Source organism: Amycolatopsis sp. GA6-003, from assembly GCF_046267895.1.
Lineage (GTDB): Bacteria > Actinomycetota > Actinomycetes > Mycobacteriales > Pseudonocardiaceae > Amycolatopsis.
In genome coordinates this window covers 8,190,497-8,245,419 of sequence record NZ_CP176499.1, presented here as the reverse complement: position 1 = coordinate 8,245,419, position 54,923 = coordinate 8,190,497, and the positions used below count along the sequence as shown (strand labels likewise).

Annotated in this window: 62 protein-coding genes (2 of these 62 running past the window's edge); 25 read left to right on the top strand and 37 right to left on the bottom strand. The window is 70.7% G+C overall.

The annotated features are described in order from the left end of the window. The 4 genes from F9C12_RS37235 to F9C12_RS37220 all read right to left on the bottom strand — a co-directional run. Positions 1-237: the start of a glycine--tRNA ligase gene (locus F9C12_RS37235; protein WP_409186418.1), read on the bottom strand. Its footprint begins 1,152 nt before the window's first position; 237 of the gene's 1,389 nt are visible here — the first part of the coding sequence; the start codon lies at positions 235-237; the stop codon falls past the left edge of the window. 85 nt (positions 238-322) lie between these two features. Next, positions 323-991 carry a class F sortase gene (locus F9C12_RS37230; protein WP_409463580.1) on the bottom strand — a complete coding sequence of 223 codons (669 nt, stop codon included), beginning with the start codon at positions 989-991 and terminating at the stop codon, positions 323-325. Positions 992-1,369: 378 nt separating this feature from the next. After that, positions 1,370-2,008: a class F sortase gene (locus F9C12_RS37225; RefSeq protein ID WP_409463579.1), complete on the bottom strand. Its 639-nt coding sequence runs from the start codon at positions 2,006-2,008 to the stop codon at positions 1,370-1,372. Between the two features lie 3 nt (positions 2,009-2,011). Further along, the gene (locus F9C12_RS37220; RefSeq protein WP_409463578.1) at positions 2,012-3,121 is read right to left on the bottom strand and encodes a hypothetical protein; all 1,110 of its coding nucleotides are present in this window, start codon (positions 3,119-3,121) and stop codon (positions 2,012-2,014) included. A gap of 781 nt (positions 3,122-3,902) precedes the next feature. Between F9C12_RS37220 and F9C12_RS37215 the strand changes: the two genes are divergently transcribed. Both F9C12_RS37215 and F9C12_RS37210 read left to right on the top strand, forming a co-directional pair. After that, positions 3,903-4,190 (top strand): ArsR/SmtB family transcription factor, encoded by a 288-nt coding sequence (locus F9C12_RS37215; RefSeq protein WP_409186943.1) that lies wholly within the window; start codon positions 3,903-3,905, stop codon positions 4,188-4,190. A gap of 2 nt (positions 4,191-4,192) precedes the next feature. Next, a complete protein-coding gene (locus F9C12_RS37210) occupies positions 4,193-4,606 on the top strand; it encodes a Fur family transcriptional regulator (RefSeq protein ID WP_086024912.1) in 414 nt (137 codons plus the stop codon). Positions 4,607-5,516: 910 nt separating this feature from the next. Here the strand turns inward: F9C12_RS37210 and F9C12_RS37205 are convergent. Further along, positions 5,517-6,260, bottom strand: coding sequence for a TIGR03943 family putative permease subunit (locus F9C12_RS37205; protein ID WP_409463577.1), 744 nt, complete (start codon positions 6,258-6,260; stop codon positions 5,517-5,519). After that, positions 6,257-7,276, bottom strand: a complete 1,020-nt coding sequence (locus tag F9C12_RS37200; RefSeq protein ID WP_409463576.1) for a permease — start codon at positions 7,274-7,276, stop codon at positions 6,257-6,259. The genes F9C12_RS37205 and F9C12_RS37200 overlap by 4 nt, the downstream gene beginning before the upstream one ends. Positions 7,277-7,865: 589 nt before the next feature. On the opposite strand from F9C12_RS37200, the gene F9C12_RS37195 reads away from it, so the two are divergent. Then, entirely contained in the window at positions 7,866-8,177 is a 312-nt protein-coding gene (locus tag F9C12_RS37195) for a hypothetical protein (protein ID WP_409463575.1), read from the top strand. 128 nt (positions 8,178-8,305) lie between these two features. On the opposite strand, the gene F9C12_RS37190 is transcribed toward F9C12_RS37195, so the two are convergent. The 16 genes from F9C12_RS37190 to hrcA all read right to left on the bottom strand — a co-directional run bounded on the left by F9C12_RS37190 (position 8,306) and on the right by hrcA (position 21,011). Next, a complete protein-coding gene (locus tag F9C12_RS37190; protein ID WP_409186412.1) occupies positions 8,306-8,725 on the bottom strand; it encodes a YbjN domain-containing protein in 420 nt (139 codons plus the stop codon). Then, entirely contained in the window at positions 8,722-9,540 is an 819-nt protein-coding gene (locus tag F9C12_RS37185; RefSeq protein WP_409186411.1) for an isoprenyl transferase, read from the bottom strand. Before F9C12_RS37185 ends, F9C12_RS37190 begins: the two co-directional genes overlap by 4 nt. Positions 9,541-9,566: 26 nt before the next feature. Further along, positions 9,567-10,343, bottom strand: a complete 777-nt coding sequence (gene recO, locus F9C12_RS37180) for a DNA repair protein RecO (protein ID WP_409186410.1) — start codon at positions 10,341-10,343, stop codon at positions 9,567-9,569. A gap of 49 nt (positions 10,344-10,392) precedes the next feature. Then, a complete protein-coding gene (locus F9C12_RS37175) occupies positions 10,393-10,851 on the bottom strand; it encodes a CD225/dispanin family protein (RefSeq protein ID WP_009080946.1) in 459 nt (152 codons plus the stop codon). Between the two features lie 45 nt (positions 10,852-10,896). After that, positions 10,897-11,925, bottom strand: coding sequence for an RDD family protein (locus F9C12_RS37170; RefSeq protein WP_409463574.1), 1,029 nt, complete (start codon positions 11,923-11,925; stop codon positions 10,897-10,899). Positions 11,926-12,099: 174 nt separating this feature from the next. Continuing rightward, positions 12,100-12,555 (bottom strand): DUF2752 domain-containing protein, encoded by a 456-nt coding sequence (locus F9C12_RS37165; protein WP_409186408.1) that lies wholly within the window; start codon positions 12,553-12,555, stop codon positions 12,100-12,102. After that, a complete protein-coding gene (locus F9C12_RS37160) occupies positions 12,546-12,875 on the bottom strand; it encodes a CD225/dispanin family protein (protein ID WP_409186407.1) in 330 nt (109 codons plus the stop codon). The genes F9C12_RS37165 and F9C12_RS37160 overlap by 10 nt, the downstream gene beginning before the upstream one ends. 76 nt (positions 12,876-12,951) lie before the next feature. Beyond that, positions 12,952-13,851 (bottom strand): GTPase Era, encoded by a 900-nt coding sequence (gene era / locus F9C12_RS37155; RefSeq protein WP_409463573.1) that lies wholly within the window; start codon positions 13,849-13,851, stop codon positions 12,952-12,954. Next, positions 13,848-14,186 carry a cytidine deaminase gene (locus tag F9C12_RS37150; protein ID WP_409463572.1) on the bottom strand — a complete coding sequence of 113 codons (339 nt, stop codon included), beginning with the start codon at positions 14,184-14,186 and terminating at the stop codon, positions 13,848-13,850. Before F9C12_RS37150 ends, era begins: the two co-directional genes overlap by 4 nt. Further along, on the bottom strand, positions 14,179-15,504 hold the full coding sequence (locus tag F9C12_RS37145; protein WP_037813598.1) for a hemolysin family protein: 1,326 nt from the start codon (positions 15,502-15,504) through the stop codon (positions 14,179-14,181). The genes F9C12_RS37150 and F9C12_RS37145 overlap by 8 nt, the downstream gene beginning before the upstream one ends. Positions 15,505-15,513: 9 nt before the next feature. Continuing rightward, entirely contained in the window at positions 15,514-16,065 is a 552-nt protein-coding gene (gene ybeY, locus F9C12_RS37140; RefSeq protein ID WP_409463571.1) for an rRNA maturation RNase YbeY, read from the bottom strand. Further along, the gene (locus F9C12_RS37135) at positions 16,062-17,108 is read right to left on the bottom strand and encodes a PhoH family protein (protein WP_409186403.1); all 1,047 of its coding nucleotides are present in this window, start codon (positions 17,106-17,108) and stop codon (positions 16,062-16,064) included. The genes ybeY and F9C12_RS37135 overlap by 4 nt, the downstream gene beginning before the upstream one ends. A 93-nt stretch (positions 17,109-17,201) precedes the next feature. Further along, positions 17,202-17,579 (bottom strand): histidine triad nucleotide-binding protein, encoded by a 378-nt coding sequence (locus tag F9C12_RS37130; protein ID WP_409463570.1) that lies wholly within the window; start codon positions 17,577-17,579, stop codon positions 17,202-17,204. Between the two features lie 447 nt (positions 17,580-18,026). Continuing rightward, positions 18,027-18,779, bottom strand: a complete 753-nt coding sequence (locus F9C12_RS37125) for a 16S rRNA (uracil(1498)-N(3))-methyltransferase (RefSeq protein WP_409463569.1) — start codon at positions 18,777-18,779, stop codon at positions 18,027-18,029. Positions 18,780-18,781: 2 nt separating this feature from the next. Continuing rightward, the gene (gene dnaJ, locus F9C12_RS37120; RefSeq protein WP_037362451.1) at positions 18,782-19,945 is read right to left on the bottom strand and encodes a molecular chaperone DnaJ; all 1,164 of its coding nucleotides are present in this window, start codon (positions 19,943-19,945) and stop codon (positions 18,782-18,784) included. Between the two features lie 40 nt (positions 19,946-19,985). After that, the gene (gene hrcA, locus F9C12_RS37115; RefSeq protein ID WP_409186400.1) at positions 19,986-21,011 is read right to left on the bottom strand and encodes a heat-inducible transcriptional repressor HrcA; all 1,026 of its coding nucleotides are present in this window, start codon (positions 21,009-21,011) and stop codon (positions 19,986-19,988) included. 221 nt (positions 21,012-21,232) lie between these two features. On the opposite strand from hrcA, the gene F9C12_RS37110 reads away from it, so the two are divergent. The 5 genes from F9C12_RS37110 to F9C12_RS37090 are packed head-to-tail and all read left to right on the top strand — an operon-like array spanning position 21,233 to position 24,339. Next, on the top strand, positions 21,233-21,724 hold the full coding sequence (locus tag F9C12_RS37110) for a YbaB/EbfC family nucleoid-associated protein (protein WP_409463568.1): 492 nt from the start codon (positions 21,233-21,235) through the stop codon (positions 21,722-21,724). Beyond that, positions 21,724-22,047: a type VII secretion target gene (locus F9C12_RS37105; protein ID WP_409463567.1), complete on the top strand. Its 324-nt coding sequence runs from the start codon at positions 21,724-21,726 to the stop codon at positions 22,045-22,047. The genes F9C12_RS37110 and F9C12_RS37105 overlap by 1 nt, the downstream gene beginning before the upstream one ends. Beyond that, positions 22,044-23,267 carry a hypothetical protein gene (locus F9C12_RS37100; RefSeq protein WP_409463566.1) on the top strand — a complete coding sequence of 408 codons (1,224 nt, stop codon included), beginning with the start codon at positions 22,044-22,046 and terminating at the stop codon, positions 23,265-23,267. The genes F9C12_RS37105 and F9C12_RS37100 overlap by 4 nt, the downstream gene beginning before the upstream one ends. Continuing rightward, on the top strand, positions 23,264-23,842 hold the full coding sequence (locus tag F9C12_RS37095) for a hypothetical protein (protein WP_409463565.1): 579 nt from the start codon (positions 23,264-23,266) through the stop codon (positions 23,840-23,842). The genes F9C12_RS37100 and F9C12_RS37095 overlap by 4 nt, the downstream gene beginning before the upstream one ends. Then, positions 23,839-24,339, top strand: coding sequence for a hypothetical protein (locus tag F9C12_RS37090; protein ID WP_409186395.1), 501 nt, complete (start codon positions 23,839-23,841; stop codon positions 24,337-24,339). The genes F9C12_RS37095 and F9C12_RS37090 overlap by 4 nt, the downstream gene beginning before the upstream one ends. Before the next feature lie 7 nt (positions 24,340-24,346). Here F9C12_RS37090 and F9C12_RS37085 read toward each other — a convergent pair whose 3' ends face one another. Next, positions 24,347-25,840: a CoA-acylating methylmalonate-semialdehyde dehydrogenase gene (locus tag F9C12_RS37085; protein ID WP_409463564.1), complete on the bottom strand. Its 1,494-nt coding sequence runs from the start codon at positions 25,838-25,840 to the stop codon at positions 24,347-24,349. A gap of 131 nt (positions 25,841-25,971) precedes the next feature. On the opposite strand from F9C12_RS37085, the gene F9C12_RS37080 reads away from it, so the two are divergent. After that, on the top strand, positions 25,972-27,618 hold the full coding sequence (locus F9C12_RS37080; protein WP_409463563.1) for a PucR family transcriptional regulator: 1,647 nt from the start codon (positions 25,972-25,974) through the stop codon (positions 27,616-27,618). 28 nt (positions 27,619-27,646) lie between these two features. Continuing rightward, a complete protein-coding gene (locus F9C12_RS37075) occupies positions 27,647-28,018 on the top strand; it encodes an SSI family serine proteinase inhibitor (RefSeq protein ID WP_409463562.1) in 372 nt (123 codons plus the stop codon). A gap of 31 nt (positions 28,019-28,049) precedes the next feature. Here the strand turns inward: F9C12_RS37075 and F9C12_RS37070 are convergent, their stop codons facing one another. From F9C12_RS37070 to F9C12_RS37060, 3 genes are all read right to left on the bottom strand, one after another. Continuing rightward, the gene (locus F9C12_RS37070) at positions 28,050-29,558 is read right to left on the bottom strand and encodes a DUF4153 domain-containing protein (RefSeq protein WP_409463561.1); all 1,509 of its coding nucleotides are present in this window, start codon (positions 29,556-29,558) and stop codon (positions 28,050-28,052) included. Positions 29,559-30,214: 656 nt separating this feature from the next. Beyond that, entirely contained in the window at positions 30,215-31,303 is a 1,089-nt protein-coding gene (locus F9C12_RS37065; RefSeq protein ID WP_409463560.1) for an ATP-binding protein, read from the bottom strand. Further along, positions 31,300-31,971 carry a response regulator gene (locus tag F9C12_RS37060; protein ID WP_409467134.1) on the bottom strand — a complete coding sequence of 224 codons (672 nt, stop codon included), beginning with the start codon at positions 31,969-31,971 and terminating at the stop codon, positions 31,300-31,302. The genes F9C12_RS37065 and F9C12_RS37060 overlap by 4 nt, the downstream gene beginning before the upstream one ends. A 241-nt stretch (positions 31,972-32,212) precedes the next feature. Between F9C12_RS37060 and F9C12_RS37055 the strand changes: the two genes are divergently transcribed. From F9C12_RS37055 to F9C12_RS37040, 4 genes are read left to right on the top strand one after another with little or no spacing between them, the layout of a single operon-like run. After that, positions 32,213-33,718 carry an NCS1 family nucleobase:cation symporter-1 gene (locus F9C12_RS37055; protein ID WP_409463559.1) on the top strand — a complete coding sequence of 502 codons (1,506 nt, stop codon included), beginning with the start codon at positions 32,213-32,215 and terminating at the stop codon, positions 33,716-33,718. Continuing rightward, a complete protein-coding gene (locus F9C12_RS37050; RefSeq protein ID WP_037813646.1) occupies positions 33,711-34,553 on the top strand; it encodes a nitrilase-related carbon-nitrogen hydrolase in 843 nt (280 codons plus the stop codon). The genes F9C12_RS37055 and F9C12_RS37050 overlap by 8 nt, the downstream gene beginning before the upstream one ends. Beyond that, a complete protein-coding gene (gene hydA, locus F9C12_RS37045) occupies positions 34,553-35,935 on the top strand; it encodes a dihydropyrimidinase (protein ID WP_409463558.1) in 1,383 nt (460 codons plus the stop codon). Before F9C12_RS37050 ends, hydA begins: the two co-directional genes overlap by 1 nt. Before the next feature lie 7 nt (positions 35,936-35,942). Beyond that, positions 35,943-36,941 (top strand): TIGR03842 family LLM class F420-dependent oxidoreductase, encoded by a 999-nt coding sequence (locus F9C12_RS37040; protein ID WP_409463557.1) that lies wholly within the window; start codon positions 35,943-35,945, stop codon positions 36,939-36,941. Between the two features lie 120 nt (positions 36,942-37,061). Here the strand turns inward: F9C12_RS37040 and F9C12_RS37035 are convergent, their stop codons facing one another. Genes F9C12_RS37035 through F9C12_RS37020 form a run of 4 tightly spaced genes read right to left on the bottom strand, consistent with a single transcriptional unit; the run spans position 37,062 to position 39,761 of the window. Beyond that, positions 37,062-38,294 (bottom strand): serine hydrolase domain-containing protein, encoded by a 1,233-nt coding sequence (locus F9C12_RS37035; protein ID WP_409463556.1) that lies wholly within the window; start codon positions 38,292-38,294, stop codon positions 37,062-37,064. A 10-nt stretch (positions 38,295-38,304) separates the two neighbouring features. Continuing rightward, positions 38,305-39,123: a siderophore-interacting protein gene (locus F9C12_RS37030; protein WP_409463555.1), complete on the bottom strand. Its 819-nt coding sequence runs from the start codon at positions 39,121-39,123 to the stop codon at positions 38,305-38,307. A 57-nt stretch (positions 39,124-39,180) separates the two neighbouring features. Continuing rightward, positions 39,181-39,357 (bottom strand): hypothetical protein, encoded by a 177-nt coding sequence (locus F9C12_RS37025; RefSeq protein WP_409463554.1) that lies wholly within the window; start codon positions 39,355-39,357, stop codon positions 39,181-39,183. Then, positions 39,354-39,761: an SgcJ/EcaC family oxidoreductase gene (locus tag F9C12_RS37020; RefSeq protein ID WP_409463553.1), complete on the bottom strand. Its 408-nt coding sequence runs from the start codon at positions 39,759-39,761 to the stop codon at positions 39,354-39,356. Before F9C12_RS37020 ends, F9C12_RS37025 begins: the two co-directional genes overlap by 4 nt. A 94-nt stretch (positions 39,762-39,855) precedes the next feature. On the opposite strand from F9C12_RS37020, the gene F9C12_RS37015 reads away from it, so the two are divergent. Continuing rightward, positions 39,856-40,563 (top strand): TetR/AcrR family transcriptional regulator, encoded by a 708-nt coding sequence (locus F9C12_RS37015; protein ID WP_409186382.1) that lies wholly within the window; start codon positions 39,856-39,858, stop codon positions 40,561-40,563. On the opposite strand, the gene F9C12_RS37010 is transcribed toward F9C12_RS37015, so the two are convergent. Then, positions 40,553-41,473 (bottom strand): NADP-dependent oxidoreductase, encoded by a 921-nt coding sequence (locus tag F9C12_RS37010; RefSeq protein WP_409463552.1) that lies wholly within the window; start codon positions 41,471-41,473, stop codon positions 40,553-40,555. The genes F9C12_RS37015 and F9C12_RS37010 overlap by 11 nt on opposite strands. Before the next feature lie 70 nt (positions 41,474-41,543). Beyond that, complete coding sequence (gene hemW, locus F9C12_RS37005; protein WP_409463551.1) at positions 41,544-42,761, bottom strand: radical SAM family heme chaperone HemW; 1,218 nt, start codon at positions 42,759-42,761, stop codon at positions 41,544-41,546. Here hemW and F9C12_RS37000 point away from each other — a divergent pair. From F9C12_RS37000 to F9C12_RS36970, 7 genes are all read left to right on the top strand, one after another. Then, entirely contained in the window at positions 42,685-43,107 is a 423-nt protein-coding gene (locus F9C12_RS37000) for a putative leader peptide (RefSeq protein WP_409463550.1), read from the top strand. The genes hemW and F9C12_RS37000 overlap by 77 nt on opposite strands. A gap of 101 nt (positions 43,108-43,208) precedes the next feature. Continuing rightward, the gene (locus tag F9C12_RS36995) at positions 43,209-44,909 is read left to right on the top strand and encodes a nitrite/sulfite reductase (RefSeq protein WP_409463549.1); all 1,701 of its coding nucleotides are present in this window, start codon (positions 43,209-43,211) and stop codon (positions 44,907-44,909) included. Further along, positions 44,906-45,601 carry a phosphoadenylyl-sulfate reductase gene (locus F9C12_RS36990; protein ID WP_409186377.1) on the top strand — a complete coding sequence of 232 codons (696 nt, stop codon included), beginning with the start codon at positions 44,906-44,908 and terminating at the stop codon, positions 45,599-45,601. The genes F9C12_RS36995 and F9C12_RS36990 overlap by 4 nt, the downstream gene beginning before the upstream one ends. 17 nt (positions 45,602-45,618) lie before the next feature. Continuing rightward, positions 45,619-46,539, top strand: coding sequence for a sulfate adenylyltransferase subunit CysD (gene cysD, locus F9C12_RS36985; protein WP_409463548.1), 921 nt, complete (start codon positions 45,619-45,621; stop codon positions 46,537-46,539). Next, positions 46,539-47,801, top strand: a complete 1,263-nt coding sequence (locus F9C12_RS36980) for a sulfate adenylyltransferase subunit 1 (RefSeq protein WP_409186375.1) — start codon at positions 46,539-46,541, stop codon at positions 47,799-47,801. Before cysD ends, F9C12_RS36980 begins: the two co-directional genes overlap by 1 nt. Then, a complete protein-coding gene (locus tag F9C12_RS36975) occupies positions 47,798-48,532 on the top strand; it encodes a sirohydrochlorin chelatase (protein WP_409463547.1) in 735 nt (244 codons plus the stop codon). Before F9C12_RS36980 ends, F9C12_RS36975 begins: the two co-directional genes overlap by 4 nt. A 243-nt stretch (positions 48,533-48,775) precedes the next feature. Continuing rightward, positions 48,776-49,405, top strand: coding sequence for a cyclase (locus F9C12_RS36970; RefSeq protein ID WP_409186373.1), 630 nt, complete (start codon positions 48,776-48,778; stop codon positions 49,403-49,405). Between the two features lie 44 nt (positions 49,406-49,449). On the opposite strand, the gene F9C12_RS36965 is transcribed toward F9C12_RS36970, so the two are convergent. Then, a complete protein-coding gene (locus F9C12_RS36965; protein ID WP_409463546.1) occupies positions 49,450-50,772 on the bottom strand; it encodes an alpha/beta hydrolase family protein in 1,323 nt (440 codons plus the stop codon). Between the two features lie 88 nt (positions 50,773-50,860). Then, positions 50,861-51,436, bottom strand: coding sequence for an ArsR/SmtB family transcription factor (locus F9C12_RS36960; protein WP_409463545.1), 576 nt, complete (start codon positions 51,434-51,436; stop codon positions 50,861-50,863). 95 nt (positions 51,437-51,531) lie between these two features. On the opposite strand from F9C12_RS36960, the gene F9C12_RS36955 reads away from it, so the two are divergent. Then, positions 51,532-52,305, top strand: coding sequence for an enoyl-CoA hydratase family protein (locus F9C12_RS36955; protein ID WP_409463544.1), 774 nt, complete (start codon positions 51,532-51,534; stop codon positions 52,303-52,305). Between the two features lie 58 nt (positions 52,306-52,363). On the opposite strand, the gene F9C12_RS36950 is transcribed toward F9C12_RS36955, so the two are convergent. From F9C12_RS36950 to F9C12_RS36940, 3 genes are read right to left on the bottom strand one after another with little or no spacing between them, the layout of a single operon-like run. Beyond that, positions 52,364-52,714 (bottom strand): barstar family protein, encoded by a 351-nt coding sequence (locus F9C12_RS36950; RefSeq protein WP_409463543.1) that lies wholly within the window; start codon positions 52,712-52,714, stop codon positions 52,364-52,366. Beyond that, a complete protein-coding gene (locus F9C12_RS36945; RefSeq protein WP_409186368.1) occupies positions 52,711-53,163 on the bottom strand; it encodes a ribonuclease domain-containing protein in 453 nt (150 codons plus the stop codon). The genes F9C12_RS36950 and F9C12_RS36945 overlap by 4 nt, the downstream gene beginning before the upstream one ends. A gap of 11 nt (positions 53,164-53,174) precedes the next feature. After that, positions 53,175-53,375: a hypothetical protein gene (locus F9C12_RS36940; protein ID WP_037714937.1), complete on the bottom strand. Its 201-nt coding sequence runs from the start codon at positions 53,373-53,375 to the stop codon at positions 53,175-53,177. A 60-nt stretch (positions 53,376-53,435) separates the two neighbouring features. Between F9C12_RS36940 and F9C12_RS36935 the strand changes: the two genes are divergently transcribed. Next, a complete protein-coding gene (locus F9C12_RS36935; RefSeq protein ID WP_409463542.1) occupies positions 53,436-54,401 on the top strand; it encodes a zinc-binding dehydrogenase in 966 nt (321 codons plus the stop codon). A 162-nt stretch (positions 54,402-54,563) separates the two neighbouring features. Continuing rightward, positions 54,564-54,923: the 5' end (the start) of an alpha/beta fold hydrolase gene (locus F9C12_RS36930; RefSeq protein ID WP_409463541.1), read on the top strand. It continues 663 nt past the right edge of the window; 360 of the gene's 1,023 nt are visible here — the first part of the coding sequence; the start codon lies at positions 54,564-54,566; the stop codon falls past the right edge of the window.

Here is a 54,923-nt window from a genome sequence, read left to right as displayed (position 1 = left end):
GCCCGAGGCGACCCAGACCTGGCGCGGCAGGATCACCGACGAGTCGATGCCGACCACGTCCTCGCGGCCCTGCACGACGGTCTTCCACCACTGGCGCTTGATGTTCTCCTTCAGCTCCACGCCGAGCGGCCCGTAGTCCCACGCCGACCTGGTGCCGCCGTAGATGTCTCCCGACGGGAAGACGAAGCCACGGTGCTTGCACAGACTGACGACGGTTTCGATTTTGTTGGCGGGCACTCCACGCTCCGGACGCATGCGGGGTCGGTTATCGGAAGGTCTAGCGTATCCGGCCGGGTCCCGGGGCCCCCGCGCAGGTCGCAGGTCACGGACGGGTGACCGGAGAGGCCGTCGCGACCCGGTTGTCGTCGTAGCCCTCCTGGCCGCCCACGTAGTCGCCGCCGCACGTGACGAGCACCAGCCGGTGCGGGCCCTCGGGGTCGAAGAGCTTCGCGGATTCGGCGGCGAGGTCCGATTTGTGGATCGTGCGCACCTCGTCGATCTTGTACTCCCACTGCTTGCCCGCGGCGTCGGAGACGGTGACGACCTGGCCGGGCTTCATCCGCCAGAGTTCCTGGAACGGCCCGGACTTGCCCGCCCAGTTGACGTGCCCGGACAGCAGCGTGACGCCCTGGGCGGCCCCGACGCCGGAGCCCCACCAGGCCGCTTCGGCGAGGCTCTTCGGAATCGGCAGCGCGCCGTCCGCGCCGACCTCCTCGGGGATCAGCTTCGCCTGCCCGCCGCCGGGCAGCTTGACGGTCGCCGGGGTCTGGCCCGGATCCGGCTGGGTGTTGCCGGCTTGACTGCTCCCGGCCTGCCCGGCGGTCTGCCCGGCGGTCTGCGCGGTGCCGGCCGGCTGCTGCGGCTGCGCCGAGTTGTCCTTGCCGGTGAAGAAAATCAGCACCGCGGCGACGATCGCCGCCACTGCTACGACGGCGCCTACGACGATCAGTGCGCCGCGCTTGCGTGCTGGTTGGGTCTGTGTCCCCTGCATCGTGCTCCCCTGGTCCGGAGGTTTCTCCGGGGAGACATGCGACCGAGGGTCGATCGGGTTGCACGGAGTTTCGCCGGGGGTCGTTTCCGGGGAGGGGCCGGTCGCTCGGTGGGGTTGTCGCGCGATTCGGTTCGGCCGGTTCGGTGCGGGCTGTTCAGTCTGGCCGGATCAGTCCGACTGGATCAGTCCAGCCGATCCAGTCCAGCCGATTCAGTCCAGCCGATTCAGTCCGGCCCGTTCAACCCCGCCAGACCAGTCCAGCCGATTCAGCCCAGCCCGTTCAGCCCCGCCGGATCAATCCAGCCGGTTCAGCCCGGCCCGTTCAACCCCGCCGGATCAATCCAGCCGATTCAGCCCAGCCCGTTCAGCCCCGCCGGATCAGTCCGGCCGGGAGACCAGGTCCGCGGTGACGATCCGGTTCTCGTCGTAGCCCTCGGTGCCGCCGACGTAGTCGCCGCCGCAGGTGACCAGGACCAGGCGGTGCGGTCCGGTCTGCGCGAACCAGCCGGGGGCCTGCGCGGGGAGCTGTTCCTTCGGGATCGTCGTCGCGCCGGTGACGCGGTAGAGCCAGCGGCCGCCTGAAGCGTCGACGATGCTGACGTTGTCGCCGGTGCGGACGCGCCACAGGTCGTCGAAGGGACCCTTCGTGCCGGCCCAGTTGACGTGGCCGGACAGCACTGCCGCGCCCTGCTTCGCGCCGAGGCGGGCACCCCACCACGCCGCGTCGCCGAGGCCGCGCGGGATCGGCAGGATGCCGTTCTGGGTGATCTCGGTGCGTTTGAGCCGGGCCTCGGAGCCGTCCGGGAGGCGGATGCTGCCGGGGCGCTGCAGGCCGATCGCCTGGCCGTCCGAGGGCAGTTCGGCGGGCGCGCCGTCCTCGCCCGGCAGCGAGCCGAGCGGCGGGTCGGCGACCGCGACCGGGGCCGGGGCGGGCACCCAGGTCAGGACGATCACGCCGGCCGCGATCGCGAGGACGGCGATCACCGCCGACGCGACCGTCAGCACGGTGCGCGGCACGGCCTACTCGCCGCGGCTGCGGACGACTCGCGCCGCACGGCGCCGGCCGAGGACGATCGCGACGGCTCCGAAGAGCAGCCCGCCGCCGAGCAGGCCGAAGCCGAGCGGCAGGCGCACGTCGTCCGACGGCGCGGCGGCCTGCGGGCCGAGGTAGCCGGCCGGGACCTCGGTGGGCACCGACGGCTGCTGCACGGTGCCCCCGCTGCCCGAGCCGTTGCCGGCCGCGGCGACGAAGTTCTTCGGGATCGAGCAGCTGACGCCGCCGAGCACCACGGTGGTCTGCACGTCGCTCAGCTTGGTGTCCTTGGCGTCGCGGGCGTGCGTGGTGATCTCGACGCGCCAGCCCGCCTGCGCGGTGACGTCGCCGGAGCGCCAGCCGTCCTGCTTGATCAGCTGGTCGAAGGCGGAAACGCGGGACAGGACGAGGTCCGAGGTGGTCTTGCCGGGATCGCTCTGCGGCACGCTCGTGGGCGAGCCCATCCTGAGGCCGGTGACGCTGAGCGTCCCGTTGGCGGGCATCGGGACCTGCTTCAGCGCGTCGTCCTCGCCGCGCACCCAGACGCGGGCGGCGGTAGTGGCGCCGGTGGCCTTGCCGGGGCCGGAGCAGTCGACCGAACTGCGCGCGCCTTCGAGGACCAGCATCGTGTTGTCGAGCGCTTTGAGCTTGCCGCGGCTGTTGTCGCGCAGCGCGTAGTTGGTCTCCGCGACGGCGGTGGGCACGTGAGTGGTCTGCAGCGCGGCGACGACCTGGTGGTCGCGGCTCGCGATGCCCGCCGGATACGGGCTGGCCGAGCGGTCGGCGTACTTGCCGAGGTCGATCTCGTAGTTCGGGCCGAAGGTGGTGCGCTCGCCCTGGTCCTTGGGCACCGCTACCCGGTCCGTGCCGAGCTGCGACTGGCCGGGGGTGAGCGGGGACCGCTGGGTCTCGGTGATCAGCGCGCCGCCGTGCTGCGGGTCGGCGCCGAGGCGGACGGAAGCGACATTGGCGAACGACACCGGCCCGGTCTTCTCGTCGACGGCCTGCCCGGCTTGCCCCTGCGCCGCGGCGGCCGGGGCCAGCACGGGCAGTGCCACCAGGGCCGCCACCGCGGCCTTAGTCACGAAACGAGTCATGTCTCCCCACTGCCCTCCGGCAACCCTCGAGCGGTCCGCCACTGTACGAGACGCGACGAAACGCCCCCGCGACAACCTTGCACCGTCCGCCGCGACTTGCGAAGCCGACAAGCCAAATCTTCACGAACTCACCCCATCGGGTCAATCCGGAACGCCGGTCCCCGCACCCCGGCGATCACCGCGCCCGGGGAAGGGAACACTACGATGGCGGCGAAGGTTATCGGCAATGACATCCGGCTTCGGAAACGCCGTCCCCTGGTCGGCGCTGGCCCCGGGGTGCGGCGGGGCGAAGCGGGGCGGGACGGGAGTGGAGGCAGCGATGAGGTCGGCAGCTTCGAGCGCCCTGTCCGCCGGTTCGGGTGCTGGGCCTCTGGGCGAGGTCGCGGCTAGTTCGGCCGGGGCTGGCTCCGCGGCGGCCGCGAACCTCGCGCTGCCCGAGAACGACACCGCAACCACCGATGCGGGCGCAGCAGGTCCGGCCAGCCCGGGTTCCGCGGCGGCCGGGAACGCTGAGGTATCCGTGTTGAACGACGTTCCCGCCACGGCAAGCTCAGCAGGCGCGGCCGAGGCTTCCGCTGCCGCGCGCGTCGCTCCTGCGGTCGCGGACGAGGCGACCGCGAGGGATCCAGCCGCTCCAGGGCGGGCCGAGGACGGCGAGGCTTCCGCTGCCTCGGGCGACGCCGCCGCCGTCGACGGCGGGCAGGCGGAGCCACCCGCGGATCCGCCGCATCCGGTCGGTGCGGGTTCGGCTGGGCGGTCCGGCGGGTCCGGGCCGGCGGTCGTGCCCCCGGGCGTGCTCTCCGACGCGGGCGAACTGCTCCGGGCGCTGGCCGCTCCGGTGCGGATCGCTATCGTGCTCCAGTTGCGGGAGGCGGACCGGTGCGTGCACGAACTCGTGGACGAACTCGACGTCGCCCAGCCGTTGATCAGCCAGCACCTCCGCGTTCTCAAGACCGCGGGCGTGGTCCAGGGCGAGCGGCGCGGACGCGAGGTCGTCTATCGGCTGGTGGACGACCACTTGGCGCACATCGTCGTCGACGCGGTCGCCCACGTGCAGGAAGGGAAGTGACGATGTCCTCGGTCCCCAAACCGGCCCCGGTGCCCGGCCGGCGGTCCACGAAGCAGCGTGCGGCGGTGGTCGACCTGCTCAGCACCGTCGACGACTTCCGCTCGGCCCAGGAGCTGCACGACGAACTCCGCAAACGCGGCGACGGCATCGGCCTGACCACCGTCTACCGGACGCTGCAGTCGCTCTCCGAGGCGGGCGAGATCGACGTGCTGCGCACCGACTCCGGCGAGGCCATCTACCGCCGCTGCTCGTCGCACCACCACCATCACCTCGTGTGCCGCGTGTGCGGCCGCACGGTGGAGGTCGAGGGTCCCGCGGTGGAGCGCTGGGCGGAGAAAATCGCGGCGGACCACGGGTTCACCGACATCAGCCACACCGTGGAGATCACCGGCACCTGCGCCGAGCACGCGAGCTGACCCCTCGTCCGGGTTCCGGCTTGCTCTGTGCGGGCCCGACGCTGTGGCTTGCGGCCATGCAGGGTGCTGAGCCTTGCGGCGGCGAGGCCTCTCCGTGGCTCGCCGGAGACGCACCCTGGGCTGGCACGCCATCGGTTTCGCCGGGAACCGCTGCGCTGGCCGGAGCACCGAGTGCGCAAGGTGCACTGAGCCCTTCGACGGCCTCCTTCGCAACTCGCCGGTGGCTCTCCCCCGGTTTGTCGGCACGCCATCCGCATCGGCAAGGCCAGGCGAACGCTGCCGAATCCACCTCGGAGTCCTCGATGGACCCTGCACCTGGCCGAACCGCTGCCGTTCGCCAGTCGACCGGCGAACCGTCCGCTTCGACGTGGCCGGGCGAAGGCCACGCGCCGGTTCGGGCCTCCCCAGGCTGACCGAGTCCCGGGCGGGGCCGGTTCGGTGGCCGACTGCCGAGCCATGTGCGGGCTGCTCCGCGAGGGGACCGGCACGGTCGAGCGGGCGAACTGGCTCGGTTCAGCTGGGCCGCCGTTGGGAACAAGGCCGTGTTCACCAGGACCCGCGCTGGAGGCGGCGGAGCACGCAGGTCTGTTGGGGACGTAAGCCGACTCGGTATCCGGCGGCGGAACCGTTCCGGGGCTGGCCGGAGATGAAGGGTTCGCCAGGGGCGCGCTTTGGGCAAGCGGAGCCGCTGCGAGGCCTTCGGGCCGCAGGTTTCGCAACTCTGAGCAACTCGGACTGATCGCGGTCAGGGTTCGGTCGCGGGCCTGTTCAAGCGGCGGGCTTGAGCGAGCACGGCGAAGCGGAACCGCTGCGAGAGTCAGTCGACGGAACTCAGGTGCACCGGGCGGGTGAAGGCGGCGGTCCGCGTTCCGAGACGGTCCCGGCGGGCGAGTCGGCGGCGGCGTGCCTTTCAGTATTCATACGGATCCTTCGGTGTGGTGATCCGTTCGACGGTCACCGGGACTAGGTCCGGCGTGTAGCTGTTGGCCTCGGTCGCGGTGCCCGGGACGATCTGGCCTGCGACGCGCAGCCAGGTGTCGCTCGGGAAACGGTCAGCAGCACCGCCTTTGAGGTGCACCGTGACCGGGGCCGCGTCGGCGGCGCAGCAGCTGATCACCAAGCGGGCCAACAAAGTTTGGCCTCCGGTGTGGACTACGAAGCCGGAGAGCTCGACGGTGCGGCCGTTCAGGGTTCCGTTGGCATCCCAGCCCGCGCGCGTGACGACCTCGTTCATCGCCATCGGGACTACTGCTCCGGCGGGGAGCGGCGGGAACGCTGCTGCCGACGTTGTTGCGGCACTGGCGGGCAGGCGTGCTTCGGTGCGGGTGACCGAATCCGCGCCGAGTGCGGGCGGGGCTACCAGGAAGACCGCCAGCACCGGGACCACCAGCAGCCAGGCTGAGCGCGCGGGGTGATGGTGGTGGCCGTGCGCGTCTGGATGTCCGGGGTCGGGAGCGGCTTTTGCAGCGGCGCGCGCGGTTGCGATGTCGCGGATGATGGCTGTCGCGCCTAGCAGCAGCATCACCGCGCCGCCGGCGATGATCCAGGGTTGCTGGGCTGGTTTTACGTAGCGCAGGTAGTCGCCGTTGAGTGCGATCTTCACGAGAGCGCCGCCTAGGAGGATCAGCAGCACGTTTTGGGTTTCGCGCCTCATTGGACACCTCCGAGGAAAATCACGCCCGCTACGGAGCCGCAGGCGATCGCTACTACGAAGGTGACTGGAGCGAATCGCGCGGCGAAGGAACGGCCGAATGTGCCGGTCTGCAGGGCGAAAAGCTTGACGTCGACGGCTGGGCCGACCACCAGGAATACCAGTTTCGGCAGCAAGGGCACGGCGGTGAGGGAAGCGGCGACGAACGCGTCGGCTTCGCTGCACAGCGCGAGGACTACGGCCAGGACCGCCATCACCACTACGCCGACGATGATCTGTCCGGACAACACTTCGAACCACTTCGCGGGCACGAGAACGTTGAGCGAAGCGGAAATCAGCGCACCGAGGACCAGGAATCCGCCGGCCTCCACGAGATCGGTGCGGGCGGTTTCGGCGAATACGCGCCATCGGTGTCCCGGCTGGACGTCGGGCAACCGGCGGAGCGCGCGCTCGGTAATCCAGGAGAGTTTGCCCCAGCGGGCCCAGATCCAGCCCATCGCCATCGCGGTGGCGAGCGAGCCGGCGAACCGGGCGAACACCATTTCCGGACGGCCCGGGAACGCGACCGCGGTGGCCACCAGCACGACCGGGTTCACCGCGGGCGCGGCGAGCAGGAAGGTGAGCGCGGCGGCGGGCGCGACGCCCTGGCCGATCAACCGCCGTGCCACGGGGACCGACGCACATTCGCAGCCGGGCAGCGCGACTCCGGCCAGCCCGGCGACGCCGACCGCGGCCGGCGCTTTCTTCGGCAGCACCCGTTCCAGCGCGCGGGCGGGCACGAAGGCGGCGATCGCACCGCTTATCAGCACGCCGAGCACGAGGAACGGCAGCGCCTGCACGCACACCGCGACGAACACGGTGGATCCGGTGCGCAGCGCGGGCACGTCGAAGAGGTCCTGGAGCTTGCTCTGCGCGAGGACGGCGACCAGCAGCACGGCACACAGGATCTCGATGGAGCTGATCCGGAACCGCCGCGTGCGGGGACGCTCCTCGGCGGCGTTGTTGGAAAGGGTTTCCACGAAGGCGATGATGCCAGCCGGGTCCGACAGAACCCAGCCGCCGGTGTCGCGAGGGGACCCCTCGTGCCGGTTTTGCGGGAATGTCACCCGATTGGGAGGGAGGAAGGGGCGGAATCGGGCGGGCATGGGGGCGCGAGGTGGGTTGGTTGGGCGGAGGAGGGTGGCGGCGGGCCAGGGAACCGGGCTGAGTCGGGCGGGGGATCTGGCGCGAGCAAACCGGGCCGGTGACGGGGGGCCGCGGCGAGGGGAGGCGGCGAACCGGAAAGGCGAGGTGGGTGCTGAGCGGGAATAGCCGCTGGGAGCGGTGAAGCCAGCGACGAGGGGCTCGCGGTGAAGCAGGCGGCGGACCAGAAAGACGAGTGTGCCTCGACCAGACGCATCCACCGCGAGCGGCAGAACCGGCGACGAGCGATCCGCGACGGAACGCGGCGAACCAGAAAACGGAGCGCACTCCCAGCGGGAACAACTACCGGGAGTAGCAAAGCCAGCAGCAAGCCATCCGCAGCCAAACGGGCAGCAAACTAGAAAGACGGGCGCGCCGCGAGCAGAGGGCATCGACCGGAGCGGCAGAACCGGCAACGAGCGATCCGTGGCGAAGCGGGCGGCGAACCAGGAACTGCCGCGCACACCGAACAGGAACAACCGCCGGGAGCGGCACAGCCAGCAACAGGAGATCCGATGCCAAGCCAGAAAGATGCGCACCCGGAACTGGGGCATCCATCGTGAACGGCAGAACCGGCAACGAGTGATCCGCGACGGAAACGAGGCGCACACCGAACAGCCGCACCGGCAAGAGTTCCGTAGCGAAACAAGCAGCCGGAAACACAAGCAGGGCCCGGCCGGAGAACAGCGAAGCCAGCAGCAGGACGTACGAAGCCAAACAGCAGGCACCGCAGCCTAAGCGAGCAGCGGACCCGCTCAGCATCGGAAAGTCAGCGAATCCCGGAAGGGATCGGCGGCTAAGTCACGAAGGTCCGATCCCCTAGGAAGCAGCCCAACAACGAACAACTCAGCCAGCACCAGGCAGGCTCAAGCCTCCACACCAGGCAACTCAGCCCGCAGCTGCGAAGCAGTGGATACCACCAGCATCAGCAACGTCCCCAGCGGCGAAGGGTCCATCCCCTCCGCCGGGAAGGCGTACCTCAGTGTCACGTCCATTCCGCGGTCCGTGTGGCCGACGCCCAGCGTTCCGAACAAACCCTGCCCTGCTCGTTCGGCGACCGCGACTGCCAGGGCCGGGTCGTCGGGGAGGTCCCAGGCCACTACGCAGGTCAGGCTGAGCACCGTCAGGCCGTCGGCGAGGCGGGTTGCCTGGACGACGCACGGGACGTCCGCGTGGGAGAACGTGATCGCGCCGTCGTCGTCGACGTGGACTTCCAGGTAGCGTTCCAGCGCTTCGCGGGCGCGGGCGAGCAGTGCGCCGGTCTCGGCGGCTTCCGCGGTGCTCATTTCGTGCTCCCTGCCTGGTCCACCGCGCCGCCGAACCGGCGGTCGCGCTTGGCGAAGTCGAGGCACGCCTGCCACAGGTGCGTCCGGTCGAAGTCCGGGAACAGCGTGTCCTGGTACACCATCTCGGCGTAAGCCGACTGCCACAGCAGGAAGTTCGACGTCCGCTGTTCGCCGGACGGCCGGAGGAACAGGTCCACGTCCGGCATTTCCGGCTGGTACAGGTACTTCGCGACGGTGCGCTCGTCGATCTTGTCCGGATTGATCTTCCCGGCCGCGACGTCCTGGCCGATCCGGCGCATCGCGTCGCCCAGTTCGGCGCGGCCGCCGTAGTTGACGCACATCGTCATGTTGAGCTTCGTGTTGTTCTTCGTTTTCTCTTCCGCGATCTGCAGTTCCTTGATCACGCTCGCCCACAGCTTCGGCCGCCGCCCGGCCCAGCGGATGCGCACGCCGATCGAGCCGAGGTAGTCGACCTGGCGGCGGATCGTGTCGCGGTTGAAGCCCATGAGGAACCGGACTTCCTCGGGGCTGCGCTTCCAGTTCTCCGTCGAGAACGCGTACACCGAAAGCCATTTCACGCCGATTTCGACCGCGCCGCTCGCGACGTCGATCATCACGGCCTCGCCGCGTTTGTGGCCCTCGATCCGCGGCAGGCCGCGCTGGTTGGCCCAGCGGCCGTTGCCGTCCATGACGAGCGCGACGTGCTTCGGCACCAGGTCCGGCGGGATCTCCGGCGGTTTCGCGCCCGAGGGATGCGGGTCCGGCGCCCGCAGCTCGTACCCGGTCGAGCGGGTCTCCCGTCCCCTGCGCAGCACTCGCGGCCTCCTGAAGAATGGATTTCCTACCCGGCCGACCCTACTGGGCCTCCCCCGGCGGCCTCCCGGGCACGCCGCTCCACGAGCGGAAGCGACCGCAGCTGCCGTTCCAGATGCCACTGCAGATGCGCCGCGACCAGGCCGGACGCGTCCCGGCGGGTGATCCCCGGCGCCGATTCCGCGACCGCCCACTCCCCCTGCAGCAGCGCGTCCAGCAGGGTCAGCACCTCCGGCGCGGGATGCACCGAGCCGGCGATGCGGCAGTCCGGGCACATCGAGCCGCCCGCGGCGACGTTGAACGCGGCGTGCGGGCCGGGCAGGCCGCAGCGGGCGCATTCGGTGATCGCCGGGGCCCAGCCTGCGTAGGCCATGGCCCGGAGGAAGAACGCGTCGAGCACCAGCGACGCGTCCCGCTGTCCGCCGGCCAGCGCCCGCAGCGCGCCCACGACCAGCAGGTACAGCTTCAGGACCGGTTCGCCCTCTTCGGCCGAGAGCCGGTCCGCGGTTTCCGCGATCGCCGACGCCGCGGTGTAGCGCTGGTAGTCGGCCACCAGCGGCAGGGCGAACGCGTCGACGGTCTCGACCTGGGTGATGACGTCGAGCGACCGGCCGGGATAGAACTGCACGTCCACGTGCCCGAACGGCTCCAGCCGCGCCCCGAACCGCGACGACGTGCGCCGCACGCCCTTCGCGACGGCCCGGACCTTGCCGTGCCGCCTCGTGAGCAGGGTGACGATCCGGTCGGCCTCGCCCAGCTTGTGCGTGCGCAGCACCACCCCGGTGTCGCGGTAGAGGTTCACCACCCCGACATCGTCGCACTTGCCCGTCGATGCCGGGGCGGGACACCCTGGTTCAGCAGTAGCTGCCGGTGCAGTAGTAGCTGTGCACCTCGGACGCGGCCGCGAGGCTGACGATGAACACGATGATCCCGATGACCCAGCCGAGCGCCCCGAGGATGGTGGCGATGAGGCACAGCGTCTTCGTCGTCTGCGACGCCTGCTGGGCCATCGCGTAGTTGCCCTGCATCTTGTACGACTGGACCTCGTTCGACTTCATGATCGCGAAGATCGCGAGGATCCACATCAGGAAGATGCAGCCGATCGCCCAGCCCTTGTAGTCCTTGATGGAGTTCAGGTCGCCGCCGGGCGCGCCGCCGAAGGCGGGCTGGCCGTACGGAGCGGGCTGGCCGTAGGGCTGCTGCGGGTACGGCTGCGCCGGCGTCGCACCGGACTGCGGGTACGGCTGCTGGCCGTAGGGCTGCTGCGGCTGGCCGCCGTAGGGCTGCTGGGGCTGGCCGTAGGGATTGGTCATCTGGGTTCCCCCGAGTTCCTCGTACTTACCGTGATCCGGTGCGGATCAGGACTGGGCCGGACCGGACTTCGGCGTTTCCGGCGTGATCATCTGCGTCGCTTCCGGCTCGCCGGCCGGCTGCACGACCTGGGTGCGCTCGGCGTGGCCGGACGCTTCGGACGGTGGCGGGGGCGCGGGCGGGCGCACGACCTGGGTCGGCTCCGGCTCGTCGAACGGCGCGGGGCCCGGCTGCGGCTGGTTCGGCTGGCCGAATGCCTGCTGCGGCGGCGTTCCGGGGACCGGCGGCTGGCCGAATCCCGGCTGCGGGGCCGCGAATCCCTGCGGCGCGGCGGGAAATCCGGCGTTCGGCGACGGCTGCCCGGGGAATCCGCCCGGGACGGGCTGGCCGAATCCCGGCTGCGGCGCGAGGCCCGGCTGGCCGAACCCGCCGGGCTGAGCGGGCTGGCCCCATCCGCCGGGCTGGCCGGGAAATCCGGCTGCCGGACCCGGCTGGCCGAACCCGCCCGGTTGCCCGGGGAATCCGCCCGGCTGCCCGAAACCGCCGGGCTGGGCGAACCCGCCGCCCGGCGCGGCGGCGGGCTCGGCGGGCACCACGACGGTGCCGAGGATCTTGTCCGAGAACGTCTGCGCCTTGTCGTCCCACAGCGGCCACAGGAAACCGAGCGCGAAGGCCATGCTGTCGAGCGCGTGCGCGAGGTCTCGGACGAACGCCATGCCGGCCCCGATCGGCTCGCCGGTGGCTTCGCTGACGAGCTTGAGGCCGACGATCCGCTTGCCCAGCGACTGGCCGGTGTTGCCGCCGTTGATCCAGCGGTTGAAAACCGTCCAGGCGAGAGTGCCGAGAACCGCGAGGAGATAGACGATCGTGCCCGCGGCGCCGGAGACCAGCGACACGAGCACGGCGAGCAGAAGCCCGGCGAGCAAAGGGGCGAAGTCGATGAGGTAGGCCCCGGCGCGCTGGCCCCAGTCCGCGTAGACCCGGGCGGGACCGTACGGCTGGGGGTATCCCGGCGGCGCGCCGAACGACGGTCCGCCTGGGGGCGGGCCGCCGGGCTGGCCGTAGGGATAGGTCATCGGGTGTCCCCCTCGTCGCGCATGCTGGGCCTGGCCGGGTCCGCCGCGGACACGCCAGTGCGCGGGAGCGTACCTCGTCCGGCGAGGCGGGGACGAGCAGGTGTCCGCATCGGGCCACGCGTTCGACGCGACGGCCCGCGGACCGGTTCCGGCGACGGCGAAAACGCGGCCAGCTCAGACGGACAGGCCGGTGAACGGCGCGAACGGAAGGTTGCGCGCCGCGAACCACAAGACGAACACGACCGCGACGACGTGCGGCGTCCAGCGCCAGTGCAGCCACGACCGCATCGCCCGGCCGCGCAGCCGTCCGAGCGTCCACGCGAGACCGCTCCACGCGAAGAGCGCGGCGAACACCAGAGCCACCGCGTTGTAGTGCAGTGCCGCGGGAAAATCGCCGTGCAGCACGCTGTAGGCCATCCGGAGCCCGCCGCAGCCGGGGCAGTCGATCCCGAAAAGCAGCTTCGTCGGGCACACCGGGAGCCAGCCGCCGGGGGTGGTCGGATCGCCGAGCCACACCGCGACGCACGCGAGGCCGATTCCGCCCGCCGCGGCCGCCGGGCCGGCGAGAGCCCTTGCCACCGCACGGGTTCCGCGCGCCGGCTGTCCGGTGTAGACGGTGCTCAGTGCCACCAAAGCACTCTTCCGGCGACCGCCACCACGATGAGCGCGACGATCACGTACAGCCCGATCAGGATGGCGACGCTGAGCGCCGACCACATCGCCCACTTGCGCGCCTCGTCCGCCGCGCGGTGCGCTTCGGCCGCGTATCCCTGGTACCACAACGTGTTCACCTGGCTGGCCTTGACGATCGCGACGATCCCCAGCGGCAGGCAGCAGAACACCGTCGCCAGGATCGCCCACACCAGGTTGCTGTCCGGCGGCGGCGGGTACTGCGGCGGGTAGCCGTACGACGGAGGGTACGGGCCCTGCGGCGGATACGGGCCGGTCATGCGGTCCCCCTGGACAAATCGGGTGCGGTCCGGCCTGACGCTACCCGCCCGCGCCGCCGGGCACGATCACAACCGGTCAAAAACCCAGCCGGCGCAGCTGCTTCGGGTCCCGCTGCCAGTCCTTGGCGACCTTGATGTGCAGGTCGAGATAGACCTTCGTGCCCAGCAGCCGTTCGATGTGCTTGCGCGCGGTCGCGCCGACTTCGCGCAGCCGTTCGCCCTTGTGCCCGAGGATGATCCCCTTCTGGCTGGGGCGTTCCACGTACAGCAGCGCGTGGATGTCGATGAGGTCGTCGCGGTCCTCGCGCGGGAGCATTTCCTCGACGGTCACCGCGATCGAGTGCGGCAGTTCGTCGCGGACGCCTTCGAGCGCGGCTTCGCGGATCAGCTCGGCGACGAGGGTCTGCTCGGGCTCGTCGGTGAGCTCGCCGCCCGGGTACAGCTGCGGTCCCTCGGGCAGCCGCTGCACCAGCAGGTCGGCGACTGTCTGCACCTGGAAACCGTCCACCGCGGACACTGGCACGAGGTCGGCGAACTCCATCACCTCTTGCAGCGCGACCAGCTGCTCGGCGACCTGCTCCGGCTTCACCAGGTCGGTCTTGGTGACGACGCCGATCACCGGGGTGCGGCGGGCGATCTTCTTCAGCTCGGCGGCGATGAACCGGTCGCCGGGGCCGATTTTCTCGTTGGCGGGCACGCAGAACCCGACGACGTCCACTTCGGACCAGGTCTCGTGCACGACGTCGTTGAGCCGCTGGCCGAGCAGCGTGCGCGGCCGGTGCAGGCCGGGTGTGTCGATGATCACCAGCTGCGCGTCGTCGCGGTGCACGATGCCGCGGATGGCGTGCCGGGTGGTCTGCGGTTTGCTGGAGGTGATCGCGACCTTCGTGCCAACGAGCGCGTTCGTCAGCGTCGATTTGCCCGCGTTGGGGCGGCCGACGAAGCAAGCGAAACCGGAACGGTGCGGTTCGGTCACGGCCGCAGCACCTCGACCACGGCACCGGACGGGTCGGCGCGGACGATCGGCGCCAGCTTCGCCACGTCGCGGACCGCGTGCACGGACGCCTCGGCGACCAGCGCGTCCGCGGTGACCACGGCGGCGGCTTCCAGTCCTTCGGCACCGCTGGACAGCGCGGCGGCGACGGCCGCTTGCAGCGCGGTGAGCTTGAACGACGGCTGGTCGACCGTGGTCGCGGCGTAGGTGCGGCCGTCGGTGTCGCGGACCGCGGCGCCTTCGTCCGCGCCGGTGCGGGCGCGGGCCGAACGGGCCAGCGTGACCAGCTTCTGGTCCTCGGCGTCGAGGTCAGGCATGTTCGACTCTCCTGTCGTGCTCTTCGGGCTGGGGCGGGCGGGTGCGCGGGCGCGCCGACGACGGCCGGACGACCACGGACGTGATGCGCATCCGGCCGCGGCGGTCCTTGCCCCCTTCGGCGAACAGCCGAAGACCGGCGACCTCGGCTTCGGCCCCCGGCAGCGGGACCCTACCCAGTCGCTCGGCGAGCAGCCCGCCGACGGTCTCCACGTCGTGGTCTTCGAGGTCGATGCCGAACAGTTCGCCGAGGTCGTCGACGCCGAGCCGGGACGACACGCGGACCGAACCGTCCTCGAGCTCCTCGACCTCGGGGCGTTCGTCGGCGTCGGATTCGTCGGTGATCTCGCCGACGATCTCCTCGAGGATGTCCTCGATGGTGAGCAGGCCGGCGGTGCCGCCGTACTCGTCCACGGCGATCGCCATGTGGTTGTGCGTGCGCTGCATTTCCTTGAGCAGCTCGTCGAGGCGTTTGGAGTCGGGCACGAAGCTCGCCGGGTTCATCACCGCGCCGACGACCGTGCTCGGCCCGTCCGGGCCCATGTACTCGGGCATCAGGTCCTTGATGTTGACCACGCCGACGATGTCGTCCACCGAATCGTCGATCACCGGGACGCGGGTGAAACCGGTGCGCAGCGCGAGCGCGAGGGCCTGGCGCACGGTTTTGGTGCGTTCGATCCACACGATTTCGGTGCGCGGCACCATGACCTCGCGGGCGACGGTGTCGCCGAGTTCGAACACCGAGTGGATCATCTCGCGTTCGGAGTCCTCGACGACGCCGCGTTCCTGGGCGAGGTCGACCAGTTCGCGCAGTTCGACCTCGGAGGTGAACGGGCCTTCGCGGAAGCCGCGGCCGGGGGTGATCGCGTTGCCGAGCACGATCAGCAGCCGCGACAGCGGGCCGAGGACGGTGCCGAGGGCGCGGACCGGTCCGGCGACGATCGTGCCGACGCGGTACGGGTGCTGGCGGCCGATGGTGCGCGGGCCGACGCCGATGAGGACGTAGCTGACCACGACCATGACGACCGCGGACACCAGGATGGCGAGCCACAGCCGGTCGAACCAGGCGACGAAGGACACGGTGACCAGCACCGTGGCGGTGAGTTCGCAGGCGAGCCGCAGCAGGAGCAGCAGGTTGATGTGCCTGCGGCGTTCGGCGACGACCGCGGCGAGCTGGCGGGCGCCGACGCGGCCGTTGCGGACGAGGCCGTCGACGCGGGCTTGCGACACCGTGCCGACCGCGGCGTCCGCGGCCGCGAACACGCCCGCGAGCAGCACCAGCGTCACCGCGATGACGACCTGCGCCGGGGGGTTTCCCATCGTCGGAGCCTAGGGCGTTTCCCCGGGCCGCGGCGCGTCCAGCCCGGCGATGCCGAGGACGCGGTCGTCGACGTCGCGTTGCGCGTCGCGGGCCTGGTGCGCGGCGACCGCGGCCTGGAATTCGCCGAGGATCCGCTTCTGCAGCCCGAACATCTCGCGTTCCTCGGCGGGTTCGGCGTGGTCGTAGCCGAGCAGGTGCAGGCAGCCGTGGACGGTGAGCAGGTGCAGTTCGTCGATCAGCCGGTGGCCCGCGGTTTTCGCCTGGTCTTTCGCGAAGGCCGGGCAGAGCACGATGTCGCCGAGCAGCGCCGGGGACGCGTCGGGCGCGTCGGGGCGGCGGGAGGAGTCGAACTCGTCCATCGGGAAGGCCATCACGTCGGTGGGCCCGGGCAGGTCCATCCAGCGTTCGTGGAGGTCTTCCATCACCTCGAGGGTGACGCACAGGATGGACAGCTCGGCGAGCGGGCTGACCTCCATTTTCTCGAGCGTGTAGCGCGCGGCGGAGACGATGGACGCCTCGTCGACGTCGACGCCGGATTCGTTGGCGATCTCGATGCTCATCGGCGGGTGCCTTTCCAGCCGCCGGCCTGCTGCTCTTGCGCGTCCTGCACGGCCTGCCACTTCTCGTACGCGTCGACGATGTCGCCGACCAGTTTGTGCCGGACCACGTCCTGGCTGGTGAGCTCGGCGAAGTGCAGGTCCTCGACGCCGCCGAGGATGTCGCGCACGACGCGGAGCCCGCTGCGCTGCCCGCCGGGGAGGTCGATCTGGGTGATGTCGCCGGTGACGACGATCTTCGCGCCGAACCCGAGGCGGGTGAGGAACATCTTCATCTGCTCGGGCGTGGTGTTCTGGGCCTCGTCGAGAATGATGAAGGCGTCGTTCAGCGTTCGGCCGCGCATGTAGGCCAGCGGTGCGATTTCGATCGTCCCCGCCTGCATGAGCCGCGGAATCGACTCCGGTTCGACCATGTCGTGCAGCGCGTCGTAGAGCGGCCGCAGGTACGGGTCGATCTTCTCGTTCAAGGTGCCCGGCAGGTATCCGAGCCGCTCGCCCGCCTCGACCGCCGGACGCGTCAGCACGATCCGCGTGACCTGCTTGGCCTGCAACGCCTGCACGGCCTTGGCCATCGCGAGGTACGTCTTGCCGGTGCCCGCGGGCCCGATGCCGAAGACGATCGTGTGCTTGTCGATCGCGTCCACGTACCGCTTCTGGTTCAGCGTCTTGGGCCGGATGGTCTTGCCGCGCCGCGACACGATGTTGAGGCTCAGCACTTCCGCGGGCGAGCCGTCGCCGCTGGACAGCATTCCCACCGTGCGCCGCACCGTGTCCGGTCCGACCTGCTGTCCGCCGCCGGCGAGCTGCACCAGTTCGGTGAACACCCGCTCCGCGAACGCCACGTCCGCCGGGGTGCCGGTCAGCGTGACCTCGTTGCCGCGCACGTGCACGTCGGCAGCGAGCAGCTCCTCGGCCACCCGCAAGTTCTCGTCCCGGGACCCCAGCAGGCTCAGCTGAGCCGCCTCCGGGATCGGGAATCGAACCTGTGCCTCGGCCGACACCCGATTGTCGCCTCGGGCGGCTCCGCCCGTCTCAGTTCCGGCCACGTGGCCTCGGTCCTGCTTTCTGCGCACTTCGCAAGTCGACGTACAGGGACCCTTGAATGCTACTTGCCCTGCTCCCTGCCCCGCAGCCCGGTTTCAGTGCACTCCGGCCTGCGGCCGCCCGAACATCCCGAGCTGCTCGCCGCCGAGGACGTGGGCGTGCACGTGAAACACCGTCTGCCCGGCGTCGGCATCGGTGTTGAACACCACCCGGTACCCGCTCTCCGCGATCCCCTCGAGCTCAGCGACCTTCCGCGCAGCCACCAACACCCGACTCAACAACTGCGGATCCCCCTCCGCCAGCTCCCCCACGTTCCGATACCTCTTCCGCGGCACCACCAGCACATGCACCCGAGCCTGCGGATTGATGTCCCGGAACGCGAACGTGGCGTCGTCCTGATACACCACGTCCGCCGGAATCTCCCCAGCAATAATCCGCTCGAACAACGTCTCCGCCGCACCCGCATCGCTCATGACAACACCCTACAAAGGGCAACCACCCCCACCACACCCAACAACCCCGCGCACCAACGCAACCACCGAACGACACGCACCCGACGCGCGCACCCAAGGCAACCAACGAACGACACGCAACCACCGCACCGTGGGGGTCCGGGGGGCTCGGCCCCCCGGGAGTAATGGCGGAACCAGCGGGGGCGAAGTATCGCGCCAGCGATACGAAGACGCCGCGGCGCGGTGGAGCCTGGGGGTCGCTCCACCGCCGCCGCGGCTCCGCCGGACCGAGGGGGGAGGTGCCCGGCGGGGCATGGGTTCGCGTACTCAAGGGTAATGCCCGCCCGCGGGCGGGCTGAAACCCTTGTGTTCGCACGTTGCGAAGCAGAGTAGCTGGCGGGGGTGCGGCGCGCCATCACCTGGTGCGGATGTTTAGGGGTTCTGCCGGGTTTTGCGGGTTTCCGGCGGTCAGTGCCAGCGGCCGGTGAGGACGCCCAGTGCGCCTAGTGCAACGGCGGCCGCCGTGGAGGTGCGCAGCACGGTCGGGCCGAGGCGGACCGTGGTGGCTCCGGCGTCTTCGAGGAGCGCGAGTTCCTCGTCGGTGATGCCGCCTTCGGGGCCGACGACGAGGAGGATGTCGCCGCCGTCGGGGAGGTCGAGGTCGGCGAGTTTGCTGGTGACGCCGGATTCGAGGACGAGCGTCGCGGACATCGTGGCGGCGAGGTGCGCGAGTTCGCGCGTGCCGACGGGTTCGGCGACGGCGGGCACGTGGGCGCGGCGGGCTTGTTTCGCGGCCGAGCGGGCGGTGGCGCGCCAGCGGGCGAGGGCTTTTTCGCCGCGGGGCCCGTCGTCCCAGCGGGCGACGCTGCGGGCGGCGCGCCAGGGCACGATCGCGTCCGCGCCGGCTTCGGTGGCGAGTTCGACGGCCAGTTCGCCGCGGTCGCCTTTGGCGAGCGCCTGGGCGACGTGCACGCGCAGCGCGGGCGGTTCTTCGTGCCAGCGCTCGAGAACGGTCAGGGCGACCGAGGCCGCCCGGCCCGTTTCGACGGCGTCCACGGCGCAGCGGGCCATCGCGCCGGCGCCGTCGGAGAGCACGAGCTGCTCCCCCACGCGCAGCCGGCGCACGGTGGCCGCGTGCCGGGCTTCCTCGCCGTCGAGCAGCGCCCGGCCTTCGGCGGGCACCTCGGAGGCGAGGAAGACCGGCAGTGTGGTTTCCGGCACAGTCAGCGGTTCTTCGCGCGCAGCTTGGAGAACAGGCCGCCGTGCTTGCTGCCGTTGGCGGCGAGCGTCGGGACTTCTTCGCCGCGCTGCTGGGCCAGGTCGACGAGCAGGTCGCGCTGGGCCTCGTCGAGTTTGGTCGGCACCACGACGTCGATGTGCACGTGCAGGTCGCCGCGGCCGTCGACGCGGCCGGACGAGCGCAGCCGCGGCATGCCCTTGCCGGTGAGCACCAGTTCGGTGTTGGGCTGGGTGCCGGGTTCGATGTCGAGTTCGTAGTCGCCGTCGACCAGGGTGGCGATCGGGACGGTCGCGCCGAGCGCCGCGGTGGTCATCGGGATGCGGAAGTTGCAGTGCAGGTCGTTGCCCTCGCGGACGAACACCTCGTGCGGGGCCTCGTCGATCTCGACGTAGAGGTCGCCCGCCGGGCCGCCGCCGGGGCCGACCTCGCCCTGTCCGGACAGCCGGATCCGCATGCCGTCGCCGACGCCGGGCGGGATCTTCGCGGTGACGCCGCGCCGCGACCGGATCCGGCCGTCGCCGCCGCACTGGCGGCACGGGTCGGGGATGACCTCGCCGAAGCCGCGGCACACCGGGCACGGCCGGGCGGTGACGACCTGGCCGAGGAACGACCGCTGCACGGACTGGACCTCGCCGGCCCCGCCGCAGGTGTCGCAGGTCTTGGTGCTCGTGCCCTCGGCGGTGCCCGCGCCGCGGCACAGGTCGCAGACGATCGCGGTGTCGACGGTGATCTCGCGGTCGACGCCGGTCGCGCACTCCTCGAGGGTGAGGCCGAGCCGGATCAGCGCGTCGGAGCCGGGCTGCACGCGGCTGCGCGGCCCGCGGCCCCGTCCGCCGCCCCCGCCCGCGGCGCCGAAGAAGGCGTCCATGATGTCGCCGAGCCCGCCGAAGCCGGCGAACGGGTCGCCGCCCCCGCCGCCGCGGCCGCCGGGGTCCATCGGGTCGCCGCCGAGGTCGACGATCTTGCGCTTCTGCGGATCGGAGAGCACCTCGTACGCGGTGGTCACCTCGCCGAAGCGGTGCTGGGCGTCCTCCGACGGGTTCACGTCGGGGTGCAGCTCGCGGGCCAGCTTGCGGTACGCGCGCTTGATCTCCTGATCGCTCGCGTTCTTGGCCACCCCGAGGATCCCGTAGTAGTCCCTCGCCACGTTGCTCTGCCTTCTCCTTCGTTTCCGCCCCCGCCGCCGGTCAGCGGCCGGACAGGATCTGCCCCACGTAGTTGGCGACCGCGCGGACCGCCGCGATCGTGCCGGGATAGTCCATCCTGGTCGGCCCGACGACGCCCATGCCCCCGAGCAGCATGTCGTCCCGGCCGTAGCCGATCGACACGACCGAGGTGCTGCGCATCTGCTCGTCCTCATTTTCCTCGCCGATGAGCACGGTGACCGCACCGGGGTTGCGGGCCGCGGCGAGCAGCTTCAGCACCACCACCTGTTCCTCGAGCGCTTCGAGCACCTGGCGCAGCGACCCGGGGAAGTCCGCGACGTTGCGGGTGAGGTTCCCGGTGCCGCCGAGCACGATCCGCTCCTCCGGGTGCTCGACCAGCGATTCGACCAGTGTGGTGCAGATCCGGGTGAGGTGGTCGCGCAGGTCCGGCGGGGCGGCTTCGGGCAGCTCGGCCACGTTCGCCGCGGCGTCGGACAGCCGCCGCCCGGCGAGCGCGCCGTTGAGCACGGTGCGCAGCCGCAGCACGGTCTCCTCGGTGACCACGTCGCCGAGGTCGACGGTGCGCTGGTCGACCCGGCCGGAGTCGGTGATCAGCACGAGCATGAGCCGCGCCGGCGTGAGCGGCACCACTTCGAGGTGCCGCGCCACGGTGTTGGTGAGCATCGGGTACTGCACCACCGCGACCTGCCGGGTGAGCTGCGCGAGCAGCCGGACCGACCGGCGCAGCACGTCGTCGAGGTCGGTGCCGGAGTCGAGGAAGCTGGTGATCGCCCGGCGTTCGGCCGCCGACAGCGGCTTGATCTCCGAAAGCCGGTCGACGAACAGCCGGTACCCCTTGTCGGTCGGGATCCGCCCGGCGCTGGTGTGCGGCTGGGCGATGTACCCCTCTTCCTCCAGGGCGGCCATGTCGTTGCGGACAGTGGCGCTGGAAACGCCGAGGTTGTGCCGCTCGACGATCGTCTTCGAGCCGACTGGCTCCTGATTGGCCACATAGTCGGCGACGATCGCGCGCAGTACCTCGAAGCGACGCTCCTCCGTGTTCGCCACCGGCACCTCCTTCGCGGTCCTCCTGCTCCTCACAACGAGTTTACGGACCCGGCGGTGCCCGGCGCCCGCTCCGGTCCCGCCGCCCCCGGGTAAAGAGGAGGGAAACAATTTTTAATAGCGACGAACCGGGCAACTCGGAACTTCGCTTGCACCGGGAACCGGAACCCGGTTTTCTGCCTCGGAAAGACTATGAACCACTCCAGCCGAAAGCAGTGGCCGACATGAACGCACTTTCTCCCGAAATCGCCGAAATCCGGCAGCGGGCCGCCGAGGCGCGAGAACGGCTGAAGCACGTGTCGGCGACCGCGACGAGCCCCGACGGCGCGGTCACCGCGACTGTCAACACCGCCGGTGCGCTGCAGGAACTCCAGTTCGGCTCCCGCGCCGACGAGATGCCGCGCGCCGCCCTCGCGGCCGCCGTGCTGGCCACCGCGCGCCGCGCCCAGGCCCAGGCGGCGCAGCAGCTGACCGCGATCATGGCGCCGGTGATCGGCGAGCACAGCGACGCGATGAAATTCCTCGAGGAACAAATCCCGGAACCGGAAATTCCGGAGGAACCGGCTCCGCCCGCGCCGCCGCAGCCGCAATTCTTCGACGCGCAGGACGATGCCGCCCCGCCGCCGTCCCGGCCCGCGCGGCACTCCCGCCCGGCTCCGGACCCGGCTGACGACGACGACTACTACGGCGGCGGCTCGTTCCTGGGGAGGAACTGATGGCAGGCGGATCGAAGGTCGACCTCCCGGCGCTGCGCGCGCACCAGGGCGAGGTCGAGGACATCGCGGCGGGCGTGCACACCGCGGCGCAGGCGACCGAGTCCGGCCAGTCGTTCGGCGACGACGCGTTCGGCCTCGTCGGCCAGGTGTTCGCGATGCCGCTGCAGATCTGGATGTCGGTGGCGACGTCGTTCGTCAAGGACGTGGCGGACACCGCCGACGACCTCGCGGAGCGCCTGCGGCAGGCGTACGAGCACTACGACAACCACGAGAAGCAGACCGTCGGCCACATCAACGGTCTCGGCAAGGAGCTGCCGGAATGACCGAGACGCAGGAGAACCCGCTGGTCGCGAAGTCGGAGTCGCCGAGCGGGCCGACCGCGAACATGGGGTCGTCCCCGAACGAGCTGGACAACCTCAACGCCCAGACGTCCGGTTCCGGCATGCTCAACGACGTCGCGGCCACGCTCACCGACGCCCGGCACGGCGACTGGGGCAACTTCGGCGTGGACGTCGTCACCGACGGCCTCGACCTGCTCGGCGCGGCGATGGACCCGCTGGGCACGCTGGCCAGCGCGGGCGTCGGCTGGCTGATCGAGCACATCAGCTTCCTCAAGGAGGGCCTCGACCAGCTCGCGGGCAATCCGGAGGCCGTCACCGCGAAGGCCGTGACCTGGTCGAACATCTCGAAGCAGCTGAACGAGAGCGCCGACCAGTACGAGCAGGCCGCGGCCAAGGTCGCCCCGGACTTCCAGGGCCAGGGCGGAGAGGCCTACCAGAAGGCCGCGAAGGGCTACGCGGACACTCTCCGGGGCGCGGCCGGGCACGCGAGCAGCGCGTCCACCGGGATGAACGTCGCCGCCGCGCTGGTCGGCACCGAGCGCGGGCTGATCCGCGACATGATCTCGTCGTTCGTCGGCGAGCTGATCGTCAAGGGCCTCGCCGCGCTGGCGTCGTCGTGGTGCACCTTCGGCGGGACGGTGGCCGCGTTCATCGCCGACACCGTCGTCGAGGGCGGGATCCTCGCGGAGAAGATCGGCACCCGGATCGCGAAGGTCGTGGAGAAGCTGGACAAGCTCGCGGAGAGCGCGGGCAAGTCGAAGGCCGCGATCGAGCAGGCCGCGAACGCGTTGCGAAAGGCGGGCAAGGCGGCGGGCAAGGTCACCGACAAGAGCGTCGACCTCGCCGCCGGCCTGGAGAAGAAGGCCGGCGACCTCAAGGAGGCGGGCCGGGCGGAGAGCGCCGCGGAGAAGGCCGAGCGCTGGACCGCGAACGCCAAGGAGAAGGTGCCCGGCCGCGACCGCTTCGAACACGCCGGCGAGACGTATTCCGAAGACGGGCGGAAGTTCTTCAAGATCCAGGAATGGCAGAAGGAGGGCGGCCGGCCGCCGTTCACCACGGCTGACGGAGTGGGGCTCGGCACCGAAGCCCGGCGGCAGGAGAACGAGCAGTACGACCGGTACTCCGAAGGCTCCGAGGCCTACGAAAAGGAGCACGAGAAGGCCGAAGGCGGCTCCGGCGGCGAAGGCGGCACCGGAGAGTGAGCAGCGAAACCGTGCAGGCGGCCGCCGACCAGGCCAACCGGGAAGGCCGCCTGCACCCGTCTCAGCGGAAAATGGTCCTGAACGCGGGCTTCTCGATGGCTGTCGTGTGGATCATCCTGTTCGCCGCCGCCGCGGTCCTGGCGCCGATCGGCATCGGCGTGAGCAGCGACGAACTGCGGAACCTCAACGCGGTGAAGGCCGACCTCGGCGCCCCGCCCGTCTCGTACTGGTCGATGAACTGGCCGGTGTACCTGCTGACGGTGCTCTTCCTCGCGCTCGCCGTGCTCCCCGCCCGGATCATCTGGCGGCGGCTGGCAGAGGTGCGCAGCGGCAAGCTCGAGGTAGTCCGCGGGTGGACGTACGACTACGGCCACGTGCACAAGGCGCCGTCCGGCGGGCAGCACGCGATGTACATGTATGAAGTCACCGAGCGGATGACGTTCACCTATTTCGTCGTGCAGGGAAAGTCCCACCGGCTCGACTACGACCTGCGGCAGCGGGTGCTCGGCAACCGCACGAACGCCGCGATCCTCACTCCGCGCAGCAAAATCCTGGTCAACGTGGTCGCGGCATGACGGCCGGCGAGGTGGCCGCGGCCAATCTCGCCGGGCGGCTGCACCGGAGCCAGCGCGGGGCGGTCCTCGACGGGCTGTTCTGGGCGGTCTGGGTGTTCGCCGCGGCGATCGGCGCGGTCGGGGCCGTGGCGGTGGCCGAGTCCGGGTTCACCGCGTCCGCGCTGGTGGCGGCGGCGGTCGGCGTGGCGGCGATCGCGGGCGCGGTCCGGTTCAGCGTGCGCCGCCGCGCCGAGTTCCGCGAGCCGCTGACCGTGATCGCCGGGCCGGCGCACGACTTCGGCGCCGGCCCGATCACCGACGACTATCCGATCGGCCTCAAGCACACCCCGCGCGGACCCGGCCAGATCGAACGGTGGCAGGTGCGCGCCGGCGGGCGCACGTATCCCGTCCCGCGCGCGCAGTGGGATCGCCTGGTCGCGGAGCGGATCACCGCCGTCTGCGTCCTGGCGAACGGACGGTGTCTGGTGAACATCGTCCTGGACGGCGATCTCCGGTGAACCCGGGTCAGGAGTTCTTCGGGAACCCCAGGTTCACCCCCGCGTGCGAAGTGTCCGGCCACCGGGACGTGACCACTTTCGTCCGCGTGAAGAAGTGGAAGCCCTCCGGCCCGTACGCGTGCGTGTCGCCGAACAGGGAGTCCTTCCAGCCGCCGAAGGAGTAGTAGCCGACCGGCACCGGGATGGGCACGTTGACGCCCACCATGCCCACTTCCACCTCGTTCTGGAAGCGGCGCGCCGCCCGTCCGTCTCCGGTGAAGATCGCGGTTCCGTTGCCGTACGGGTTGGCGTTGACGAGCGCGAGCGCGTCGTCGAAGCTCGCCGTTCGCGCGACGGACAGCACGGGGCCGAAGATTTCGTCGGTGTACACCGCCATACCGGGCGTGACGCGGTCGAAAAGCGTGGGGCCCAGCCAGAATCCGTCGTCCGCGCCGTCCGCTTCCACGCCCCGGCCGTCCATCACGAGTTCCGCGCCTTCGGCCACCCCAGTGTCCACATAGGACGAAACTCGCTCGTGGTGCGCCCGGGTGACCAGCGGACCCATCTCCGACGACGGCTTGCGCCCGTCTCCGACGCGCAGTTTCCGCATCCGCTCCGCGATTTTGGCGACCAGTTCGTCCGCGATCGGTTCGACGGCGACCACCACCGACACCGCCATGCACCGCTCCCCCGCCGAGCCGAACCCGGCTGACACGGCGGCGTCGGCGGCCAGGTCGAGGTCGGCGTCCGGCAGCACGACCATGTGGTTCTTCGCCCCGCCCAGCGCCTGGACGCGCTTGCCGCGGCTGGTGCCGGTTTCGTAGACGTAGCGGGCGATCGGGGTCGAACCGACGAAGGAGATCGCCTTGACGTCCGGGTGCTCGAGAAGTCCGTCGACCGCGACTTTGTCGCCCTGCAGCACGTTGAACGCGCCGGGCGGCAGGCCCGCTTCGGCGAGCAGCTCGGCGATGAACAGCGCCGCGGACGGGTCCTTCTCGCTCGGCTTGAGCACGACGGTGTTGCCGCACGCCAACGCGTTCGGGACGAACCAGAGCGGCACCATCGCGGGGAAGTTGAACGGCGAGATCACGCCGACCACGCCGAGCGGCTGGAGAATCGAGTACACGTCGACGCCGGTGGAGGCGTTCTCGCTGAAACCGCCCTTGAGCAGTTGCGCCGCGCCGCACGCGTATTCGACGTTTTCGATCGCGCGCGCGATCTCGCCCGCCGCGTCCGATTCGACCTTGCCGTGCTCGCTCGTCACGATCTTCGCCAGCTCGTGCTTGCGCGCCTGAAGCAGCTCGCGGAAGGCGAACAGCACGCGTGTGCGGCCGGCGAGCGACGTGCCCCGCCAGCCCGGCAGCGCGGCGGTCGCGGCGGCCACGGCTTGCTCCACCTCGGCTGGTCCGGCGAAGTCCACCTGCGCGCTGACCTGGCCGGTCGCCGGGTCGTACACGTCGCCGGTGCGCCCGGCGCCGGCGACCGGCTTGCCGTCGATCCAATGGCTGATGCGGTCGGTCACGACGTCCGCTCCTTCCGGTCGGGTGTCCCCGAGTCTCCGGGCGAGGCGCCCGGGTCCGCCATCGACAACGTGTACGTACTACCGCTGTCCGCCGTACAGTCTGTGCCCTGCCGGCCAGCAAGGGGGGACCGATGTACCCGACCGTCGCCGAGGCGCTCGCGTTGCCGGTGCTGCGCCAGGGGTGTCCGCGCGTGGTCGCGGGCAGCGCCGGGCTCGAACGGCGGGTGCGCTGGGCGCACGCGGCCGAGGTCGCCGACATCGCGCACCTGCTGCGCGGCGGAGAACTCGTGCTCACCACCGGGGTCGCGCTTCCCGACGACGACGCGACGCTGACCCGGTACGTCGCCGACCTCGCCGAGGTGGGCGTCGCGGGCCTGGTGGTCGAACTGGTGCGGCACTGGAACGACCGGCTGCCGCGCGCGCTCGTCGCCGCGGCCGAGCAACGCGGGTTGCCGCTGGTGACGCTGTCGCGCGAGACGCGCTATGTCGCGGTCACCGAAGCAGTGAACGGGATGATCGTGGACGCGCAGCTGGCCGAGCTCCGGGCGGCGGAGCGGGTGCACGAGACGTTCACGTCGCTGACCGTCGCGGGAGCCGAGCCCGCCGCGGTATTGGCCGAGGTGGCGCGGCTGACCGAGCAGCCGGTGGTGCTGGAAACCCTGGAACACGAAGTCCTCGCCTACGACACGGCGGGCACGGATCCGGGCGAATTGCTGACCGGCTGGCCGGCCCGGTCGCGCGTAGTGCAGCTCGGCGAGCGCACCGGCTACCACTCGGCGGCGGGCTGGCTGGTCACCGTGGTCGGCGCGCGCGGGCACGACTGGGGACGGCTGGTGCTGGTGTGCGCCGAAGCGCCGCCGCACCGGTACCGCGTGGTCGCCGAACGGGCCGCGTCCGCGCTCGCGGTGCACCGTCTCGTCGCGCGCGACTCCGACACTCTCGAACGGCAAGCACACCGCGCGGTGTTGACCGAACTGCTGAATTCGCCCGCGCCCACCGCGGAAATCCTCGCGCGTTCTTCCGCGCTCGCGGTGCCGCTCACCGGACGACAGCTGGTCGGCTTGGCAGTACGGCCGCGCATCACCGCGACTACGCGTCCGACGCTCTCTACGCCGCCGCTGTTGCGCGAACTGGCCGAAGCGACCGCGCTCGCGACACGGCGGGCGAAGGTGTCCGCGCTGGTGTCAACGGACGAGACCGCCGTACGCGCGCTTCTCGCGCTCTCGCCGGAAGCCAATGCTGACGCCGTCCTCCAGCGCCTCGCCGCCGACATTCACGACGCGCGCGCTTCCGCTCCAGCCGCCATCGGCGTAGGAACGACTGTCACCGGACCCGCTGAGGCGCAACGCACTTTGGTCGAAGCCGCACATGTCGCTGCCGCTGCCCTCGACGAGGACGACGGACAACCGTTGCACCGCCTGAAGGATGTTCGGCTACGCGGACTGCTGCACCTTCTCGCCGACGACGAGCGCGTACACGCCTTCGCCGCGCGAGAGCTGGGTCCGCTCCTCGAACGCGACGCCGCTTCCGGAAGCCGTCTCGTGCCCGCGCTGCGGCATTACTGCGCGCACGGCGGCAACAAGTCCGCCGCAGCAGTCGCCGCCCACACCTCGCGGACCGCGTACTACCAGCAACTCGCGCGCATCGAACAGGTGCTGGGAGTGCGACTGGAAGATCCGGAGTCGATGTTGTCGCTGTACGTGGCATTGCTCGCGCACGACCTCGGCGCCGCCACCCGTCCGAGCGAGGAAAACCCACCCGGACGAGGAGCACAGTGATCGGGTCCGGAGTGCCGATATCCGTCGTATGGTGTTCTCTTCCTTCGCTCCGGTCGCGGCCGCCCTGCTCGGCCTCGGCGGCCTGGCCGCGCCGCACGCCCCGGAGTCGATCCTGCAGCTGACCATGCACGAGACCTCCGGGCGCGTCACGAGCGCGTCCCTGACCTGCGACCCCACCGGCGGCACGCACCGCCACCGCGACACCGCCTGCGCGACCCTCGCCGCGGTCGACGGCGATTTCTCCCGCATCGCCCCGCACCGGCAGAAGTGCACGATGATCTACTCCCCGGTGGACGTCACGGCACTGGGCAGCTGGCGCGGCACGAGGGTGACGTACCGGGCGACGTACCCGAACAAGTGCGCGGCGGACAGCCAGTCGAACGGGGTGTTCGCGCTTTAGGCCGGACCGGCTCGGCGTCGTTCTCCGGACGTCAGCCCGGGACGGAAGCCCGGTCCGCGCACGGGACCTGGGACCGGACGATCTCCCGGGCCCGCGCGCGGCTCAAGTTCCAGGCAGGCCAGGCGTCGTCGGCGAGTGCCCCGGCGAGCGGGCGCAGCAGGCAAGCCGCGTCCGGGCGGCGCCGTGCCACCACCGGGGCCACGTCGGCGGAGAACCGGCTCAGGTAGCGGACGTCGAGCGGCTTGCCCCGCGCCGCCCGGTCCAGGTTGGCGGTCGCGATCGCCGCCTCCGGGTTCGCCGCGGCCAGTCCCAGCAGCGCCAGTGCGGCGGTCGCGATCGCCGCGCGGGGCAGCCAGCTCGCGCGGAGCGTGCCCAGCGTCGCTCCGACCAGGACGAACACCACGCCCAGCCAGCTTTCGCACACCTCCACCAGCAGGCGCGGCACGGTGAACCCGTAGGCCTGCTGGTAAGTCCACATGCGACTCAACGCGGACAGCACCACGACCAGGCTCAGCACGGTCAACGCGCCGAGCAGGACCCGCAGAACCGTCCGGTCGGCGCGCGTGGCTTTCGGGGCCCAGCGCAGTGCCGCGGCGAGGACGGCCAGCGTCAGCGCTGTGCAGGCGCAGAGTTGCCAGAAACCGCCGCGCGCGTAGTCCGCCGAGGTGAGGCCGTCGGTGCGGAGGACGTAGTCCGTACCGCCGAACAGAGCGGTCGCTTGCACCCCGACGTAGGCGGCGAACAACACCGAGAGGGTGCCCAGCAAGGACGTCCACGACAGCCGGTCGCCGACCGTGGTGGTCCGGTTTTCCCGTTCCGGCAAGGGATCCGCGGCGATCAGGAAGACGGCCGCCATCGCCGCGAAGCCCACGGCGAACACCAGCGCGGACTGGACGGCCGAGCCCGGACGCACCTCCGGAACGAGGTCGCTGACGAACTCGGCGAACCGGGGATCCGCGCTGACCAGCAACGGCAAGAAGACCACCAGGACCAGCCCGGACAGCAGCACCGCCCCGAGGACGCGCCCCTGGCGCTGCCCGGTCCGAGGAGTCCGGCGGAACAGCCACGGCACCGCGCGGAACGCTTCGAGCGGAACGGCGAGCACGTCGTACGTCGTGCCGTGCACAGTCCGCTTGCCGACCACCGCGAGCGACGCCGCGACCGCCGCGGCGAGCACACACAAGACGAACAGCCATTCAGCCGCTCTCCAGGCACCGACCGCGAGCAGCGCGATCGCCAGGAGCGCCCAGGCTGCCTGCCGCCACTGCCTCGGCGTTCCTCGCCGGGTGCCGGACAGCCGCGCGCACGCCAAGAGCGCCGCGACCGCGACCAGCAGCGCCAGCACCCAGCCGATCCCCGGACGGTCCACCGGCACCACGACCGTCCCGACGACCGCGACCACCAGCGCGGCCAGCTTCGCCCCGCCAGGAACCGCCGATTCGGCCCGCTCGAACAACGGCCGAGGCCCCGGCTGCCGGACGACTCGCACCATCCCCGGCGGAACCGCGTGTGCCGGGTGTTTCCGTATCTGTTGGGACATGAACCCTCTCTTCGCTTTAGCAAACAGCTGCAAGTGCGGCGAACTCAGCAGCGACCATCCCGACGCACGACTGGCGGTTGGTGAGGGAATCTGATTCCTGCGGGGTTCCCCTCACGGACTTCTGCGGGAGCCAAGAAGCACGACCTCGAAGCCCGGACCGACGACCGCAGTGCCCGAAGCCCGCCTGCAAGCTGGCCGCGTCATCCGACCGGACCGCGAGCCCGGGCTTAGCACCGCCAGCCGCATGCGGAGTCCGGCCGCAAGCGGGCCGCCTCCTCCGGCGACCGCCCACGCCCGCAACCGTGCCCGGTCAAGCGGCCGCGTCACCCGCCTCCGACACCCGGACCGCAAGCCCTGACCCGCCGCGACCAACCGCCTCCGGAGTTCGACCGCAAGCGGGCCGCCTCCTCCGGCAACTGCCCGCGCCGGAGCCCGAACCCGGTCAAGCGGCCCCATCGCCCGGCTCCGGCACCCGGGCCGCAAGCCCTGACCCGCCGCGGCCAACCGCGCCCGGAGTCCGGCCGCAAGCGGGCCGCCTTCTCCGGCGACCGCCCACGCCCGCGCCCGGTCAAGCGGCCGCGTCACCCGCCTCCGGCACCCGGACCGAAACCCAGACCCACAGCCCGGCAACCGCCCGAGCCGAGGACCATTGCCCATCAAGCAGGCAGCGTCACCCGGATCCGGCACCCCGGCCCGCCACCGCCGCCCGCCGGACCACCGCCTGCCGGACTTCCGCCGACCGGCACCGCTGAGGCCGGTTCCGGGTCGACCACCGCGACGGTTCCGCCGTGCAGTTCCACCACCCACCGCACGATCGCCAGTCCCAGTCCGGTCCCGCCGCCCCCGGCGCGTTCTCCCCGGGTGAACCGTTCGAACACCCGGTCCCGGTCCGGTTCCGGAATCCCCGGGCCCTGGTCGTGCACCTCGATCCGCGCTTCCCCGGCCTCGATCCGCGCCAGCACCGCCACCTCTCCCCCGGCCGGGCCGTGCCGGGCGGCGTTCTCCAAGAGGTTCAGCACTACCTGGTACAGCCGCTCCCGGTCGGCGGGCACCGTCGCGCCCGGCGGGGCCACCGAGACCGCGAACCGGACCCCGCGGCCGGCCGCTGCGGCCATCGCTTCCGCCTCGGCGGCGACCTCGGCCAGCAGGTCCTCGAGGTCGACCGGCGAGCGGTCCAGCGGCAGCGTTCCGGCGTCGATCTGCGACAGGTCCAGCAGCTCAGTGACCAGCCTGCCCAGGCGTTCGGTCTGGTGCAACGCCGTGCGGAGCGTCGCGGGATCCGGCGACGCGACGCCGTCCACCAGGTTCTCCAGCACGGCGTTCAACGCGGTGATCGGCGTGCGCAGTTCGTGCGAGACGTTGGCGATCAGTTCCCGCCGCTGCCGGTCCGCCGTGGACAGGTCGGCGGCCATCTGGTTGAACGCCGCGGCCAGCGAGCCGACTTCGTCGCGGGCGGTGGCGCGGATCCGGCGGGTGTAATCGCCTTTTGCCATCGCCCGCGCGGCCGCTGTCATCTCGCGCAGCGGCCGGGTCATCCCGTGTGCCAGGATCTGCGACGTCAGCAGCGCGATCACCACCGCGGTCACCGTCGTGCGCGGCGGCAGCCAGCCGATCTGGTAGCGGAAGAACGCGAACGCGATCCCGCCGGACGCGACCATCAGAATGGCCAGTTTCAGCTTGATCGACCGGATGCCGTCCAGCGGCCGAGGCAAAACCTCGACGGCTTTCGCGAAAAACGGCTTCACGCGGGGACCTCCAGCGCATACCCGACGCCGTGCACGGTCCGGATCAAGTCGGCTCCCAGCTTCCGCCGCAAAGCCTTGATGTGGCTGTCCACCGCCCGTGTGCCGGCCCCGGTCGCCTGCACGTCCCAGTCCCACACCTCGCTCAGCAGCCGTTCCCGCGGCTGCACCGCGCGCGGGCGGCGGGCGAAATGCACCAGGAGGTCGAATTCGATCGGCGTCAGCTGGGCGGGTTCGCCCCCTCGGCGCACCCGCCGTTCCGCGATGTCGATCTCCAGATCCCCCAGCACGATCCGCTCCTCCGCCACCGCCGACGACCGCTCCACCCGCCGCAGCAGCGCCTGGATCCGCGCCGACAGCACGCGCATCGAGAACGGCTTCGTGAGGTAGTCGTCCGCGCCGACGCCGAGGCCCACCAGCAGGTCGGTCTCGTCGGCGCGCGCGGTGAGCATCAGCACCGGCACCGGCCGCCGCGCCTGGATCCGGCGGCACACCTCGAGACCGTCGAAACCGGGCAGCATCACGTCGAGAACCACCAGGTCGGGGCTGGTCGCCGCCTCCGCGTCGACCGCTCCGGGACCGTCGTGCGCGACCGTCACGGAGAACCCTTCCGCGCTCAGCCGGGCGTCGATCGACGCGGCGATGGTGAGGTCGTCCTCGACGACCAGCACCCGTCTTCCCCCGTTGTCCATGCCGCCGACCTTAAGCACTCGCCGTGGAGGCCATCCGGGCGAGATGTGGAGATCCGGTGGAGATGTTTCCGCCGTTTTGCCCGGACGTGACGACCAGGTTGTGACGTACGTCATGCATCCCGGCGCGGTCGCGCGCAATCGACAGACTGCGCCGAGGGCGTCCGAACAGTGAACAGTCTGTCTCTGCCCCCGACCCCCGCCCGGCGCGCAGGATTCCGCAATGGAGCCGACGACACGTGAGCACAGCCGGGTGGACCTCGGCGACGTGCGGGCGCTGCGGGGCAGCCGGTTCTTCAACGACGAACTGGCCCCGGTCCCGGTCGAAAAACGGACCTGGACGACCTACAACTACTTCGCGCTCTGGATGGGGATGGCGCACAACATCCCGTCGTACGCACTGGCCGCGTCGCTCATCGCGCTCGGCATGAACTGGCTGCAAGCGCTGATCACGATCACCATCGGCAACCTGATCGTGCTCGCGCCGATGCTGCTCAACAGCCACGCCGGCACCAAATACGGCATCCCGTTCCCGGTGTTCGCCCGCGCGTTCTACGGCCTGCGCGGCGCGAACCTCGCCGCGCTGCTGCGCGCGTTCATCGCGTGCGGCTGGTTCGGCATCCAGACCTGGGTGGGCGGCGAGGCGATCTACGTGATCGTCGGGCGGCTCGCCGGGCCCGGCTGGCGCGATTCGGCGGTGATCGCCGGGCAGCACTGGACGCTGTGGCTGTCATTCGCGGTGTTCTGGCTGGTGCAGATGCTGATCATCTGGCGCGGCATGGAGGCGGTCCGCAAGTTCGAGAACTGGACCGCGCCGCTGGTGTCGGTCGGGTTCCTGATCCTGCTCGGCTACGTGCTGGTCAAGGCGGGCGGGCTCGGCCCGATCCTGCACGACGGCGGGAAGCTCGGCTGGGGGCCGGGGTTCTGGAAGGTGTTCGCGCCGTCGCTGATGGCGATGATCGCGTTCTGGTCGACGCTGTCGCTGAACATGCCGGACTTCACCCGTTTCGGCGGCAGCCAGCGCAAGCAGATGCGCGGCCAGATCCTCGGGCTGCCGACGACGATGACGTTCATCGCGATCGTCGCCATCCTCACCACGTCCGGCGGGCACGTGCTCTACGGGCAGGACATCTGGGACCCGGCGCAGCTGGCGGACAAGTTCTCCAGCCCGGTCGTGGTGGTCGTCGCGCTGATCGCGCTGGTGCTGGCGACGATCTCGGCCAACCTGGCGGCGAACGTCGTCAGCCCGTCCTACGATTTCTCCAACGCTTTCCCGAAGCGGATCACCTTCGCGCTCGGCGGGCTCATCACCGGCGTGATCGGCATCCTGATCCAGCCGTGGCGGCTCTATTCCGACCCGGACATCTACATTTTCGCCTGGCTCGGCTTTTACGGCGGATTGCTCGGCGCGGTCGCCGGGGTGCTCGTCGCCGGATATTGGGTGGTGAAACGGACCCGGCTGAAGCTGGCCGACCTGTACCTGCCGAGCGGCGAGTACTGGTTCACCGCGGGCTGGCACTGGCGGGCGCTCGTCGCGACCCTGATCGGCGCGGTGCTCGCGGTCGGCGGCGCCTACGGCGGGCCGTTCCCCGAGGACGGGCTGATCCCGGTCCTGAAACCTTTGTACGACTACAACTGGGCAATGGGTTTCGTCGGCGCGTTCGTCGCCTACGTCCTGTTCAGCCTTCCCTTGAACGCGCAGCGGAATGAGGAGGAAACCAGTGTCTGACACGGTCCGAGCGGGCTTGATCCAGCAGCGGTGGACGGGCGACAAGGAGTCGATGATCGCGAACGCGGTCGACGCGATCGGCAAGGCGGCTTCGCAGGGCGCGCAGGTGGTGTGCCTGCAGGAACTGTTCTACGGCCCGTATTTCTGCCAGGTGCAGGACGCGGATTTCTATTCCTACACCGAGGCGATCCCGGACGGCCCCACCACGAAACTCATGCAGGAGGTCGCGGAGCGGCACGGCGTGGTGCTCGTGGTGCCGATGTACGAACAGGAGCAGCCGGGCGTCTACTACAACACCGCGGCGGTGATCGACGCCGACGGGAAATACCTCGGCATGCACCGCAAGAACCACATTCCGCAGGTGAAAGGCTTCTGGGAGAAGTTCTACTTCAAGCCGGGCAACCTCGGCTATCCGGTTTTCGACACCGCGGTCGGCCGGATCGGCGTGTACATCTGCTACGAACGGCACTTCCCCGAAGGCTGGCGCGCGCTCGGGCTGGCCGGGGCGCAGATCGTGTTCAACCCGTCGGCGACGAGCCGCGGGCTTTCGGAATACCTGTGGCGGCTGGAGCAGCCCGCGGCCGCGGTGGCGAACGAGTACTACGTGGGCACGATCAACCGCGTCGGCGTGGAACCGCTGGGCGACAACGACTTCTACGGGCAATCGTACTTTGTGGACCCGCGCGGCCAGCTCGTCGGCGAGGCCGCTTCGGACACCGAGGAGGAGATCGTGGTCCGCGATCTCGACATGGGCCGCCTCGCCGAGGTCCGCGATCTGTGGCAGTTCTACCGCGACCGCCGCCCGGACAGCTACGGCCCGCTCGCGGAGGCCTGATGACCACCCTCATCCAAGGCGGGCAAGTCGTTTCGCCGTCCGGCGCGGTCACCGCCGACGTGCTGGTGGACGGCGAAACCATCGCGGCGGTAGGCGCTCCCGGCACCCTGACCGGGGACGAAACCCTCGACGCGACCGGGAAGTACGTGCTTCCCGGCGGAATCGACGCGCACACGCACATGGAAATGCCGTTCGGCGGCACGCATTCGGTCGATTCCTTCGAGACCGGCACCATCGCCGCCGCGTGGGGCGGGACGACGACGATCATCGACTTCGCCGTCCAAGCCAAGGGGACGTCCCTGTTGTCCACACTGGACAAATGGCATTCCAAAGCGGACGGCAACTGCGCGATCGACTACGGCTTCCACATGATCATGTCGGACGTCAACGACTCCACGCTCAAGGAAATGCGGGCGTGCGTCGACGGCGGGGTCGGCAGTTTCAAGATGTTCATGGCCTACCCCGGCGTTTTCTACTCTACGGACGGGGAAATCCTGCGCGCGATGCAGCAGGCGCGCGAGATCGGCGCGACGATCATGATGCACGCGGAAAACGGCATCGCGATCGACGAGCTGGCCGCGCAAGCCGTCGCCGCCGGGCACACCGACCCGGTGCAGCACGGCCTGACCAGGCCGCCCGAGCTGGAAGGCGAGGCGACTTCCCGGGCGATCCGGCTGGCCCAGGTGACCGGATCTCCGCTGTACATCGTGCATTTGTCGGCTTCCCAGGCGCTCGCCGCGGTCGCCGAGGCAAGGGACAACGGGCAGAACGTCTTCGCCGAGACCTGTCCGCAGTATCTTTATCTGTCCATTGAGGACCTGGCGAAACCCGATTTCGAGGGCGCCAAGTTCGTCGCTTCCCCGCCGCTGCGGGAGAAATCGCACCAGGCCGATCTGTGGCGCGGTCTGCGCACGAACGACCTGTCGGTGGTCTCGACCGACCATTGCCCGTTCTGCTTCAAGGACCAGAAAGAACTGGGCCGCGGCGATTTCCGGGCGATCCCGAACGGGATGCCGGGCGTCGAGCACCGGATGGACCTGCTGCACCAGGGCGTGGTGGCGGGCGAGATCTCGCTGGGCCGCTGGGTCGAGACGTGTTCCGCGACGCCCGCGCGGATGTTCGGGCTGTACCCGCGCAAGGGCGTGATCGCGGCGGGCTCGGACGCGGACATCGTGGTGTACGACCCTTCGGCACCCCAGACCCTGTCCGCGGCCACGCATCACATGAACGTGGATTACTCGGCGTACGAAGGGTTTTCGCTCACCGGGAAAGTCCACACTGTACTGTCGCGCGGCCGCGTCGTGGTGTCTCCGGACGGATTCCACGGCAGCCCCGGGCACGGAAAGTTCTTGTCCCGCGAACTCAATCAGTACTTGAATTGAGGCCCTGATGGATTTCGGGATCGTGCTGCAGACCGACCCGCCCGCGGCGGAGGTCGTGCGGATGATGAAGGCCGCCGAGGACGCCGGGTTCCGGTACGGCTGGACGTTCGACTCGTGCGTGCTGTGGCAGGAACCGTTCGTGATCTACTCGCGGATCCTCGAAGCGACGTCCGCGCTGGTCGTGGGGCCGATGGTGACGAGCCCGGGCACGCGGGACTGGTCGGTGATGGCGTCGACTTTCGCGACGCTCAACGACATGTTCGGCAACCGCACGGTGTGCGGCATCGGCCGCGGCGATTCCGCGCACCGGGTAGTCGGCCGTCCGCCGTCCACTTTGGCCACTGTGCGGGACTGCATGCGCGTGGTGAAGGATCTCGCCGAGGGCCGCGAGGTCACGATGAACGACACCGCGGTCCGCATCCCGTGGATCCGCGGCGGCCGGCTGGAAATGTGGATGGCCGGGTACGGCCCGAAGGCGCTGCGAACCGTCGGCGAGCACGCGGACGGGTTCATCCTGCAGTGCGCCGACCCGGCCATCGCCCGCTGGACCATCGGCGCGGTCCGCGACGCCGCCCGCGCCGCCGGCCGCGACCCAGGAGGGATCACGATCTGCGTCGCGGCCCCGGCGTACGTCGGCGAAGACCTGGCGCACCAACGGGAACAGCTGCGCTGGTTCGGCGGAATGGTCGGCAACCACGTCGCGGACCTGGTCGCCCGGTACGGCTCGGCCGGCCCGGTGCCCCGCGAGCTGACCGACTACATCCGCGAGCGCGAAGGCTACGACTACTCCCACCACGGCCGCGCCGGAAACCCGTCGACCGCGTTCGTCCCGGACGAGATCGTGGACCGGTTCTGCCTGCTCGGCCCGGCATCGGCGCACGTCGCGCGGCTGGAGGAACTGGCGGAGCTGGGGGTGGACCAGTTCGCGCTGTACCTGATGCACGACGAGCGGGAGGAGACAATGGCCGCGTACGGGGAGCAGGTGATTCCGAAGCTGACCGCGTGATCGCGTGCGTTTCTCCTCGCCGAGATATCCGAACCTTGGCCGGACCGTCGCACGCTGCCTCGAAGCCGGAAACTCAGCCCAGCGACGGACAATCGCCGGCCGAGAACGGCGCCGCGGGACTCAGTCCACGATCGCCTGATACACCAACTGCCGCAGCTGCTGCCGGATCGGATGGGTCGACGACGGCAGCAGCTGGGTGTAGAACGCCACCGTCAGGTCCTCGTCCGGGTCCACCCAGAACGCCGTCGACGCCGCCCCGCCCCACGCGTATTCGCCTGGCGTGGCAAGGGTTTTCGCCTTCACCGAGTCGATCAGGACCGAGAAGCCCAGGCCGAAGCCGTATCCGTCGAACGGCATCTCCGCGAACAGCGGGCGACCATAAGCCTCCAAGTCGACATGGCCCGGCAGGTGGTTGGCCGTCATCAGGTCCACCGTGCGCGGGCTCAGCACCCGCACGCCGTCGAGTTCGCCTCGGCGCAGCAGCATTTGCGTGAACCGGTGGTAGTCCGCCGCCGTCGAGACCAGTCCGCCGCCGCCGGACAGACAGGCCGGGCGGGACGTGCCCAGCGCGCCGAAGGCGTCGTTGCGCACCAGCCGTTTCGTTCCGGGCGCGGGCAGGTACAACGCGGCCAGCCGGTCGGTGTCCGACGTCCAGAACCCGGTGTCGGTCATGCCCAGCGGGCCGAAGATCCGCTCGGCGAACACCTCGTCGAGCGGCTTGCCCGCCAGCACCTCGACCAGCCGGCCGAGGACGTCGGTGGCCACCGAGTAGTTCCACTCCGCGCCCGGCTGGAACACGAGCGGGAACCGCGCCCACGCCTGGGTGCACTCCGCCAGGTCCAGCCCCCGCGGCGTCCCCCATTCGTACCCGCCGGCGCGGTAGATCGCGTCGACCGGGTGCGTGTGGTGGAAGCCGTAGGTGAGGCCCGCGGTGTGCGAGAGCAGGTGCCACAGCCGGATCGGTTCGGTCGCCGGCTCGGTGACCGGAGCCAGCGCCGAACCCTTGACGTACACCCGCGGCTCGGCGAATTCCGGCAGCCACCGCGAGATCGGGTCGGTGAGGTCGATCAGGCCCTCTTCGACGAACGTCATCGCGGCCACCGAGGTGACCGGTTTCGTCATCGAGAAGATCCGCCAGATCGTGTCGGTCTCGACCGGGGCGGCGGCCTCGACGTCCCGCGCGCCGTGCGCCGCGACGTGCACGATCCGGCCGTGCCTGCTCACCACCGCGAGGAAGCCCGGCAGCAACCCGTCGTCGACGTACCGGGCGAAATGCCGGTCGATCCGCCGCAGCCGTGCCCCGTCGAAACCCGCGTCGGCCGGATCGGCCTCCACCTTCACCTCGGTCGCCATGGCGGCGACCTTACGCCGAACTGGCCGCTTTCCGCTCCGCCGCCTTCTCCTCGCGCCAGGCCTCGTCGTTCTTGCCCTCGCGCCAGTATCCCGACAGCGACACCGCGTCCCGCGCGACGCCGCGCTCGTCGAACAGATACCGCCGCAGCTCCCGCACGAAACCGGCTTCGCCGTGGACGAACGCGTGCACGTCCTGGTCCGGCCACGGAAGCGCCTTCACCGCCGCGACCAGGTCGTCGGACGCCGAACGGTGCAGCCAGGTGACCTGCGCGTCGGCCTTGGTCGCGAGCGGCTGGTGCTCCGATTTGTCCGCCACGAGCAGGAAAACGTGCGCCAGCGCGCCCGGCGGCAGCGCTTCCAGCGCGGCGGCGATGGCCGGCAGCGCCGACTCGTCGCCCACCAGCAGATGCCAGCCGGCGTCGGCGCGCGGCGCGTACGCCCCGCCCGGACCGGCCAGCAGCAGCTCATCGCCCGGCTGCGCGCGCTGCGCCCACGGCCCGGCGAGCCCCTCGTCGCCGTGCACCACGAAATCGAGCACCAGTTCGCCCGCCGCCTCGTCGTACGAGCGGACGGTGTACGTGCGCAGCCGCGGCGCGTGCTCGCGCGGCAGTTCCTCGCGGATCCGGTTCAGGTCGAACGGCTCCGGATACTCCACCCCGGGCACCTTGAAGATCACCTTCACGTACGCGTCGGTGAACTCGTTCGGGCGGAACTCCTTCAGCCCCTCGCCGCCGGCCACGATCCGGATCATGTGCGGCGTCAGGTGCTCCTTGCGCAGCACCTCCAGCCGCACCGCGGTCCTCCCCTTGCGCGCCGGACCTTCGGCCATCGAACACCCCTGTTTCAGTAAGGTTTACCTAAGTCGTGGCTCCCACGGTACGCGCCTTCACCCGTTCCGCCCAGTGCCGCCGCCCCCGATTTCGGCGAGCAGCGCCCGGAAGCCCTCCTCGGCCGAACCCCGGAATCCCCGGAAGAACCGGTTCGCCAGCCGCACTCCCCACCACTGCCCGGTCGCCGCGGGCGCCGCCGGAACAACGCCGGAGACCTCGACGATCGTCCTCATGCTTCCCACGGCCTCGACACCCGCGTGTTCTGGAACGCGGTGATCTGCCAGCCCTCGTCGCCCCGCACCAGCACGTAGGTCAACGTGCTCTCCCGGCCCTCGGCGGCCGGGTCGTCTCCCCCGGTCAGCGACGAACCGCCGCCGGCCACGACGACCGCTACGTCGTCCCGCAGGAACCGCACCCGCGGCTCGCCGAAGCCGGCGAGCTTCGAGCCCTTCAGCGGGCCCTCGAACAGCTCCCGGTGCGAGTCCGCGATCGCCTGGCGGCCGACGAAGCGGAGTCCGAAGAACGTCACGTAATCGGCGTCTTCGGTGAACAGGTTCCCGTAGGAGGTGGCGTCGCCGTTGTTCCAGGCGTCGGCGAGCCGGGTGAGGACGGACAGGACTTCTTCGCGCTGGGACATGCCGTTGCTCCTTAACGAACGTCGTTCGCGTACGAGTCCGTTGTACTCACGAACACTGTTCGCGTCAAGGGCGCGGCTCGATTAGGCTGCGGGCATGACCGCACCGCCCCCGCCGTGGCGCCGGACGCCGAGCCCGCGCCGGCGCGCCGCGAAGCAGATGTTGTCGCAGGACCTGATCGTCAAGACCGCGCTCGAAATCCTGGCCGCCGAGGGCATCGACGCCGTTTCGATGCGCCGGGTCGCGCAGCAGCTGGAGACCGGCCCGGCGTCGCTTTACGCGTACGTGGCCAATAAAGAGGAACTCGACGAGCTGATGCTCGACGCGGCGCTGAGCGAGGTGCCGTGCCCGGAACCGGATCCGGAGCGGTGGACCGAACAGGTCAAAGAGCAAGTGCGGCACCAGATCCGGGCGATGATGGCGTATCCGGGCATCGCGAAGGTCGCGTGGCAGACGCCGATTCCGGTGACGCCGAATTCGCTGCGGCAGGGCGAAGTCATGCTTCAGCTGCTGCGCGCGGGCGGCCTGGACCTGAAGCAGGCGGCGTTCGCCGGCGACGCGTTGAGCACGTACGCCAAGGCATTCGCGTACGAGGCGAGCGGCTGGACGTTCGGCGACTACGACCCGGAGAAAATGAGCGAACGCGGACGGCAGATGGCGGAGTACATGCAGTCGCTGCCCGCGAGCGCGTTCCCGAACCTGTTGCGGGCCGGCGAGTTCTTCACCGCCGAGACCAGCCGGCCCCGCCTCGAATTCGCTCTCGAGGCGTTCGTGGCGGGGCTGGCGGCGATGGTCAGAAAGTGAGCACGATCTTCCCGCGCGAGTGGCCCTGTTCCAGTTCGCGGTAGGCGGCCTGGACCTCGGCCAGCGGGTACGTCGCGGCGATCGGGACGTCGAGCAATCCCTTGTCCGCCAACGCGACGAGGTCGCGCATCACCTCCGCGCTGGCTCCGGCGAGGTTGCCGTCGGTCTTCACCCGGTACTTCTCGGCGGCGGCGAAATCGACCACCGTGTCGATCCGGCCGGGGTAGACGCCGAGCCGCAGGGCGAGTTCGACGTAGCCGTCGCCGTACGTGTCGATGAACGCGTGCACCTGGTCGCCGGTCAGCTCGCGGAGCCGTTCTTCGAGCCCTTCGCCGTACGCGATCGGGACGATGTCGTGCTCGCGCAACCACTCGTGGTTCGCTTCGCTGGCAATGCCGATCACCGTCGCGCCGGTGAGCCTCGCCAGCTGCACGGCCAGCGAGCCGACCCCGCCGGCCGCTCCGGACACGACCACCGTCTCGCCCTCGCGCGGGCACACCGCGGCGACCGCGGCGTACGCGGTCGTTCCAGCCACGAACAAGCCGCCCGCGACCTCCCACGGCAGCCCGCTCGGCTTCGGGACGAGATGCTCCGCCGGGACCAGCACGTACTCGGCGTGGCTGGAGCGGGTGTGCACGAAGCCGACGACCTCGTCCCCCACGTGGATTTCTTCGACGTCCGCGCCCAGCTCCGCCACCACGCCGGCCAGGTCGCTGCCCTGCCCGGACGGGAAGGTGGAGGGCCACCGGTCCGCCAGCGCGCCGGTCCGGATCTTCGCTTCCCCCGGATTGATCCCCGCGGCCCGGACCCGCACGAGCACCTGCCCGGATTCCGGCGCCGGCCGGGGCACTTCGGCCAGCTGCAGCACTTCGATCCCGCCGTGTTCGCCGTATCTGACCGCTTGCGGCATACGCGTCTCCCTCGCTCGTATGGTTAGCCCAACAAACGATCGAGCGGAGTTATGCCCGGCGGGCGAAAATTCAGCCGGCCAGCCTCCGGACCACGGCGTCGGCGAGCAGCCGGCCGCGATCGGTCAGCACCGCGCGGCCCCGGCTGTCCAAATCGGACACTTCGAGCAAGCCCTCCGCGGCGGCCGCCCGGGCCTGCCGCAGCCCCGCCTCGTCGAGCGCGGACAGCGCCAGGCCGTCGGAGATCCGAAGCTCCAGCATGATCCGCTCCAGGTGCCGGTCTTCCTCGGTGAGCACCTCGCGGCCGGCTTCCGGGCTCTTCCCCTCCGCGAGCAGGCTGGAGTACTTGGCCGGATGCTTGACGTTCCACCACCGCACGCCGCCGACGTGGCTGTGCGCGCCCGGTCCGGCGCCCCACCAGTCGCCGCCCTGCCAGTAGCCGAGGTTGTGCCGGCACCGCGCGGCCTCGTCGCTCGCCCAGTTCGACACCTCGTACCAGGTCAAGCCCGCACCGGCGAGCACGGAGTCGATCAGCTCGTAGTAGCTGGCGAGCGTGTCGTCGTCCGGCGCGGGCAGCTCGCCGCGCCGCACCCGGCGGGCGAGCGCGGTGCCGTCCTCCACGATCAGCGCGTACGCCGACACGTGGTCGACGCCCGCGGAAAGAACCGCGTCCAGCGAAGCTCGCAGGTCTTCGACCCGCTCGCCCGGCGTGCCGTAAATGAGGTCGAGATTGACGTGCTCGAACCCGGCGGCCCGGGCCTCGCGCGCGGCGTCGACCGGGCGGCCGGGGGTGTGCACGCGGTCGAGCACCTTCAGCACGTGCCGGGCGGCGGACTGCATGCCCAGCGACACCCGGGTGTAACCCGCGGCGCGGATGCCCGCGAAGAACTCGGGCGAAGTGGATTCCGGGTTCGATTCGGTCGTCACCTCCGCGCCCGGCGCGAGGCCGAACGCCGACCGGACGCCGTCGAGCACCTCGGCCAGCCCGTCCGCGCCGAGCATCGAGGGCGTTCCGCCGCCGATGAACACCGTCTCCGCCTGGGGCGCGTTGCCGAGGATCTCCGCGCCCAGCTCCAGCTCGCGCCGCAGCGCGTCCAGCCACGACCGCGGCGAGGCGGCCGAGCCGAGTTCGCCCGCGGTGTAGGTGTTGAAGTCGCAGTATCCGCAGCGGGTCGCGCAAAACGGCACGTGGACGTACACGCCGAACGGACGCGTGCCGAGGCCCGCGAGCGCGGTCTCGGGCAGTCCGGCGGGAGGACGGTGGGTGTCGGGAACAGGCACGACGTCCATTCTCCCCCGCCCCGCCCGGTCCCCCGCGCGCCCCCGCGCCGCCCGGAGAAAGGTTCGGCCGCCGAACGATGCACCGCCCGCCGCGCCCCCGGTTGACAACCGCCCAGAACCGTCCCACGATGCGTCCGAAAGCCGGGAAAGACCTGGCAGATCACCCGGCCAATGCACATTCGCGGCCGTTGCGCACCCCCGCAGTGAGCCTTCTCCCACGATCCGGACGCCCTTGGACGAGGTTCGGCCCGCGTGGCAATCTGAGCCGGTGAGTCCTGCCGGTGTCCTTCTCGTGGCGCGCCGCCACGTCGACCTTCTGCGGGTCGCGAGCGCGCTCTGCCGGCCTGTTCGCTGACTCCCGCGCACCGCCTGCCCAGCCCGCCACCTGGACCGCCGGCCCGCCCCGCACCGACGCCGCGGCGGAGCCGCCTCGACCACCCCGCCCGGAGGATCCCCATGTCCGCACCCCCGCGTGAGACGCCCGCGAAGGCCCGCGCGCCTCGGACTCGCCAGAAGCGCGGCGAGGGTCAGTGGGCGCTCGGCTACCGGGAGCCGCTGAACCCGAACGAACGCTCGAAGAAGGACGACAGCCCGCTCAACGTCCGCGCGCGGATCGAGAACGTCTACGCGCACCGCGGTTTCGACTCCATCGACCCGGGCGACCTGCGCGGCCGGTTCCGCTGGTTCGGCCTCTACACCCAGCGCAAGCCCGGCATCGACGGCGGCCGCACCGCGCTGCTGGAGCCCGAGGAGCTGGACGACCGCTACTTCATGATGCGCGTCCGCGTCGACGGCGGCGCGCTCACCACCGAGCAGCTGCGGGTGGTCGGCGAGATCTCGCGGGACCACGCGCGCGACACCGCCGACATCAGCGACCGGCAGAACGTCCAGTACCACTGGATCCAGATCGAGGACGTGCCCTCCATCTGGTCCCGGCTGGAGAACGTGGGCCTGTCCACCACCGAGGCGTGCGGCGACTGCCCGCGCGTCGTGCTCGGCTCCCCGGTCGCCGGCATCGCCGCGGACGAGGTGCTCGACGCGACTCCGGCGATCGAGGCGATCCGCGAGCGGTACATCGGCGACCCGCGGTTCGCCAACCTGCCGCGCAAGTTCAAGACCGCGATCTCCGGGCTGCCGGACATCGTGCACGAGATCAACGACGTCGCCTTCGTCGGCGTCGACCACCCCGAGCACGGCCCCGGCCTCGACGTGTGGGTCGGCGGCGGGCTCTCCACGAACCCGATGCTCGCGCAGCGGCTCGGCGCGTGGATCCCGCTGGACGAGGTGCCGCAGGTGTGGGAGGGCGTCGTTTCGATCTTCCGCGACTACGGCTACCGGCGGCTCCGGTCGCGGGCCCGGCTGAAGTTCCTGGTCAAGGACTGGGGCATCGAAAAGTTCCGGGAAGTTCTCGAAACCGAGTACCTCAAGCGGAAGCTGATCGACGGCCCGCCGCCGGAGAACCCGGACACGCCGGTCGACCACGTCGGCGTGCACCCGCAGAAGGACGGCAACTACTACGTCGGAGCCGCGCCGGTCGCCGGCCGGGTGTCGGGCAGCACGCTGGTCGCGGTCGCCGACGCGGCCGAACGGGCCGGATCGCGGCGGGTGCGGCTGACCCCGCACCAGAAGCTGGTCGTGCTCGACGTGCCCGAGGACAAGGTCGCCGCGCTGGAGACGGACCTGGCCGAACTGGGCCTGCAGACCAAGCCGTCGCCGTGGCGGCGCAGCGTGATGGCGTGCACCGGGCTGGAGTTCTGCAAGCTCGCGATCGTCGAGACGAAGGTGCGCGCGCAGCAGCTGGTCGCGGACCTGGAGAAGTCGCTCGCCGACATCAACGCGCAGCTGGAGACGCCGGTGTCGGTGCACCTCAACGGCTGCCCGAACTCCTGCGCCCGCGTGCAGACCGCGGACATCGGGCTCAAGGGCCAGATCGTCACCGACGCCGACGGCAACCAGGTCGAGGGCTTCCAGGTGCACCTCGGCGGCGGGCTCGGCCTCGACGCCGGGTTCGGCCGGAAGCTGCGCGGCCACAAGGTGACCGCGGGCGAACTGGTGGAGTACGTGGAACGCGTGGTGCGCGCGTACGTCGCGGGCCGCGAACCGGGCGAACGCTTCCCGCAGTGGGCGCTGCGGGCGGACGAAGGGGTGCTGCAGTGACCGCGGTGGCGGACTACCGGGCTCTGGCCGAACGCGCCGAGAAGGAACTGGCCGACGCGACCGCCGAGGAGGCGCTGCGCTGGACGGTCGAGACCTTCGGCGACGATTTCATCGTGGCGTCGAACATGCAGGACGCCGTGCTGATCGACCTCGCCACGAAGGTCAAGCCCGCGGTGGACGTGCTGTTCCTGGAGACCGGCTACCACTTCGCCGAAACCCTCGGGGTGCGCGACGCGGTGCAGACGGTGTACCCGCAGGTCCGGATCATCAACGCCCAGGCCGAGCAGAGCGTCGCCGAGCAGGACGCGGAGTACGGGCCGAAGCTGCACGAACGCGACCCCGGCCAGTGCTGCTTCCTGCGGAAGGTCGTGCCGCTGCGGCAGACGCTCGGCAAGTACTCGGCGTGGGTCACCGGCGTGCGCCGGGTGGACGCGCCGACCCGCGCGAACACGCCGATCGTCACCTGGGACGAGCGCAACGGGCTGGTGAAGATCAACCCGATCGCGGCGTGGACCGACGAGGAGTTCAACGGCTACCTGCACTCGAACGGGATCCTGGAGAACCCGCTGGTGTCGATCGGCTATCTCTCGATCGGCTGCGCGCCGTGCACCGCGAAGGTCGAGCCGGGGCAGGACCCGCGCAGCGGCCGGTGGGCCGGGCAAGCGAAGACCGAGTGCGGATTGCATGGCTGATGGCTGAGGAAGGAAGCATGACGACTTTGGAACCGGCGGCCGACGCCGCGGTAGACAATCTCGCCGCCCTGGAATCCGAGGCCATCCACATCTTCCGCGAGGTCGCGGGCGAGTTCGACCGGCCGGTGATCCTGTTCTCCGGCGGCAAGGACTCGACGCTGATGCTGCACCTGGCGATCAAGGCCTTCTGGCCCGCGCCGGTGCCGTTCCCGCTGCTGCACGTGGACACCGGGCACAACTTCGACGAGGTCCTCGAGTTCCGCGACCGCGTCGTCGAAAAGCACGGGCTGCGCCTGGTCGTCGCGAAGGTGCAGGACTGGATCGACGACGGCCGGCTCGAGGAACGCGCCGACGGCCTGCGCAACCCGCTGCAGACCACGCCGCTGCTGGAGACGATCGCGGAGCACAAGTTCGACGCGGTCTTCGGCGGCGGCCGCCGCGACGAGGAACGGGCGCGCGCGAAGGAGCGGATCTTCAGCCTCCGCAACGCTTTCGGCCAGTGGGAGCCGCGCCGGCAACGGCCGGAGCTGTGGAACCTCTACAACGGACGGCACCGTCCGGGCGAGCAGGTCCGCGTGTTCCCGCTGTCCAACTGGACCGAAGCCGACGTGTGGAACTACATCGCCCGCGAGAAGGTCGAGCTGCCTTCGATTTACTACGCCCACCAGCGCGCGGTCTACCAGCGCGACGGCATGTGGCTCAGCGAGGGACCATGGGGCGGACCGCGTCCCGGCGAGGAAGTCCGCGAGCTGAGCGTGCGCTACCGGACCGTCGGCGACGGTTCGTGCACCGGCGCGATCGAGTCCACCGCGTCCACTGTGGAGGAAGTGATCGCCGAGGTCCAGGCTTCGCGGCTCACCGAACGCGGCGCCACCCGCGCCGACGACCGGATGTCCGAGGCGGCCATGGAAGACCGCAAACGGGAGGGCTACTTCTGATGTCGAGCCTGCTGAGGCTGGCCACCGCGGGCAGCGTGGACGACGGCAAGTCCACGCTGGTCGGGCGGCTGCTGTACGACACCAAGTCCGTCCTCGCCGACCAGCTCGACGCGGTCACCCGCGCGTCCGTCGACAAAGGACTGTCCACTCCGGACCTTTCGCTGCTCGTCGACGGCCTGCGCTCGGAGCGCGAACAGGGCATCACGATCGACGTCGCGTACCGGTATTTCGCCACGCCGAAGCGGTCGTTCGTGCTCGCCGACACCCCGGGACACGTGCAGTACACGCGCAACACGGTCACCGGCGCGTCCACCGCGCAGCTGGCGGTGCTGCTGGTCGACGCGCGCAACGGCGTGGTCGAGCAGACCCGGCGGCACGCGGCCGTGCTGGCGCTGCTCGGCGTGCCGCAGCTGGTGCTGGCGGTGAACAAGATCGACCTCGTGGGCTACGACGAGAACACCTTCGGCGTGATCGCCAAGGAGTTCACCGCGCACGCGGAGTCCCTCGGCTACGACCCGGCGGCCGTCGTCGCCATCCCGGTTTCCGCACTGGTCGGCGACAACGTGGCCGCCCGGTCCGAGCGAACCCCGTGGTACGACGGGCCTTCGCTGCTGGAGCACCTGGAAAACGTGCCGGTGGCCCCGGATCCGCACGATTCCGCGTTGCGGTTCCCGGTGCAGTACGTGATCCGCCCGCGCACGCCGGAGTACCCGGATTACCGCGGCTACGCCGGTCAGATCGCCGCCGGCACGGTGCGTCCGGGCGACGAGATCGTCGTGCAGCCGCACGGGATCCGCAGCCGCGTCGAGCGGATCGACACCGCGGACGGGCCGCTGGAAGAAGCAGGCGCCGGAACCTCGGTGACCCTGCTGCTCGCCGACGACATCGACATCAGCCGCGGCGACCTGATCGCGGCCGCCGACGCGCCGGCCGAGGTGACCGACGAGATCACCGGCACGCTGTGCTGGCTGTCCTCGAAGCCGCTCAAGACCGGCGCGCGGGTGCTGATCAAGCACGGCACCCGGACGGTGCAGGGGCTCGCCACCGAGTTGCACGCGCGGTTCGACGAGCAGACCCTGTCCAGTGTGGACTCTCCGGAAAGCCTGGAACTCAACGACATCGGCAGCGTCAGCCTGCAGCTGGCCGAACCGCTGCCGGTGGACGACTACGGCGTGAGCCCGCGCACCGGCGCGTTCCTGGTGATCGACCCGAAGGACGGCGACACGCTCGCCGCCGGTCTCGTCGGAGAGCGGTTCTCGTGACGCCTCCCCTGGTCGCCGTCGCGCACGGCAGTCGTGATCCCCGCTCCGCCGCGACGGTGCGGGCGCTGGTCGACGTCGTCCGTGCGCAGGCACCAGGGCTGGACGTGCGGGAGTCGTTCCTCGATCTGTCGGAGCCGCGCGTCACCGACGTGCTGCGCGGGCTTTACGCCGACGGGCATCGCTCCGCGGTCGTCGTGCCGTTGTTGCTGGGCAGCGCTTTTCACGCCCGGGTCGACCTGCCCGCGCTGATCGACGAGGTGACCGCGGAGTGCCCCGGGTTCCGGATCCGCGTGTCGGACGTGCTCGGCGCCGATCCCGCACTCGAAGCCGTCGCCCTCGACCGGATCGCCGGAGCCCGCCGCGGCGGGACCGGAGTGCTGCTGAGCGCGGTCGGCTCCTCGAACCCCGAGGCCAACGCGGTCGTCGCCGGATTGGCCGCCCGCTGGGAAAAGCGGCTCGGCCTGCCGGTGAGCGAGGCGTTCGCCAGCGCGGCCCAGCCGGACATCCCGGCCGCCGCGGCCCGGCTGCGCGATCGCGGCGTCCGGCATTTCGTGGTGGCGTCGTGGTTCCTGGCCCCCGGCCTGCTGCCGGACCGGATCGCGTCGCTGGCCCGCGAAGCCGACGCCGGCGCGTTCATCGCCGAGCCGCTCGCGGACGACCCGCGCGTCGCGGACGTCGTGATCGGCCGGTACGCCGCCGCGATCTCCGGCCTGCTGCGGACCGCCGCCTGAGTATCACACCGGACAGCGCTGGGCCGAGCCGGCCTGGCTCGCCCTGTCGGACCACCGTCGGTAGGCCCGAACGGCCGATCGGGCCGCTCCTACCGCCACGAGGTGAGCAATATTCACATTTTCCGTCACGGTGCGCTCCTGTGAACGGTCACTCCTTGACGTACTACTTAACTTGCCGGTAACTCTCTAAGCGCTGCGCAGCTTTCTCTCTCCCCCGTGAAACCCGCAGGTAGGAGCACACAGATGAAAGCACCTCACTTTTACCGGCTGGCCGCGCTGACGGCGGTCGCCGCCCTCCCGCTCGCGCTGGCGGCCCCGGCGTCCGCCGCGACCGCGATCAATTTCGACTGCCAGGCCGACGCGCCGGTGGTCGGCCCGCAGCAGGTGTCGCTGACCCAGAACGCCGACGTCACCGCACCCGCGACGGTCGCGCCCGGCGGTGCGTTCGACGTCGTCATCGACCCCGCGCCCAACACCGTCCCGAGCGACGTGGGCGGCAACAAGGTCAAGAACATCAACACTTTCGCGCTGAAGTTCCCCGTCCCGGCCAACTCGACTTACGTCAGCGCCGACCTCGCCGGCGGCTCCGGTCTCGGCGACACGCCGCCGACGATCAGCGTCGCCGACGGCGTGGCGACGCTGAGCTTCCCCGGCCCGATCGCCGGCGGATCGACCTTCGAACTGCCGACCATCACCGCGCACCTCAAGGCGGGCGACTCCGGCACGATCGAGACGAAACTGTCCGGCACCAGCTACAGCGACCCCGGCCTGACTTTCAAGGCCGTGGCGAGCAGCATCATCGGCGACGTGACCGCGCCGACGGCCTGCTTCCCCAACCCCAGCCCGGTTTTCACCACCACGACCATCGGCTGACCCGGACCGCGGCCACCCGCTGCGCCCGGGTGGCCGCGCCCGGTTCACGGCAGCAGCAGTCCCCAGTAGACCGCCCACGGCACGAACACCAGCCCGGCCGCGAGCGGCGCGCTCGCCCCGCGCCGCCGGTCCGGTTTCCGCAGGCCGATCACGGTTGCCGCCAACGCGACCACGGTCGCGACCGCCAGCGCTTGCACTGCCAGCCACGGCAACGGCCGCCCGAGGAACACCGGTCCGAAATCCTTCATCCCGGACAGCTGCGCCCAGCCGAGGATTCCGACGAACCCGGCGACCGTCGCCGTCCCGAGCCCGGCCAGCCACCGCGACGACCTGGTCCCCCGGCGGCGAATCAGCGCGACCACGCCGCCGACCAGGAACCCGCCCAGCAGCAGGGCGAGCGCGATCCCTTGCGCCCCAGCAGATTCCCACCAGGCCAGCGGACGCAGCGCTTCCGTCGGCCGCTGCGCGAAGGCCGCGGTCTCGACGTGCACGCCCTGCCGATTCGCCAGCCAGTCCCCGACCACCGCCGGATATCCCGGCACGACCCGAGGCAGCCGGTCGAACCCGGCGTCGCTGGTCGCGTACAGATCCGGCCCGCCGCCGGCGACGAACCGGATCGCGTGGTTCGGGTTCGCGACCAGCGCGTCCGCGAAAATCCGGGAACTTTCGACCGGCGCGTGGTTGATGTCGAGGTCGCCCCACAACGCCAGGATCGGCTGTTTCAGCCGCCGCAACACCGGCACCGGGTCGTAGTCCGCCTCCGGGAACAACCCGGCCCCGATCGCGAACCGCGTCCCCCGCACCGGCAATGCCGTCAGCAGCGAGCCGGAAATCCCTTGGTGGCGAAGGACATTCCCCCAGTACCACGAGGTCTGCCGCGCTCCGCCCCATCCGGATCCGCCGACCGTGATCACGTACGAGATGTCCGCCGCCCGGGTCGCCGCGAGCGTCGCGACCCACGCGCCCTCGCTGACTCCCCAGACGCCGACGTCCGCGGCTCCCGAGTTCGCCCGCAACGCGCGGACCGCCGAGACGAGATCGTCCGCCAGCACGCCGTAATCGCGCTGGGTCTGGGAATAACCGCTGGTACGCCGGTCGTAGACGAGCGTCGTGACGCCGAGCCGCGTGAACGTCTCGGCCTGCAGCCGGAGATTGTCCCGGGTCCGCCAGTCCGACCCTCCTTGCAGGACGATCGCGGACTTCGCCGGTCCGTCCGGCCGGAATACCGTGCCATGCACCGTGATTCCGCCAGCGCCCGCGAAACTGACGTTCGCGGGCGGTTGTGCTTGTGCCGGCTGGGCGGTCGCCAGGACCGAACCCAGCACGAGGAGCGCGGCGGCGAGCCGCGATTTGCCCCAGGGCAGCATGAAGTGTTCTCCTTGCTTCGGGAGATCGTGCGACGTTTTCCCTTGTTCCTGGGTGCCGAGTGGCCGCTCGGCACCCAGGCCTTCCAGCTCAGTCCTGGCCGGCCTCCTCCCCGCCCGGAGCCGGGAACGCGAGCATCCGCGTCTCGACCCGGCGCGCCCCCTCCGGCGTTTCGCCTTCCGGCCGCTGATACCGCCGGAGCAAGGCGAGATACGCCTCGAAGAAGTCCCCCAGCTCGTCCAGCGTCACGGTGATCGCGCCGCGCGAGTACGGAATCGCGTCCGCCCACTCCCCCAGCCGCGGACGCTCGCGCTCGAACCGCTCGTACAGATCGGTGTCGCCCGCGAGCCACAGCCGGTGCAGCTCGCCGATCGCCGCCTTCGCCGGATCGTCCTGTTCCTGCGCGGGCGGCAGCCGCAGGTCGTAATCCGCCACGCGCCACCAGCGCTCCCGCCCGCGCGCGCGTTCGGGAAGTTCCTGGACGAACCCGTTCTCCGCCAGCACCCGCAGGTTGTAACTGGTCCCGCCGCTGGTCACGCCCAGCCGTTCGGCGAGCGTCGTCGACGTCGCCGGCCCGGACGCGGCCAGCAGCTCGAGAATCCGCTGCCGCAACGGGTTCGCGAGCGCCTTGAGTGCCTTCGAATCGGCGGTGCGAGGGTCTGCCATGCCCTCAAGGTAGCAGTGCACGAGTTTTCGTGCATGGGTTCTCGTGCACGCACTTCGCCCCTGTCCCGGGGAAGCGGTGTGCGAAAGTGTCAGGCATGGCTGACGAACTGGTGCACTACGAGGTGGCGGCCGGCATCGCCACGATCACCCTGGACTCCCCGCACAACCGCAACGCGCTGTCGTCGCAGCTGCGGCGGGAACTGAGCGAGTCGCTGGACAAGGCCCGCGAGGACGACGCGGTGCGCGTGGTGCAGCTGACCCACACCGGCCCGGTGTTCTGCGCGGGCATGGACCTGAAGGAGGCCCGCGGCGCCGGTTCGTCCGACCAGGGCGTGAACGAGTTCCCGAAGATCCTGGACCAGCTGTGGACCAGCCCGAAGCCGGTCGTCGCGCGGCTCGCCGGCCCGGCTCGCGCGGGCGGGATCGGCATGGTCGCCGCCTGCGACATCGCGGTCGCGGTGCCGGAAGCGACCTTCGCCTTCTCCGAGGTCCGGATCGGCGTCGTCCCGGCGGTCATCAGCCTGACGGTCCTCCCGCGGCTGAACGCCCGGGCCGCGCACGAACTCTTCCTGACCGGCGACGTCTTCGACGCGAAGCGCGCGGTGGAGATCGGCCTGCTGAACGCCTGCGTCCCGGCGGAAGACCTGGACAAGACCGTCGAGGGCTACCTCACGTCGCTGACTCTCGGCGGCCCGAAAGCCCTGGCCGCCACGAAGGAACTGCTGGCCCGCCCGCGCCCGGCGACCCCGGCCGAGGGCTTCGCGGACATGAACGCCCTGTCCGCGGGCTTCTTCGCCAGCGAGGAAGGACAGGAAGGCATCCTGGCCTTCGCGCAGAAGCGCAAGCCGAACTGGGTCCCGCAGGACTGACCGCGGCCGGTGAGGGGAACCATTCTCCGAGTCCTTCGGGGGTTCCCCTCACGGCTCGTCAGGAATCGACCAGGACCAAGGTCAGCCGCCGCGCGCCGGAGCCCATCGCCCGCTGCGCGTCCGACAGCACGCTCCGCACCGCGAGGTAAGCCTTCGGCTCGGCCGCCTTCAACGCGTCCGACCCGGTCCAGATCAGCACGTGCTCGCCGGGCGGCAGCCACGACAGATCGGTGAGCAGGTCGTACAGCGCGTCGAGATTCCGCCCGAAGTAAGACGGGAAAGACAGCGCCTCGCCGATCGCGTCCAATGTCGACAGTTTGTCGAGCGTCCGCGTCCCGTCGACCTGATGCGGGTAAGCCCCGCGCGCGAAAGCCGCGTCCGCCGCGGCCCGCGCCGTCTCCCCGCTCACCGCGCGGGGTCCACGACGACGAACGACGCGTAATGATCCGCTGTGTAATACAACTCTTTCCCCGCCCCCGTGATCAGCCGGCGCGCCCCTCGGTCCGGGCTTCCCGGCGTTTTCACGGTGTATTCGTGGTAATAGCCGTTCTTCTCCGCGGGAAGCACCTTTTCCCGGTTCTGGAAGACGACGTCGTCATTGCGCGGATACGGGTAGGGCCCGCCCTTCTGGATCAGGTTCCACGTGTCCTTCGCCTGCGGCGGCAGCGAGGACAGCGGCTTGACCGGCAGCTTCGAATCCGCTCCCGGCACCTTCCCGGAAGCCGAGGCGGGAGCGCTCGACGAGGACGCGGGCGCCGGCGAATCCGAGGAGCCCGCGGTTTCCTTGACGAGCCACCCGCCGAGCACCAGCACGAGGAGACCGACGAGCGCAGCGGTGATCCGCCTACGGTTGACCATGGTGTGCCAGCTTAGGAGCGGCCGGGACGCTCGTCGTCACGGGCCGTGCCGAACCGGCGGCCGAAGCGTTCGACCAGCTTGTCGATGGCCCACGCGGCGAGCAGGCACAGCGGCACGAGCACCGCCATCACCAGCACGAACTGCACGGGGAACCAGGCTTGGGCGAGCCACAGCTCGACCCCGTCCCACCAGTTGGCCAGGCCGTCAAACACGAGTGTGAGCCTACGCGCGCTCGCCTGCGGGACGGCGGGCAGGGGAGGTAGGTTGCTGCCATGTTCGCCGTATACGCGCAGGAACCCAACGCCGAGTCCCCGCTCGATTCGCTGGTCGTCGGCGAGCGGCCGGAACCCGAGGTGCCGCAGGGCTGGGTCCGGGTGCACGTGAAAGCCGCCAGCCTGAACATGCACGACCTGTGGACCTTGCGCGGCGTCGGCATCAAGGCAGACCAGTTCCCGATGATCCTCGGCTGCGACGGAGCGGGAACGCTCGACGACGGCACCGAGGTCGTGCTGCACTCGGTGATCAACGCGCCGGGCTGGCAGGGCGACGACACGCTCGACCCGAAGCGCACCCTGCTCACCGAAAAGCACCAGGGCACGTTCGCCGACCAGGTCGTGGTCCCGGCCCGCAACGCGGTGCCGAAGCCGGCCGGCCTGACCTTCGCCGAGGGCGCGACGATGGGCACCGCCTGGCTCACCGCGTACCGGATGCTGTTCGTGAAGTCGGGTCTGCGGCCCGGCCAGACGATGCTCGTGCAGGGCGCGTCCGGCGGCGTGTCGACCGCGCTGATCGCGCTCGGCCGCGCGGCCGGGTTCCGCGTGTGGGTCACCGGGCGCACCGAGGAGAAGCGCGCGCTGGCCGAGAGCGTCGGCGCGCACCAGAGCTTCGAGTCCGGCGCGCGGCTGCCCGAGCGGGTGGACGCGGTGTTCGAGACCGTCGGCAAGGCCACCTGGGGCCACACGCTCAAATCGCTGAAGCCGGGCGGCGTGGTCGTGGTGTCCGGGTCCACCAGCGGTCCCGACCCGTCGGCCGACCTGCAGCGCGTGTTCTTCCTGCAGCTGCGGGTCGTCGGCTCGACCATGGGCACCCGCGACGAGCTGGCCGACCTGCTCGCCTACCTCGACCTGAAGGGCATCAAGCCGCAGATCGGCGCCGAGCTCCCCCTCGCGGAGGCCCCCGCGGGATTCGCCGCGATGGCCGCCGGCGAGACCGCCGGGAAGATCGTCTTCACCCGCTGATCGCGGTCGCACCGCGCTGGCCTGGGCTTTTCCTCTTCGAAAGCGCCCGGGCCAGCGCTTGTACCCGTTCTCCAGTGAATCGTCAACACCCCTGCTTCGCAATCAGATAGTGACCCCCGAAGTTCCACCAGAAGTCGACCTTGGGCGGTTAACCTGGAGAACATGACCGCGACGCAGCGGCCCGCACCCGCCGACCGGGGCGGCCGGCACCCCAGCGACCCGGCGCCCGTCCGGGAGTCGTTCCGGCGCTTCGCCGGGATCCGCACGCGCGTGCTCGAGGTCGGGCCGTCCGTCGCCGAGGCGCCCGCACCGAAGCGCACGCGCCGCAAGGGCGCCGAGAAACCCCGCGCGCCCCGGCTCGTGTTGCTCCACGGGTATTGCGACAGCGCCGACACGTGGCGTCCGGTACTCGGAGAACTAGCCGCCGCCGGCATCGCCGCGATCGCGGTCGACCTTCCCGGCTTCGGCGACGCGCAGCCGCTGCGCCCGGGTCCGATGCTGCCGCAGCTCGACGCGTTCACC

What these genes read in the sequence shown, in the direction of transcription:
- F9C12_RS37090 (WP_409186395.1), top strand. Translation starts at nt 23,839, where the DNA reads ATGACGGCCGGCGAGGTGGCCGCGGCCAATCTCGCCGGGCGGCTGCAC.
- F9C12_RS36945 (WP_409186368.1), bottom strand. Translation starts at nt 53,163, where the DNA reads ATGGTCAACCGTAGGCGGATCACCGCTGCGCTCGTCGGTCTCCTCGTG.
- F9C12_RS37160 (WP_409186407.1), bottom strand. Translation starts at nt 12,875, where the DNA reads ATGACCGGCCCGTATCCGCCGCAGGGCCCGTACCCTCCGTCGTACGGC.
- F9C12_RS37230 (WP_409463580.1), bottom strand. Translation starts at nt 991, where the DNA reads ATGCAGGGGACACAGACCCAACCAGCACGCAAGCGCGGCGCACTGATC.
- F9C12_RS36995 (WP_409463549.1), top strand. Translation starts at nt 43,209, where the DNA reads ATGTCCGCACCCCCGCGTGAGACGCCCGCGAAGGCCCGCGCGCCTCGG.
- F9C12_RS37220 (WP_409463578.1), bottom strand. Translation starts at nt 3,121, where the DNA reads ATGACTCGTTTCGTGACTAAGGCCGCGGTGGCGGCCCTGGTGGCACTG.
- F9C12_RS37205 (WP_409463577.1), bottom strand. Translation starts at nt 6,260, where the DNA reads ATGAGGCGCGAAACCCAAAACGTGCTGCTGATCCTCCTAGGCGGCGCT.
- F9C12_RS37150 (WP_409463572.1), bottom strand. Translation starts at nt 14,186, where the DNA reads ATGCCTGACCTCGACGCCGAGGACCAGAAGCTGGTCACGCTGGCCCGT.
- hydA (WP_409463558.1), top strand. Translation starts at nt 34,553, where the DNA reads ATGACCACCCTCATCCAAGGCGGGCAAGTCGTTTCGCCGTCCGGCGCG.
- F9C12_RS37030 (WP_409463555.1), bottom strand. Translation starts at nt 39,123, where the DNA reads ATGGCCGAAGGTCCGGCGCGCAAGGGGAGGACCGCGGTGCGGCTGGAG.
- F9C12_RS37035 (WP_409463556.1), bottom strand. Translation starts at nt 38,294, where the DNA reads ATGGCGACCGAGGTGAAGGTGGAGGCCGATCCGGCCGACGCGGGTTTC.
- F9C12_RS36970 (WP_409186373.1), top strand. Translation starts at nt 48,776, where the DNA reads ATGAAAGCACCTCACTTTTACCGGCTGGCCGCGCTGACGGCGGTCGCC.
- F9C12_RS37110 (WP_409463568.1), top strand. Translation starts at nt 21,233, where the DNA reads ATGAACGCACTTTCTCCCGAAATCGCCGAAATCCGGCAGCGGGCCGCC.
- F9C12_RS37190 (WP_409186412.1), bottom strand. Translation starts at nt 8,725, where the DNA reads ATGAGCACCGCGGAAGCCGCCGAGACCGGCGCACTGCTCGCCCGCGCC.
- F9C12_RS36960 (WP_409463545.1), bottom strand. Translation starts at nt 51,436, where the DNA reads ATGGCAGACCCTCGCACCGCCGATTCGAAGGCACTCAAGGCGCTCGCG.
- hemW (WP_409463551.1), bottom strand. Translation starts at nt 42,761, where the DNA reads ATGGACGTCGTGCCTGTTCCCGACACCCACCGTCCTCCCGCCGGACTG.
- F9C12_RS37145 (WP_037813598.1), bottom strand. Translation starts at nt 15,504, where the DNA reads ATGGGAAACCCCCCGGCGCAGGTCGTCATCGCGGTGACGCTGGTGCTG.
- F9C12_RS37010 (WP_409463552.1), bottom strand. Translation starts at nt 41,473, where the DNA reads ATGCCGCAAGCGGTCAGATACGGCGAACACGGCGGGATCGAAGTGCTG.
- F9C12_RS36935 (WP_409463542.1), top strand. Translation starts at nt 53,436, where the DNA reads ATGTTCGCCGTATACGCGCAGGAACCCAACGCCGAGTCCCCGCTCGAT.
- F9C12_RS36980 (WP_409186375.1), top strand. Translation starts at nt 46,539, where the DNA reads ATGTCGAGCCTGCTGAGGCTGGCCACCGCGGGCAGCGTGGACGACGGC.
- F9C12_RS37105 (WP_409463567.1), top strand. Translation starts at nt 21,724, where the DNA reads ATGGCAGGCGGATCGAAGGTCGACCTCCCGGCGCTGCGCGCGCACCAG.
- F9C12_RS37070 (WP_409463561.1), bottom strand. Translation starts at nt 29,558, where the DNA reads ATGTCCCAACAGATACGGAAACACCCGGCACACGCGGTTCCGCCGGGG.
- F9C12_RS37130 (WP_409463570.1), bottom strand. Translation starts at nt 17,579, where the DNA reads ATGAGCGATGCGGGTGCGGCGGAGACGTTGTTCGAGCGGATTATTGCT.
- F9C12_RS37170 (WP_409463574.1), bottom strand. Translation starts at nt 11,925, where the DNA reads ATGACCTATCCCTACGGCCAGCCCGGCGGCCCGCCCCCAGGCGGACCG.
- F9C12_RS37025 (WP_409463554.1), bottom strand. Translation starts at nt 39,357, where the DNA reads ATGAGGACGATCGTCGAGGTCTCCGGCGTTGTTCCGGCGGCGCCCGCG.
- ybeY (WP_409463571.1), bottom strand. Translation starts at nt 16,065, where the DNA reads ATGAGCATCGAGATCGCCAACGAATCCGGCGTCGACGTCGACGAGGCG.
- F9C12_RS37015 (WP_409186382.1), top strand. Translation starts at nt 39,856, where the DNA reads ATGACCGCACCGCCCCCGCCGTGGCGCCGGACGCCGAGCCCGCGCCGG.
- F9C12_RS37080 (WP_409463563.1), top strand. Translation starts at nt 25,972, where the DNA reads ATGTACCCGACCGTCGCCGAGGCGCTCGCGTTGCCGGTGCTGCGCCAG.
- F9C12_RS37075 (WP_409463562.1), top strand. Translation starts at nt 27,647, where the DNA reads ATGGTGTTCTCTTCCTTCGCTCCGGTCGCGGCCGCCCTGCTCGGCCTC.
- F9C12_RS37210 (WP_086024912.1), top strand. Translation starts at nt 4,193, where the DNA reads ATGTCCTCGGTCCCCAAACCGGCCCCGGTGCCCGGCCGGCGGTCCACG.
- F9C12_RS37040 (WP_409463557.1), top strand. Translation starts at nt 35,943, where the DNA reads ATGGATTTCGGGATCGTGCTGCAGACCGACCCGCCCGCGGCGGAGGTC.
- F9C12_RS37055 (WP_409463559.1), top strand. Translation starts at nt 32,213, where the DNA reads ATGGAGCCGACGACACGTGAGCACAGCCGGGTGGACCTCGGCGACGTG.
- F9C12_RS37175 (WP_009080946.1), bottom strand. Translation starts at nt 10,851, where the DNA reads ATGACCAATCCCTACGGCCAGCCCCAGCAGCCCTACGGCGGCCAGCCG.
- F9C12_RS36955 (WP_409463544.1), top strand. Translation starts at nt 51,532, where the DNA reads ATGGCTGACGAACTGGTGCACTACGAGGTGGCGGCCGGCATCGCCACG.
- F9C12_RS37020 (WP_409463553.1), bottom strand. Translation starts at nt 39,761, where the DNA reads ATGTCCCAGCGCGAAGAAGTCCTGTCCGTCCTCACCCGGCTCGCCGAC.
- F9C12_RS36965 (WP_409463546.1), bottom strand. Translation starts at nt 50,772, where the DNA reads ATGCTGCCCTGGGGCAAATCGCGGCTCGCCGCCGCGCTCCTCGTGCTG.
- cysD (WP_409463548.1), top strand. Translation starts at nt 45,619, where the DNA reads ATGACGACTTTGGAACCGGCGGCCGACGCCGCGGTAGACAATCTCGCC.
- F9C12_RS37100 (WP_409463566.1), top strand. Translation starts at nt 22,044, where the DNA reads ATGACCGAGACGCAGGAGAACCCGCTGGTCGCGAAGTCGGAGTCGCCG.